We start from the raw sequence: 57671 nt of genomic DNA, 5'->3' as shown, positions 1-57671 counted from the left end.
GCTCGGCGTCTTAATCTGATTGAAAGCACACCTGAGGAAAGTGTAGCCATTCATTTAAATGAACATTTGGCACAAAAGTTCATGATCAATCCTCCAACTTTATATGTGCTGCCGGATGAGATCGGTGTAAATGCTTTAACCGCTGGCTTCCATCCCCAAGATATTGTAATTGTGTTGACATGGGGAGCATTGCAAAACCTCGATGAGCTAGAACTTTATGGGTTACTCAGTCATGAGTTTAACCAGATACTTTCTGGCGAAACAGCTGAAAATACCCGGCTTAAGATCGTTTATAGTAGCCTGACTACTTTTAGCCAATGGGGGAGTAAAATTGCCAAATTGGGGTTTCGAAAAACTACTATCAATAAACGTCACCAATTTGAAACAACGTTTGTCGCAATAGGAGGTATTATCTGGCTGGTTGGCAGTTTGGGCGTGTTGGTGACTCGTCTGATCAAATATCTGACTTTAGGTGGACGTACCTTCCGGAATGATTTTAAAACCAAGCGTCTCATTCAAAACGATGCCAATATTCAGACTTTACTCCGAATTTATGTGCATCATGCAGGTTCACAGATTCATAGTGAATATTCAGAATCAATTGCCCATATGTGTTTTGCCAACTCATTGAGTCCGCAGAGCTGGATGAATATTCATCCCAATATTGAAGAAAGAATTTATGAACTAAATCCTGCCTTACTACAAGACTTGCAGCTTGAAAACCTGAAAAAGCTGCGTAGCCAACCATTTTTTAGCCTGTTTCGTTCTCTAGAAGAAATTAATGGAGAAGTCTACAATCCTTGGACTTCTCCACAACCGCTACCTTTATTACGTTTGTCTCCTATCAGCTTTGCTATTAATGATGCAATCAAACCTCTCAAGCCTGAAATACGTCGTGGCATGAAGCGCCCCGAGCTGATCCAGCGTGCTATGTTGACTGCTACTGGGTCAAGAGAAGTTATGGTTGCGATCTTGATGATTCGTCAATATCGGGAATTTATTCCTAAAGAAGCTGAAGTTAGCCGTGCAATTGTGGATGCATTGCTGAATCTGGACGGTCGTGTACATATCCAGATTTTTTTAGAGGCCTGTAAAAATATTGGTCATATGCCCGCATCTATTGCCCGTCAATTTCTAACCCGACTGGCAAAAATTATTCAAGAAGATGGCGAAATTGGACTACTCGATGCTTTATTGCTCGAAAAAGTTAAATATGAGCTAAATCTGATGCCTTTGCACATGCCTGTATCTTTAGAAGACGCTAAACCGCAGATTGTACGGCTGGTCGACGCACTATTGCATGTACAGCAGATTAATAGTCCAAACCAGCTAGATGTGCGATATAGAATTTTACAGCAGGTTCTTACTCTGGATGAGCTGTCTTTATATGAAGAAATTTCTGATGAGCCGCTCGATTTGGCAGAGATTTTAAATGATATTGCGGGGCTATTACTGCGTGACCGGTTAAGTATGCTGGGAATTGCCGAGCTTTGCCTGTGGCATGACCGGATTATTACCCAAGATGAGCTCGATGTACTAGAGTTGCTCTACTGGCGATTGGGTTTTGAAACCAGAGAAATTATTGACCAGATGCAAAAGAAGAATAGTGTCATGATTATTTGAAACTGGTGACGATTTTATTAAATCAGAATATGCACCATGATGAATGAATAAAATATCTGAACCGGCCAGAAACTACAGCAAAGCATATAAAAGCCCGTTAGAATAGCTTTCAGGAAAATTAGGGTAGTAACATGATTGGGCATGAGCGGAAAATACTGGCAACTTTAGGAATTGATGTCTGGATTCCTCGAGGTACTGTATCAGCACGCCTTGGCAATATGTCAATCTGGCGTGATCAGACAGCACGGGTTGAGCCGTTAAGTTTTCATGATCATGTAAAAAATGTTAAGCCTGATTCTGCTACAGAAAACCTGCAAAAAAAAATTACGGATATTGTTGAGCAGGTAGCTATTGATACACTACCACCCCAAGCTGAAAAAGAGCATCTGCCAGCAGCAACTTCCAAGGATGCAAATGCTGTAGAGGCTATCAATCCTATAGTAGAAGTTGAAGCTTTTAGTGTGCAGGCTTATAGTTTGGCGCACTGTACAATTTTAATAAATGCTACCCGTCTAACTGAGCCGCAGCAACAGCTATGGTTAAATATTCAGCGTAGCTTGTCAGGACAGTATAGTTTGTTGGAATGGCCTTTCCCATTGCCCAATTTTCAGGATAATCGTGGTGTAGGTTGCTATGTACAAGGTTTTATTGATGCTATTGCCTATGAAAAATCAGTGTTAAGCCTAGGTGATATTCCATATCTGAATCATTCAAAAGTTATCCGTTTAGCCAGTTTGCAGGAAATGCTGGATAAACCGTTACTGAAGAAACGCCTGTGGCAATTTATGTATAAAAAGATGGAATAGCAGAGAAATAGGAATACAAAAATGGATAAAAAGCGCGTAGTCGTATTTAGCCAGATTGATCAGGCCATTCTTGAGCGTTTGCAACAGCAATATGAAGTTCAGGTATTAAATCCTAAATCAGGTGATATTAATGAGCAAATCCGTCAGGCAGTAACAAATGCTGATGGCATGATTGGTTCGGGACGAGTGCTGAATAAATCTAACCTGGCGAGTGCACAGCAGCTTAAGGTTATTTCAACTGTAAGTGTTGGTTATGATAATTATGATGTGGATTATCTAAACCAGAAAAAAATCTGGCTTTCAAATACTCCGCATGTCTTAACAGAGACTACTGCTGATTTGGCTTTTAGTTTATTGATGAGTGCAGCACGCAGAGTGCCTTATCTGGACCAATGGACCAAGCAGGGTCAGTGGAAACGTACGGCGGGTACTGAACAGTTTGGTCAAGATATTTTTGGCAAAACTTTAGGTATTATTGGTTTGGGGAATATTGGTGCGGCAGTCGCACGTCGTGGACATTATGGTTTTAATATGGATATTCTATATCATAACCGCCGTGAGAAACCTGAACTTGCCCAGCCTCTTGCAGCAAAATATTGTTCAATGAGTGAACTGCTTCAGCACTCTGATTTTATAGTCATGGCAGTCGACTTAAATCATGAATCTAAAGCTCTCATTGGCCAGGCAGAATTTGATCAGATGCAATCCCATGCTGTATTCGTCAATATTGCACGTGGTTCAGTTATAGATGAAGTAGCACTGATCAATACTCTAAAACAGAACAAGATTTTTGCTGCAGGTCTGGATGTTTATAGCAAAGAACCTTTACAGGAATCTGAACTTTTTAAACTGTCGAATGTTGTCACTCTGCCTCATGTGGGTTCTGCAACAGGAGAAACCCGTAAAAAAATGGCCGAGCTGGCTTATCAGAACTTGGTACAGGCTCTGGAAGGCCAAATTCCACGCTATCTGGTTAACCCTGACTTTAACTAAAGCTTCATAACACTTCACTGCATTTTTCTTCAATGTTGAGTGTTATATTAGCTAAAGATGAATTCAGCTATGGAATCAAGATTGAAAAAGTTTTTGCTTGCAGCAGGACTGAGCAGTCTGACCACTTTCAGTCCAGCACTTACTTTTGATGCTCCTTCTTCATTTGGTCAGGTAGAAGTACCTGATATTGGTGGAGGAGTAGGGTTAATTGATCAGCAGCAAGAACGCTTCATTGGTGAAAAAGTTTATCGTGAAGTTCATAAACAAATGCCGGTCATGCAAAACCCTTGGCTTGAAGACCAGTTATATTCTATTTTTACCCGTATCTTAAGCCAGACTCAAGCAGGGCAGCCAATTGGACTGGTACTAATTAAAGATTCCCAAATTAATGCTTTCGCTGTGCCGGGCGGGCTGTTTGCAATTAATACGGGGATGGTAACTTCTGCCCGTAATATTGATGAGGTGGCAGGGGTGATGGCACATGAGATTGCGCATGTTACCCAGCGACATTACAGCCGTTCTAAAGAGGCATTTAAAGGTCAGGGTCTGCTTGCACTGGCTGGTGTTTTGGTGGGAGCAGCCATTGCTTCACAGGCTGATGGAGAAGCAGGTACAGCAGTTATGCTCGGTACTCAGGCTGCCTTAATGGATAAACAGCTAACCTACAGCCGCAACCAGGAACGTGAAGCAGACCGTATAGGCATGCAATATATGTACTCGGCTGGCTACAATCCACAAGGCATGGCAGATTTTTTTGAGCTGATGAACCGTTCTACTAGCCGTGTCAGTTTTATGCCAGATTTTTGGCTCACTCATCCCTTAACCTCACAGCGCATGAGCGAAGCAAGACTACGTGCTAACCAGTTGCCTAAAGTAAAAAGTAGTTTATCTGACCCTGATTTTGAAATTGTTAAGCTTTATACTGCGGTGGTCGCTAATCAGGCAACTGAAAATCAGCTGTCTATTTTGGCAAAACAGGGCAGCTTTGCAGGCCAGTTGGCGTTAGCTACATTTTATGAACAGCAGGGCGATTATGGTCAGGCACAAACAGCATTAAATCAGGCAAAAATGGCAAACCGTCCACATCCGCTGATTTCTCTTATACAGACTGATATTTATCTTGGACAAAACAAGATAGATCTGGCTTTAAATACAATTAGCCCGTTACAGCGCATTATGCCAGAAAATCGGTCATTAGCTTATAAACTGGCTGAAGTACTAATCCGGCAACAGCAGCCAATACAAGTAATTAAACTGGTACAGCGCTTTACTAATAATAATCCAAGAGATGTATATGGATGGCGTTTAATGCAACAAGCAGCTGCACTTGAGCCGGCTTCAGCCTTAAAAGCTGTGAATGTATTACGTTATCGTGCTGAGGTGGAATACTGGAGTGGAGAAGAAGAAGCGGCAATTAAGTCGATGTTGCATGCACAGCGACTGGCAAAAAATAATAATGCGATGTCTGCCAGAATTGATGCACGATTAAATCAGATGCAACAGGAGCGCCAATTAAAAATCTAAATGATAGAAACCAGGGGGTTAAGAAAGCTTGGCCTTGATTTTGCCTGAAACAGCAGAAGGGTCGGCACGTCCGGCTATGATCGGACGTAGAGAATTCATCACCTTACCCATATCTTTCATGCTAGTCGCTCCTTGAGCAGCAATTGTTTGCTCAATGAGAGAATCAAGTTCTTCCTCAGTCATAGCTGCTGGTAGAAATTGGGAAATAATCTCAATCTCGGCTTGTTCTTTACTAGCTAAATCTTCGCGGCCAGCGCCCTGATAGGCTTTTACTGACTCTTTACGTTGCTTGATCTGTTTCTCAATGACCGCAAGAACCTGAGAATCATCAAGCTCTTTGCGTTCATCAATTTCGATTTGCTTGATGGCTGCCTGCAGACCACGAAAAACAGTCACTGTTGCCATAGCTTTGGCACGCATTGCAGTTTTCAATGCATCAGTAATCTGTTCTTTTAAAGTAGTCATAATATTTTCCAGGCAGTAATCAGTCACAAATTAATTAGTAAAGGCGAGTAGTACGTACAGATTCACGAGCCAGTTTTTTCTGGTAACGCTTAACTGCAGCAGCTTTTTTACGCTTACGTTCTTGAGTTGGTTTTTCGTAGAATTCACGCTTACGAACGTCAGCAAGAACACCTGCTTTTTCGCATGAACGTTTGAAACGACGGATAGCTACGTCTACTGGTTCGCCTTCTTTCAACTTAACTTGTGGCATGAAGAATCCTCTAAGTTTATGGATAAGTACACAGGCAGGATTGCCCGCATACACAAGTGAAGGCCATTATTTTACTCATTTACTTCTCATACCACAAGTCTATAATAGTTTCTGCATTATTTTTTCGCATTGGATAAAGGCAGTTTAATGATTGTTTTAGGCTTGGAAACTTCTTGTGATGAAACCGGATTGGCTCTTTATGACAGCGAGCAGGGTTTGCGTGGGCAAGTACTTTATAGCCAGATCAAGCTGCATGCAGAGTATGGTGGAGTAGTGCCGGAGCTGGCTTCACGGGATCATGTACGCAAGCTGATTCCACTTTTAGATGAACTGCTGATACAAAGCGGTGTTAAAAAGTCTGAAATTGATGCAGTTGCCTATACCCGTGGGCCAGGTTTAATGGGTGCGCTAATGACTGGAGCACTTTTCGGACGTACTCTGGCATTTGCCTTGAACAAACCGGCAATTGGGGTTCATCATATGGAAGGCCATATGCTGGCACCTTTACTTTCAGATACTCCACCCGAATTTCCATTTGTTGCACTTCTGGTTTCAGGTGGGCATTCCCAGTTAATGGCAGCTTATGGTATCGGACAATATGAATTACTGGGTGAGTCTATTGATGATGCCGCCGGTGAGGCTTTTGATAAAGTCGCGAAAATGATGAATCTGCCGTATCCGGGAGGACCAAATATTGCCAGACTTGCCCAGCAGGGTAATCCGACTGCATTTGATTTTCCACGTCCGATGTTACACCAAGGTCTGACCTTTTCATTTAGTGGCTTAAAAACTGCTGTTTCGGTCCAGCTTAAAAAAGTTGAAGGCCAAAATCGTGAAGCCGATATTGCTGCCAGTTTTCAAGAAGCTATTGTCGATACTTTAGTAAAAAAATCAGTCAAGGCATTAAAACAGACCGGGTTAAACCGTTTGGTAATAGCAGGTGGTGTAAGTGCAAACCAGCGTTTACGTGAACAGCTGGAAAGCAGCTTAAACAGAATTAAAGCTTCAGTTTATTATGCTGAGCCTGCGCTCTGTACAGATAACGGTGCCATGATTGCATTTGCTGGTTACCAGCGTCTGAAAGCAGGACAACAGGATGGCTTATCTGTAACCACTACACCGCGCTGGCCAATGACAGAGCTTACTCGTCCGGCAGAAATATAATCTGGTTTAATTAAGGAAGGGGCTTTTGCCTCTTTTTTATTTTCTATTGATCTGGTGTTTAAAATGAATAAATATTTTACTTGCTATGTGTTTGCTTCTCTTTTTCTTTCTGGTTGTACGGTTCAGCATAATTTAATAAATGAAACCCCGAGTCAGATTGTTCAAGGACATAATCAGGTGATTCATCAATACTTTGATGAAAAAAGCACCTCAGGTGTGCTGGTTATTCAAACAGATAAAAAAATTAATCTGTATGGTAATGCTCTAAGCCGCGCAAATACAGAATATGTGCCAGCCTCTACATTTAAAATGTTGAATGCCCTGATCGGATTGGAGAACCAGAAAACGGATATTAATGAAATATTTAAATGGAAGGGCGAGAAAAGGTCATTTACCGCTTGGGAAAAAGACATGACACTAGGAGAAGCCATGAAGCTTTCTGCAGTCCCAGTCTATCAGGAACTTGCGCGACGTATCGGTCTTGATCTCATGCAAAAAGAAGTAGAACGTATTGATTTCGGTAATGCTGAAATTGGACAGCAGGTCGATAATTTCTGGTTGATAGGCCCATTAAAGGTCACGCCTATTCAAGAGGTAGAGTTTGTTTCTCAATTGGCACATACACAGCTTCCATTTAGTGAAAAAGTGCAGGCTAATGTAAAAAATATGCTACTTCTAGAAGAGAGTAATGGCTACAAGATTTTTGGAAAGACTGGTTGGGCAATGGATATAAAACCACAAGTGGGCTGGTTGACCGGCTGGGTTGAGCAGCCAGATGGAAAAATTGTCGCTTTTGCACTAAATATGGAAATGCAGTCAGGAATGCCGGCATCTATACGTAATGAATTATTGATGAAATCATTAAAACAGCTAAATATTATTTAAGCGCTTGACAGAACTCTAATTTTATAAAAAGCCCACTTGAGATAAATGGGCCTTTTATAATCTGACTAATAATGAAACCTGTTAATTTTTCTAGTTTAAAATTTTACAGTGCTTTTAGTTGTTGTGATCCAATCCAGTGTTTAGAGAACTGATAGGCGGCACGTCCTGACCGTTGACCACGTGCCTGACACCAGCGTAGGGCTTCAGCACGGGCTTCGTCATTCATTGGCATATCTGCTTTAGCAAGATAGTGTTCCACAATGGTTAAATACAGGTTTTGATCCATTGGATAGAATGAAAGCCACATTCCAAAACGATCCGAGAGTGAAATTTTTTCCTCAATGGCTTCTTGTGGATGCAACTCGGTATATTGCGGTACATCTACACGAGTCACTGGCGTGTTCTCATGCATAAACTCTGGTAACAGATGTCGACGGTTGCTGGTTGCATAAATAATAAAATTACTTGAACCTGACTGTAATGAGCCATCAAGTACACTTTTTAAGCTGCGATAGTTTTCATCTTCAGCATTAAAGGCCAGATCATCGCAGTAGACAATGAACTTTTCCGGACGCTTCTGGATGAGCTTCTGGATTTCAGGAAGATCAGAGAGATCATCACGTTCAATTTCAATTAAACGTAATCCTTGATCTTTATACTCGGTTAAAAGGGCACGGACAATTGAAGATTTTCCTGTGCCGCGTGAACCGGTAAGGAGAACATCATTGGCTGGCAGATTCTGCAAAAATTGTCGTGTGTTTTGAATAATTTTTTCTTTTTGTCTTTCGATTCCTTTCAGGTCATCTAAATAGATTTGTTTCGGTTCGAAAATGGGTTTAAGTTGTTTATCCTGCCATTTATAAGCCGGAGCAGAGAAGTCTGTCTGCTGTTTAAGCTCAGGTAAAAATTGCTGGACCTGCTGTAATACGGTAGAGAGAGTTTGAAGTATATTCTCTGGTAGAGTGAGGTTTGTCATAATTTTTCAGGTGTTATCGAAATAGCTAAATAGTAGCACTAGGAATACCGTAAATAGTACTACAATATCAAAAAGGCCAATGAATTATAGTTTTTTGCAATTGATTAGTGGCGAAAAAGATCAGATATTCTCAATAAAAACTTTGAGCACAAATATCAAAGGATAGGCACATAATGTTAAAAGAATTAACTCAAACTATTAATCCGCATCAGGCATATCGGGTTAAGAAATTAAAACATCAGCTGGAAGGGGCCGAATCCTATGAAGAGTGGAAATCTGTTGCATTAAAACTTGATGAAGAAACCGGTGCTCAAGAATGGAAACTCGACAATAGCTCTCCTTATTTTGATGCAGAGATTATTTCACATCGTTTGAACCTGCTTAAAAAATATCGCCTGCAGCAGCGCACTTTAGACCTGGTCGCTATTTTACGTGAAGGCTTAAGTTATGATATTGCCAACATTGGCCATCCAATGTTATTTACCGCAACGTATATTGGCACTAAAAAAATAATTGAAGATTACATTGAGGAAATGAGTGCAAGCTTGGCTTATATTGCCTCTAATGAATGTCATAGCTTTAACCTGAAAGAAAAAATAGACTTTTTTGAAAACTGCCAGATTGCTTATGGACAGCCCGTACTCATGTTTTCAGGCGGCGCTACTTTAGGGTTATTTCATACAGGGGTTTGTAAAACCCTGATTGAACAAGATCTGATGCCCAAAGTGCTATCAGGTTCGAGTGCAGGCGCCATTATGACTGCCATGCTAGGGGTTTCTTCGCCTAATGAACTGGAAAGTATTATGAGTGGAGAGAGTTTTTTTACCGAAGCTTTCCATTTTCGTAAACTGACTGATGTACTCAAAGGTAATGGCGGTCTGGCTGATGTGCGCTATCTCAAGCAGTTTCTGATGGAAAATCTTGGAGACCTGACTTTTGCTGAAGCCTACGAAAAATCCGGACTACACATTAACGTTGCTGTGGCGCCATATGATGCAACACAAAATGCCCGGATTATGAATGCCTATACTGCACCTAACTTGCTGGTCTGGAGCGCTGTATTGGCTTCCTGTGCGGTTCCAGTTCTGTTTCCACCGGTACGCCTGACCAGCAAACGCTATGATGGTCAATATACCCAATATATGGGCAATACTAAATGGGTAGATGGCAGTGTACGCAGTGATTTCCCACAAGAAAAAATGGCCCGTCTGTATAACCTGAATTATAGTATCGCCAGTCAGGTGAATCCGCATGTTGTGCCATTTATGCAAAGTGATGAAAACCGCTATCGTAAAGATGTTCTGAGCTGGCCCGAACGGATTGTACGGCGTCAAGGTAAAGTGATCGCTATGGGAATGATGGATTTTACTCGTGAACGCTTAGGTGCAATCCAGCCTGTACGCCGTTTGCTTGATCACGGCTATGGCATTATTGGACAACGTTATTACGGCGATGTAAATATTATCGCCAAATATAATTTACGTCATTATAGCTATATGCTGAAAAATCCGCGACCACATCTGTTTAAGCTATTACAGCGCGAAGGAGAGCAGGCAACCTGGCCTAAAATCTCCATGATTGAAATTCATGCCCGTATCGGAAAAACAATTCAGCATTGTCTGGAGCTTCTACATTATCAAGAAACTCAGCAAGAGAAAAGTCAAGATCATGCAGATGCCTGATCTTGAAAATTCATTTGAAAACCTGATTCTGCGAAATGGCCTGTCAAGCCAGAGGTTTGGCCGCCGTCTGTATCATTTGAGCCAAAATGGAACACCGTATTGGCTTAAGTTTCAACTATCCGAAGTGCAACCTGAATATGAAAAAGGATTTTTACATGAACTGCAAATTTATCGAAAGCTGGGAAAATTAGAGCCAAGTATTCTTCTGCCTGCACGTATCATTGAGTTAAATCAGATTGCAGAATTTAGCCACTTAAAAGGAGAGGGATTAATTCTGCCTCACAATGATTACTGGTTGGGTGAGCCTGCACAGCAACTATCTTTTGAACAAGCACAGCAGAAAATTTTTGCAATGTTAGGCTGTTTGCAAATTTTGCATCAAACTGGCTGGATTCATGGTGACTTAAAGCCACAGCATTTTTTATATTGCCATAATCAGCTCACTTTAATTGATTTTGAGCAGAGTCAGCCAGTTACACAAGTTCATAAGACCACCACATTGAATGCCACACCACGCTATATGGCGCCAGAGCTGTTTCATGGAGAAATAAAAACGGTTAGAACTGATTTATATGCACTTGGAGTTATTTTATATGAGTGGTTAAGTGGTCAACGTCTAAGTGCCAGAAATTATCAGGATTGGGCAGTGCTACACTGTCAGATGTTAAAAATAAGATTACCAGACGCATTTATGCCATTTTTTCCGCTATTAAATGGCTTGCTAAGCAAATATAAAGATCAGCGTTTTCAACAGGTAAATGAAGCGCTCTATCATTTGAAATATTAGAAATGTTTCAAAAATAAACATAAGTTTTTGATTTGTTTTTTATTTAAGCAAACGCTAGGTTTTTTCATAAAAAAGGCTTGTCATGATTCTGTCTTCTCTATAATATACACAGCCATCGGGGGCGTGGCGAAATTGGTAGACGCACTGGATTTAGGTTCCAGCGCCGCGAGGTGTAAGAGTTCGAGTCTCTTCGCCCCCACCATTTTAAAGAGAATTATTTTCTTTAAAATTTATTCAGGTGAAAACCCTGAATACGCTTCAAATAGAGGATTGGTGTAATGGTAGCATGACGGTCTCCAAAACCGTTCGTCAAGGTTCGAATCCTTGATCCTCTGCCAATTATCTTTTGAGATAATTTTATATCATCGGGGGCGTGGCGAAATTGGTAGACGCACTGGATTTAGGTTCCAGCGCCGCGAGGTGTAAGAGTTCGAGTCTCTTCGCCCCCACCAATGATGATAGATAACGGGGATGTGGCGAAATTGGTAGACGCACTAGCTTCAGGTGCTAGCGCCGCGAGGTGTAGGAGTTCGAGTCTCCTCATCCCCACCAGATTCAAAAAGACCAGTATATTTAATACTGGTCTTTTTTTCATGGGAGAAATTATTGAAAACTTGAAAAAGTACCAGCTATTTAAAATTATATAAGCTGGCCTTTTAAATATTAATGCAAAAAATATAATAAAATGAATCACTTAAGCTTTTAGATGATCTTCGAATTCTTCCCCAAGTTGCACAGCCAGAGAATTACCTGAAAGTTCACAAGTGACTAAGCCATATTGTTTTTTAAAACTGAATGTAAAACCACGACCATCGGCCAGACTTTTAACTGAGTACCCCAATTTTTCTAACCAGATTTTGAAAGCTATTAAATTTTTTGCTTTGACAACTCTTTTCATCAGAGATCTCCTGCTTGACATATAAGTAAATTAATAAGGCTATTGCTTTACAATTTAAAGGGCAGATATATATCTTTTGGTGAGATAATATTATTTTAATTAATATAGAGTTGAAAAAATAATCAAATTTCACAGAAAATATTTTATTTAACTTATTGAATAAATTACTTTTAAATTAAATAGGCCTATAGAAAAAGCTTTAATCAGGTAATTGTAAAAAATAATGTCTAATTTAAGAAAAATTAATTATCTAGGCTGTTAAAAGCTATGTATAAATCAACCTCAAGACAGCTTGATGAAAGGCTTATCCTTAGCAAGGATAAACCCAGTTCAAAATTATGAACCACTAGAAATTATCTTTTAGTATGCGAATACGCGAAAACTCTTCTTCGCTCTCCGCCCTTAAAAAAGGATTGGTTTCAAGTTCCAGTGCAATCGTAGTTGGAAGCGTGCACTGATGGGAGTCGCGCATTTTTCTCACTTGCTCCACACGCCTATGTAGTGCCAGATTATCTGGTTCAACTGTCAGCGCAAATTCAGCATTGGAGAGTGTATATTCATGGGTGCAATATACTTGTGTCCTTGGAGGTAAAGCGGCTAACCGGTTAAGTGAGTGATACATCTGTGCATATGTTCCTTCAAATACTCGCCCACACCCCATGGCAAATAAAGTATCACCACAAAATAAAATATCTAGCTCATCAATAAAATAAACAATATGGCCCAGGGTGTGTCCCGGTACAGCTAAAATATCTACTTTTAAACGGTTAAATTTAAAGTGATTCTCATGCTGTAAGGGACGAGAAATAAAGGGAATATGGCTAAGTTCTTCTCGTGGCCCATAGACTGGAATATTCTGCTCAGTAATCAGTTCAGGCACACCACCAATGTGATCCTTGTGCCAATGAGTGAGCCAAATCTGTGATAATATGAGGTTATGGGTTTGACAGAAGTCTTGTACGAGTTGAGCCTCAGTAGGATCAATTACAACTGCTTCCTTAGTTGAACTATCTTCAAGTATCCAGATATAATTCTGAAGCTGGTTTTTAACATCAATGCAATGCACTTTATATGTCATGTTTTTCCTAAACACTCAGATCTTTTTATTAGTATAACCAATCTCCAGAAAGAATAATGTGCTTATATTTTTCGACTAGAAAGAAAAAAGCCCGCCGCTAGCGAGCTTAATTTATTGATAAAAAATTAGCTCTGTTCGCGTGCAATTGCACGATACCCAATATCTTTACGGTATTGAACGCCATTGAAGGTTACTTTTTGGCAAAGTTCTAATGCTTTTGCTTGTGCCTCACCAATAGTATTGCCAAGGGCAGTCACACAGAGTACACGTCCACCCGCCGTCACAATCTCACCATTTTCATTGGCTTTGGTTCCTGCATGGAATACTTTAGCATCCGTCATTTCAGTGTTTAGACCAGAAATCACATCACCACTGCTTGAGGTTTCTGGGTAGCCTTTAGACGCTAAAACGATACCAACCGTTTTACGCTCATCCCATTCAGCTTCTGAAGGCAAATTACCTTCAATACCTGCTTGAACTAAATCCACCAAAGATGATTTTAAACGCATCATAATTGGTTGCGTTTCAGGGTCACCAAAACGACAGTTAAACTCGATTACTTTCGGTTGACCTTGTTCATCAATCATTAAGCCTGCATATAAGAAACCTGTATAAACATGACCGTCTTTTTTCATACCTTCAACGGTAGGACGCATCACTTCATTTATAGTTTTTTCAAATACGTCAGCAGTCACCACAGGCGCAGGAGAGTAAGCACCCATACCCCCAGTGTTAGGACCTTGGTCCCCTTCAAAAATACGCTTATGGTCTTGAGATGTTGCCATTGGCAAGATGTTGTCACCATCGATCATACAAATGAAAGATGCTTCTTCACCTGCAAGGAATTCTTCGATCACAACACGAGAACCCGCATCACCAAATTTGTTACCAGCAAGCATGTCGTCAATCGCAGCAAATGCTTCTTCCTTAGTCATCGCAACGATTACGCCTTTACCTGCAGCAAGACCGTCAGCCTTGATCACAATTGGCGCGCCATTTTTCTCAACAAATGCTTTGGCAGCATCTACTTCAGTGAACACGTCATAGAAAGCAGTAGGGATGTTGTGGCGTTTAAGGAAGTGTTTTGCGAATGCTTTAGAGCCTTCTAGTTGCGCTGCAAATTTCGTTGGACCCCAAATTTTGATACCCGCTTCGCGGCAAGCATCCACAACACCATTCACAAGCGGTGCTTCAGGACCGACAATAATCAGGTCAATTGCATTATTTTTTGCAAAATCAATAATGGCGGGGTTATCGAGAATGTCTAAAGCGACATTTTCACATTTATTTTCAGTTGCGGTGCCTGCATTGCCCGGTGCAACAAATACCTTTGCTACTTGATCGTCTTGTGCGATTTTCCATGCAAGCGCATGTTCACGGCCGCCACTACCTAAAACTAAAATGTTCATCTTTAGAAAATTCCCTCGAAAATGAAATTCCACAAACCCAATGAGGTTCAAAATTGTTTAATATCTTATAGCAAGATATTAAATAATCTACTGATGTAGCAAACCCTCCTTGTAAAAAGGAGGGCCTGGAATTTATACTTAAAAATTAGTGGCGGAAATGACGCATGCCAGTAAAGACCATGGCAATTCCATGTTCATCCGCAGCAGCAATCGTTTCTTCATCACGCATTGAACCACCTGGCTGAATAATGCATTTGATACCTGCTTTAGCCGCATTGTCGATACCATCGCGGAACGGGAAAAATGCATCAGATGCCATGACTGCACCTTCAACTACAAGTCCTGCATGTTCCGCTTTGATTGCAGCAATACGTGCAGAGTTGACACGGCTCATTTGACCTGCGCCCACACCAATCGTTTGGCGGTTCTTAGCATACACAATCGCGTTAGATTTCACGTATTTCGCCACTTTCCAGGCAAAAATCAAATCATCGATTTCCTGTTCAGTTGGTGCACGTTTCGTCACAACTTTAAGATCATCTTTAGTGATCATGCCCAAGTCTTGATCTTGAACCAGCAAACCGCCATTTACACGTTTATAGTCAAGCTGTGGAGCACGTTCATCAATCGCAGGAAGCTCGCCACAAACCAGTACACGTACATTTTTCTTCGCACCAGTGACTTCAAGCACGCCTTCAGCAATACTTGGTGCAATGATCACTTCAACGAATTGACGGTCAACAATCGCCTGTGCAGTTTCGACGTCTAATTGACGGTTGAATGCAATGATGCCACCGAATGCAGACTCCGTGTCAGTTGCATAAGCAAGATCATATGCTGCTTTAATACCGTCTAGAGACACTGCAACGCCACATGGATTCGCGTGTTTTACAATCACGCAAGCAGGTTTGGCAAATGATTTCACACATTCAAGGGCTGCATCAGTATCAGCAATATTATTATAAGATAATTCTTTACCTTGTAATTGTTTTGCAGTGGCAACAGAGGCTTCGGTTGCTGCTGGATCTACATAGAATGCAGCAGATTGATGCGGGTTTTCACCGTAACGTAAATCTTGAGATTTATTTAACTGAGTATTGAACGTACGTGGGAATTTATCTGCTTGGCCTTCTTCTTTACCGACACGAGCGCCTAAGTAAGATGCAATCATCCCATCATATTGCGCAGTATGTTCAAATGCTTTCACTGCCAGGTCAAAACGGGTTGCATAAGATAAAGCACCCTCAGCTTTAAGCTCAGCAATCACAGTTGCATAATCAGAAGCATTTACCACAATACCTACAAAGGCATGATTTTTTGCCGCAGCACGAACCATTGTAGGGCCACCGATGTCGATGTTCTCAATTGCATCTGCCAGTGAACAGTCAGGTTTTGCAACAGTAGCAGCAAATGGGTATAGGTTAACAACGACCAGATCAATCGGAGCAATATTGTGTTCTTGCATAACAGCTTCGTCTAGACCACGACGTGCAAGAATACCCCCATGAATTTTTGGATGCAGGGTTTTAACACGGCCATCCATCATTTCTGGAAAACCGGTATGCTCTGATACTTCAACCACAGCAATATTATTGTCTTTAAGTAGTTTGTAAGTACCACCAGTTGAAAGGATCTCCACTCCTAATGCAACAAGGTTTTGAGCAAAATCTACGATGCCCGTCTTATCAGAAACAGAGATTAAAGCGCGTTTAATAGTCATGATTTTTAAGTCTACAGATTAAAACAAATAGGCATAAAAAATGCCCACGAAGCGTGAGCATTTTATCATTTATTCACTCATCAAACCGTGAGCTTTCAACTTTTTACGTAAAGTACCACGGTTTAGTCCAAGAATCTCGGCGGCCCGTGTCTGGTTACCGCGAGTATATTCTAGAACTACAGATAAAAGAGGTTTCTCCATTTCTGCCAGCACCATGTCATATACCTGAGATGGTTGCTCACCTTGCAAAGACGCAAAGTAATGGCGAACCGCGCGATCTACATGGATGCGAAGTGCAACATCAGATTGTGCAGTAAAAATAGGAGATTTGCTATTCATGCGAGTTAATCCGAAAATCAAATATCACTTGGGTAAAGCGATAAATATGGTCTAGAAAAATGAAGCTCCGTCTTAGATCCTAAAAACGGAGCTCTAAAACTGGAAACAACTAGCTTGCCACAACTTCTCAAAATTGAGCAAAAAATAAGCGTAACAATAGTTGAAGTTTTGTTACAGTTACTTTTCAAAACAAAAAATCGGCTACATGCGCTAAATTTATATAAAGCACATATTGCTTAACTGTATTTGTTGTGAATAAAAGCGAGAAGTATGTAAGGCTAAGCTTTCGTGGCGCGTATGATACCATTGTCTAAGAAAAAGTGAGCAAATTAACTGCAATTTTTTTTTAATTTTTTTACAATTATGGACGGATTATTTCTAAATGGTAGTCATCAAAGTCTTTGCGGTCCACTGGAACTGTAAATTTGAACTTAAATGGACTATGCGTTGGTATACGGCGAATTTTATATAAATCATTCGTGAGATACTGTTCAGGGAGTATTACTGTATTAAAAATCTCTGCATTATGCTTATTAAGGCTAAGCTTGATACTTGGTATTTGAAGACTATTTTCATATTCATTCATTATTACACCAGAAAAAACTGTTTGTCCTTTACCGGCACGATTAACTTTAACTTTATCAATTTTAACCTGAGAGTAATAATCTTCCAGTTTTTCACAAGTCAGTAAGGTACACACCTGTTTAAATAACAGGTTAAAGAAGGGACTATCATTGATTATTTTAGGGTTAAACCAGAGTACCTGTAATATAAGCACCATAGCCAACAATACATTGATACTGCCCCAGAGCAGATAATAAAATCTTGTACTTCTAGGGTGGGGAGCTTCTTTAAGTGCATTGCCCCCTGAAAGATGCAGGGCTGGAAGTGATAACGTGCTTTCATTATGAAAATAATTCAGATTGTTCAGATAAGTCAGTAGGTCAATATTTGAGTTCTCAATTTTGCGTTCAAAAATATCAAGAATATTGGCACTGGGCTCTGAACCAATTTTTTTACGTTCTCCAATATGGTTAGGTAAATTACTTTTCTTTATTGCATAGCCCCGGGTTTCAGAGGAAACAGCAGGCTGAACCAGATGAGTTAGCGCATTAAAATTGATAGAACATTTAGGACAACAGACCATACCCTGAGCAATTGTAAGCTGGGTTAATGTTACCTTATAGATAGTAGTACATTTGGGGCAGCGGGTCTGTTTGTCACTCATCATTAAGTGCTCTCTATTATTAGTACTGGTGACGTTTTCCTGAAATACGGCACCAGTTTTCTTCACGTTTCTCTACGTCCAGAATATCGAAGTATTCTGAATAAACGCCAGATACATCATTTACCTGTTCTTCAATCACGCCTGCCAGTGCAAACTCACCTTCGGACTTGATCAATGTTGAGAACTCAGAAGCTAATGCCATAAGAGGGCCAGCAAGAATGTTTGCAACGAGTACATCGGCTTGCTGACCTTTAAAAACAGTATTAAATTCCTCGGGTAATCCCACATATAATCGTTCTAGTACGCCATTTAGCTCGGCATTCTGCTGGGTAGCCAGTACAGCTTGTGGATCAATATCAGTAGCGTAAACCTGTTTCGCCCCTAACAGTAAGGCAGCGACACCTAAAATTCCGGAGCCACAGCCATAGTCGATCACAACTTTATCTTTAAGATCTGTCTTGCCGAGCCATTGCAGACACAAGAAAGTACTTGCATGATTTCCTGTGCCAAAAGCCAAACCCGGATCAAGCTTAATATTGACTGCACCGGCTTCTGGCGGCTCTAACCATTCAGGCACGATCCAGAATTTTTCACCAATCTGAATGGGCTCATAATAATCCATCCATGAGCGTTCCCAGACTTGGTCTTCAAGCTCTTCACTACGAATAGGTGCTTCAGGTAACTGGCCATGAATAAAGGCCTCAAGCTTTTCTGTATCAATCGGATCATTTTCATCATCCTGATAGATACCTGTGACAATAACTTTATTCCATAGCGGGGTTTCGCCTGGAAGCGGCTCAAGCAGGTCCTGGTTTTCTGCATCATCTAAGGTCACGCTGACTGCCCCTAATGACATCAGCAATGTTTCAGTCAAATCAACCTGGTCCTGATTAACAGTAATATGAATTTGTAACCACTTCACAAGAAATAACCCAATCTATGTTTATTAAAAGACTATTGTAGCCGATTCATGACTAAAGCCTAGTTAAACTCTGGTAAAAGTTAAAAAAGCTGAGCTGCGTCTGGGATGTATAGTAACCTGATCAGGCTAACTCCTCTTGTAATTGAGGTTGAGGTGAATAACGATTAAGTAAGGTGCCAAAGATTGCAGCGAAAATATACATAATCAGTGAATAAACCACTGCTGGCATGGCAATGGTTGTACTTGACATAATCGTTAAGGCAATGGTCATGGCAAGCGTGCTGTTATGAATGCCAATTTCAAAAGCACAGGCTCGAGCTTGCGCACTGTTAATCCCAAAGAGGCGCGGTATAAAATAACCAATTAACAGACTTGCAAAACAGAACAGGGCAGTTGCTGCACCAATTTGCATGAGATAGTCAAGAATGTTGTTTCGCTCTTTAAACACGGCCACAATAATAATCAGAACAAGAAATATAACTGCAAATATGCGTACCGGACGATTAAGTTTCTCGGCAATGCGAGGAGAAAAATGTCTCAATAACATGCCTAAACAGACCGGAACAATAATAATTAAAAAAACTTGGGCCACTTTGGAAAACTGTAAACCCACCTGTTGGCCATCAGTCATAAAATGCTGAATAGCCAGATTTACAATAAAGGGTAAGCTAAACGCTGCAACGACTGAGTTAATCGCAGTCAAGGTAATATTTAGGGCAATATCTCCCTTATAAAGGTAGCTGAACAAGTTTGCTGTTGGCCCGCCAGGGGAAGCCGCAAGTAACATCAAGCCTACCGCTAATGCAGGCGATAATGCCAATATTTTGCAAATAAAAAATGCAATACCTACTAGAATAAAAAGTTGACAGAATAATGCTAAAACTACAGCTTTCGGGTGTTTTTTAATATGGGCAAAATCTTTAGGGGTGAGTTCGAGACCAAGCCCGGCCATGATAATTGCCAGAGCAATAGGCAAAAATATGGTAATCAATCCTGAATCCATTGTTATTCCTTTTTTATTGTTAATGTTATAAATCTAATTTTTATTCAGTTTAGCGAAGTTTAAGAGAAATACAAATGAAAAACGGTCAATGAGCAAAAGCTTTTGACCGTTTAACTAAAAACAGCCTTTACATTTAATATGCTAGAGGCTGAATTTATAGACTAAATTAACGTGGATGTGGCGGAGTAAAGCCTAAAGCACATTTACCACTCATTTGTTTACCATTAATAGTTGCTGTAGCTGTACCACTTGCAGTTGTACAAGCGTTATAAAGTTCTGGTTCGTCACCTATGAGGGAACTAGGATTGCCTGTAGGGAAGAACCGTGGTTCACAGGTACCATTCCAGATAATGCCACGATAAGCAAAACTTACCCAAGTGCCTTGGCTTTTGCCCTTACAGACTTGCTGATATTTTTGAGGATTATAGACTCGGTCAACTTTATCATTTGCATTTGCAAAAGAGCTGACACATAAACCGCACAGGATACTAGATAACAATATTTTGGTTTTCATGGCACGTTTCCTTCTTAGTATAATCAACTTAAGGATAAAAAATAATCAGAATAAAACAATTTTGATCTGGTAAGTTTTCATAAATTCTTGTGTACTTTTGAGGTAAATATGCAAATCTTAATTACATTTTTTAAAAATAAGCGAGGTAGAATGAAAATAGAGGAACTAAGGAAAAATCTTCTACTCACTACGTCAAAATAAAATTTCTGCTATAATATTCTGTCCCCTTTTTTAGACTTATATTTACCACTATGCATTATCCTAAAGTATACGATGTCATTGTTATCGGTGGCGGTCACGCGGGTACGGAAGCGGCGCTCGCTGCTGCACGTATGGGTCGACAGACCTTGCTCTTGACTCATAACATTGAGACTTTGGGGCAAATGAGCTGTAATCCGGCCATTGGTGGTATTGGTAAGTCACATCTAGTGCGTGAAATTGATGCCTTGGGCGGTGCAATGGCACTGGCAGCGGATAAAGGTGGTATACAGTTCCGTATTCTGAATTCGCGTAAAGGTGCTGCAGTACGAGCAACCCGTGCACAGGCAGACCGGATTCTTTATAAAGCAGCTATCCGTAATGTTCTGGAGAATCAGGCAAATCTGGATATCTTCCAACAGGCTGCTGATGACCTGATTGTAGAAGGCGATACTGTCAAAGGTGTCGTAACGCAAATGGGTATCCGCTTTGATACCAAGACAGTCGTGTTAACAACAGGTACTTTTTTGGGTGGCGTCATTCATGTTGGTCTGGAAAAATCAAGTGGTGGTCGGGCAGGTGATCCACCGTCAATTTCTCTAGCACATCGTTTACGTGAATTGAAATTGCCAGTAGGTCGTCTGAAAACAGGTACACCGCCACGTATTGATGCACGTTCGGTTGATTTTTCTGTCATGACACCACAGCCGGGTGATTTTCCTTCTCCAACCATGTCTTTCATGGGTGATGCATCCATGCATCCTGAACAGGTAAACTGTTATATTACCCATACTAACGAGAAGACTCATGAGATCATTCGTGGCGGACTTGACCGTTCACCAATGTATACTGGTGTGATTGAAGGGGTAGGACCGCGTTATTGTCCGTCTATTGAAGACAAAATACACCGTTTTGCCGATAAAGATTCGCATCAGGTGTTTCTGGAGCCAGAGGGCTTGGATACTCATGAGCTGTATCCTAATGGAATTTCAACCTCTTTACCATTTGATGTGCAATTTGAGCTGGTTCGTTCAATTCGCGGTATGGAAAATGCCCACATTCTGCGTCCGGGCTACGCCATTGAATATGATTATTTTAATCCGCAAGCCTTAAAATTTACTTTAGAAACCAAAGCTATTAATAACCTGTATTTTGCCGGACAGATTAATGGTACGACTGGCTATGAAGAAGCAGGTGCACAAGGTTTGCTTGCCGGTCTGAATGCTGCACGTCGTGCCTGGGAGCAGGAAGAGTGGACACCTAAACGTGATCAGGCGTATATGGGAGTCTTGGTGGATGATCTCATTACTTTAGGAACTAAAGAGCCATACCGTATGTTTACCTCACGGGCGGAATATCGTCTGATGTTGCGTGAAGATAATGCTGACCAGCGTCTGACCCCAGTAGGTCGTGAAATGGGTCTCGTCGATGACGTGCGTTGGGCGGCATACTGTGAAAAAATGGAAGCTGTTGAGCGTGAAACGTCTCGTTTACAGCATCTGTGGGCCGCGCCTAATAATCCGATGGGTAAAAAATTCGTTGAGATGACAGGGCAGGATTTAAGTAAGGAATCTAGTGCAATTGACCTGTTAAAACGTCCGAATGTAACTTTTGAGCAAATTGCTGAACTTACAGACTCTGAGGTCACTCAGCAGGTGGGTGACCAGATTGAGATTGCTGTAAAATACGCGGGCTATATCAATCGCCAGCATGAAGATGTTGCACAGATGAAACGTCTGGAAGAAACTCGGATTCCGGCTGATTTTAATTATGATGTAGTGTCTGGTCTTTCCCGTGAAATTACCCAGAAACTAAAAACTGTACTGCCTGAAACCTTGGCACAAGCCAGCCGTATTCCGGGTGTAACACCGGCAGCAGTACAACTGATCATGATTACAATCCGTAAAAATGCCCAGATAAAAAAGACAGCTTAACTGAAAAAAAGCCTGCTTAAGCAGGCTTTTTTATATATGTATTTCCGTAAATATTTCCAAAATAAATATTAAGATAAAAATTTAGAAAACTTAGCTGATCTATTTATTTCACAGTTCCTATATTGAATTGTTAAAGTACTCTTACACCCAAATAGAGGAGAGTTATTTTATGAAAATACGCCGTATACGCTTTAATACTGACATGCTGGCTTGCCGATGTTAATAGCTGATTTAGATAGTATAAAAAACGGGTTTTCAGGTTTATATGGTTATAGCATATGTAAAACTGGCCTTAATCTGGTTTAAAAGAATAATATTTTTTCTGTTATTTAAAATGACAATAAAAAGTCTCAGAGAGCTACAAACAGCTCTCTTTTTTATTCTTCGGTTTCATACACCGCAGCAGCGACCTGTACAGGTTCTATACGTAATAGCTTTTTACCAAAACTTCTTAACCACCAAACCAATTGTGATGTAAAGGGCACATGAGCACTAATTTCAACCACATGCTCCTCAAGTATACTAATGGTCTGATCTTTACTGAGCTGACTTTCGTAAAAACTTTGAGCGGTACTTTCTGACATTACCAGTTTCAGCTCAACTGTTTCAGTGGGCTTGTTATAATCTACACGGAAGCCTAAAGCGCCTGACTCGATATAGACATCAATATCAAAATCTACGGGATGTAATGATCTTGAGTTGAGTACTATGGCAGATTTAAAACGATGAAGGGCAAAGGTCTGTACTTCATTTTTATCATGACGGGTACAGATCAGATAAATGATGGCGCCTTTTTGTACCAGTCCTAATGGATTTAAAATATAGGTTTTTTCTTCCGAATGATGCCCACGTGCTCGATAAACACATTCTATCTGTTTATCTTGCAATAACCCTTCATAAATAGCCTGTTGTGCCTGCCGGTCTACTACAGGTGGAATAAGCGGCTGGGTTGCAGGAACAATTCGGACCCGGTTAATCCATTGCCGGACATTGTTTTGGGTAGAAAGGCTGCGCCGGGCCAGATCAAACCATGGGTTCATTTCTTCAATTAAACTTGGCGGCAACAGGTGTTTAAGATGTTCTTCTACCATCATAAAAGTTACAGCCTGAGAGCTGGTCATATGCGGTAAGCTCTGAATAGGCGCATCTGAGCGCCAACGCCAGCCCTGAGGCACGGTTTTATTACTTTCAATCGGGAAGCGTTGCGAAATCTGGTTCAAGTCCCGCTGGATCGTTCTCAAGCTGATATCAATACCTTCACGCTCAAGAATCTCTTGAAGTTCTCGCGTGCCCATCCATTTGCCCGTAGACAGGCGGGAAAGGATTTGCCACTGACGATACAGACTATTAGAGGTTTCTTTTTCTTGTGAGGTCATAATCACTATAAAGCTGGAAAAGTTGAATGAGTTAAAAGAATTAAAGAATACTTGGCAATATCACAATAAAAAAAGTTGCAAGTATTAGCAATAGCTTAACAGAAAAAATACGTACACATATCTCGAAACAAGTTGCTGCATTAATACCATTGAGAAATAACAAGGTTTCAGCAATAAATAAGCTCCAAGATGACAAAAACTGGCATCCAATTTGCTAAAAGTAAAAGATATAACTTAAAGGGATCATCCAATGTTAAAAGATGAATGTGAAACGAGTTTAATGATCGAAAGTTATAACGACACATGTATCGAACATTTTAATAAAAATAAAAAGATTGTAGTAGCTAATAGCGAAGACAAATTCAAACAACAATGTAGTCATAACATGCCTCCAACAGCTTATTTATTTGACCAGCTCAAATCAAAATTTTTTAATGAAATGCTGGATGACCAAAATATTAGCGGTGAAGCATCTAAAAAAATTGAAGAATGGTTATGCATGCGCAGTCTGCCTGAACTTCTAAGTCTACAACAACAGGCAAAAGAATATTTTTTCTACGAGGGAATTACCTTTACCGTTTATGGAGATGCAGAAGGGACAGAACGGACAATTCCTTTTGATTTGATTCCTCGGGTTATTGCCAGACAGCAATGGGATAAAATTGCTCAAGGCTGTGTACAGCGTGCAAAGGCTCTTAATTTATTTTTAGATGATATTTACCATCATCAGCATATTTTAAAAGAGGGTTTGATTCCTGCAGAGCAGATCTTGCAGCATGAAGCTTTCTTACCACAGATGATGAACTGCTCCTTAAAAGGCCAAGTCTATTCTCAGGTCAGCGGTATTGATATCGTACGTGACAGCAGTGGAAGCTTTTTTGTGCTTGAAGATAATCTGCGTACACCTTCGGGCGTATCCTATATGCTGGAAAGCCGAAAAATCAGCAAAAAACTGATGCCTGATCTATGTCGCAGTAAACAGCTTTATGAGATCAGTCACTATCCACTTTTACTTAAAAGCATTTTAGAAGAAAGCGCTGATGTAGATAACCCGCAAATTGTGATTATGACACCTGGCCGTTTCAATAGCGCCTACTATGAACATGCGTTTCTGGCGCGAGAGATGGGTGTACCGCTGGTTACAAACAGGGATCTATATGTTGAAAATAATAAAGTCTATATGAAAACTATTCGGGGCCGTAAGAGAATTGATGTGATCTACCGGCGGATTGATGATGCCTTTCTGGATCCGACGACGTTCCGTTCTGACAGCGCTTTGGGGGTGCCGGGCCTGATGTCTGCATATTTAAGCCAAAACGTTGTACTGGCTAATGCTCCAGGTACAGGAGTAGCAGATGATAAATCTGTCTACCCATACGTTACTCAAATGATTGAATACTATTTGGGTGAAAAAGCTATATTAAATAATGTGCCTACCTATCAGTGCCGTTATTTGCAGGATTTTGAATATGTCATGGATAACATGTCAAAACTGGTTATTAAGGAAGCTCAAGGTTCAGGCGGGTATGGAATGCTGATAGGTCCCCAAGCTTCAGCCAAGGAACTCAGGGAGTTTCGAGAAAAAGTCCGTATACAGCCTCATTTATATATTGCCCAGCCTACTTTAGATCTTTCTGTTTCACCAACCTTAGTGGAAGAAGGGCTTGCGGAACGTCATATTGATCTTCGGCCATTTATTCTTAGTTCACCACAACGTACTGAAATTGTACCGGGTGGGCTAACTCGAGTAGCAATGCAAAAAGGGTCTTTAGTAGTAAATTCCTCACAGGGTGGAGGTATTAAAGACACTTGGGTGGTAGATACATTGCACTCCTGAACAATCGAATCGATAGAGGAAAAGTTAAATGATACTGTTAAGTTCGAATGCTTATAATATTTACTGGTTAGGTCGCTATCTGGCACGAACTCAATACCTATGTGGTCGTGTACCATTTAAAAATGATCAAGAAGCCGTTGAGTTTGCTCATGCTTTTTGTTTACCTGCCTATGATGCCTGTTCACTTAATGAATTGGTTTTTGACCCTGAACAACCCTATTCATTTAGCCAGCAATTTAAAACTGCTAAAGATAATATTCAGGAATTAAGAGGCTTGTTGAGTGCCAAGGCATATGCTGAATTAAATCAGCTGATTCGTCAGGCAAGTTCAAATGCCAGTTATTTATGTGATGTTGTAACAGACTGTACCGAAATTTTTGAATCTGAAGAACAGGATGTATTCCTGTTCTTTATGTTAGGACAAAAAATTGAAATCCTTGATACACAACTGCGTTTCAAGCAGAGTATTCAAGGTACTCTTAATGATCTTGATACTATCGTAATGATGCTACATAGTTTGGGCTGGAAAGCGGTAGAGCTGGCTTGGCAAGAATTAAAAGAACATCCGACACTGATTGCTTTTTATGCATTCAATGACCAATTGCAATATATGTTTGAATTGAGTTAATAAATTAAAGAGGTCAATTAATTAGTCTGAGAAAATCTATCTGAAAAAAATAAGAATGTCCGATTTGGTTACTTTATTTAATGTATTGAATGTTTCACTATACAATTCAAATAGAGAGCTATACATGACAATAGGTTTTTTTAATCAATAAATGCTATCGTTTTGGAAGAAGCTTTTATACAGTAAAGGTGTCGTGTATTAAATGATACAGGCAAAAATATATCAGCTTAACTGTAATGGATAACGATCAAATCATTGTTTTCATAATCAGCTATTTCATGTTGAAAGCAGAAAGGATTTTTTGAAATGACCTATTGTTGTGGACTTCGATTAAAAGATGGGCTGGTGTTTATAAGTGACACGCGAACCAATGCAGGAGTAGATCATATTTCTGTATTCAAAAAATTATTCAGCTTCGGTGTAGAAGGTGAACGTTTCATTGTGATACAGACTTCTGGAAATCTAGCTACTACTCAAGCAGTGATTGGTCACTTAAAAAATCATTTGGCTCTGGACCAGAAACCCCATCTTTATAGTGTCAATACTATGTTCGAAGTGGCAGAGCTAATAGGACACACCTTAAAACGGGTAATTGCAGATGTGACTACTGACCCTGATGAAGAGAGCAACTACTATTGTAATCTACTGGTCGGTGGACAGATTAAAGGTTCGGCAATGCAGCTTTACCATATTTATCCTCAAGGAAACTTCATTTGCGCTACAAGCGATACCCCTTACTTTCAGATAGGGGAAAGTAAATATGGTAAGCCAATTCTGGACCGAGCATTATCTTATGATATGCCACTGGATGAAGCATTTCGTTGCAGTCTGATTTCTTTTGATTCTACCTTACGTTCAAATGTCTCTGTGGGAATGCCACTAGACTCACTCGTTTACCGTAAAGACAGTTTACATATACCATTAGGTAAACGTATTTATAGTGAAGATCCGTATTTCGAACACATCAGCAAGCAATGGTCAGATGCTTTACGCCGAGGTTTACAAAACTTACCTAAACCGACAGATGACTACTGGTTATAAAATTTAAAAATAGTGGCATAATATATTTCAATTCATAAATATAAAGACTACAAAGTGATACAGTTATGTTATGCCAGCAAGACCACTTCACCTTCTGATTATTTACTTATGGATTTAAGAGAAATTCTTTCAGAAGCCCAATCATTTAATGCTCTTAATAGTATTAACGGTGTGCTTTTCTATGCAGATCAGTATTTTTTCCAGTGCTTGGAAGGCGAGCGTGAGCAGGTGCTTGATCTGTTTGAAAGAATTAAAGAAGATCAGCGCCATCAAGAAATTATAGAGTTTGGTGTACATCCAATCAGCGAGCAGAATTTTGATGGATGGGCAATGAAATTTGTACGTCGTAATAGTGAAGTAAGCGAGTTTTTTCAAAAACTTGGTCATTTACATTTTAGTCCGACTAAACTTAACCAGCAGAATCTAAATGATTTTCTGCATATATTGACTAAAGCAAGACAAGAAACCCAAGCCTGAGCTTGGGTTTTTAGTTTATTTAAGTATGCGCTTTGGTCTGTTACTTAGCCGGCAAAGCAGTTCATAGCCAATAGTCCCATTAGCTTCGGCTACTTCATCGACCAGACGCTGTTTGCCCCAGAGCTCTACCTGTGTGCCTAAATTGACAGTCAAACCGCTTACATCCACTGCAATCATGTCCATAGAAACTCTTCCGATGACTGGCGCTGGCTTATTGTTAATTATGACATAATTTGGTTTTATAAAAGCACGTGGATAACCGTCACCATAACCAATAGATACGATAGCAATTTGCATATCTTGAGAGGCCACAAAAGTAGAGCCATAACCTACCGCTTCACCTGGCTGGATCTGATTTAATGCAATGATTGCTGCATCAAATGTCATCACCGGCTTCAAGTCAAGCTCATAAGCAGACTTATCAGCAAAAGGTGAAGCCCCATAAAGCATAATACCGGGACGCACATAATCAAAATTTAGCTCTGGCCATTTGAAAATCGCAGCAGAATTACAACAGGAGGCAAGTACAGGATCACAAGCCTCTTTAACCTGCAAAAATTGAGTTTTTTGTTGTTCATTCAGGGGATGATCAGCATCAGCATTTGCAAAATGCATGGCTAGCACACAGCTAAAGCCTTCAGCCTTTAAGGAGTTAATAATCTCGATAATCTCAGGAACTTTAAAACCTAAGCGGTTCATACCACTATTCAGTTTTACCCAGACTTTCAGATTTTTTGTAATATACTCTTCTTTACGGGCTTTTAACCAATCTAGTTGTGCTGATTGATGTATAACGCATTCAAGACCGTACTGAATAACGCTATCCATTTCCTCTTCAGAAAATATCCCTTCAATTAAGGTAATCGGTTGCTGATAACCTAATTTACGTATTTCCAGCGCCTCTTCTAGACAGGCAACACCAAAGTTATCCGTTGAACTTAAGGCTGCAAGACAGTCTTTGATTCCATGTCCGTAAGCATTGGCTTTAACCATACTAACGATTTTAGCAGTTGGGGCAAGTTGTTTAACACGGTTTAAATTATATTGCAGAGCCTGACTGTCAATATAAACTGTTGCTTGACGCACCCTGGTTACTCCTTGAGGGATTACAAATGCTGAGCTAATACAGTGAGTGCTGTATTAGTGAGTTGAATAGATATATTTAAAGACATCTGTTTAAAGATAATCAATAGCTGATCATATTGGTTATTATTGTATTCCTATCATTTAAAAATAGACATAAATACTAATTAATTTATTAAAGACTAATCACAAGAGTGTTACTTATTTAGTGCTAATTTACATAATATTGAGAGATTACTTGGGTAACAGTCTACTCACATCAGTTTATAGCCATAATATAGCGTGTAATAAAGATATTAGTTTATAGTGAGTATGGATTTATTTTATAAAATAACAGGTTAATCTATTATGTGCACAGTAGGGGAATGATTAAATGCTGATTTAAAGTACAAGCTGATTGTGGTAAGCCTGATAAAGATTTTAAGTCAGAAAAGGTGAGTATAAGTAAATAGTAGCCCATAGAGCAGCGTCTAAAAAATTTTGCAGTTAATTATAATAAGCTCAGCAAATATTTGAGTAGGTTGTGAATTTATAAGAAGAATTAAATAGGTTTATCAAACAGAAAATGCCTAAACTCATTAAAATTGCACAAAAATTGAAAGCTGCACTAGGGCTAGGGTTTAGCATAATAAGTGAAGCTGAATCCTTAACTTATACAGAAATTAAGGATTTTTAAGTATCTATTCCTCATCATCAAACTGATTATAATATTCAGGAGAAAGATTACTAAAACGGGTATATTGGCCTTCAAAAGCTAGACGTACACTGCCAATTGGACCGTTACGTTGCTTTCCAATAATAATTTCAGCCGTGCCCGCTTCTTTAGATTCTTTGTTATATACTTCATCGCGATAAATAAACATAATCAAATCGGCATCTTGTTCAATTGCACCGGATTCGCGTAAGTCTGACATTACCGGACGTTTATTAGGTCTGTTTTCCAAAGAACGGTTAAGCTGTGACAGGGCAATAACCGGGCACTGCATCTCTTTAGCTAAAGCTTTTAAGCTTCGCGAAATTTCGGAAATCTCGCCGACACGGTTATCTCCCATGCCTGGAACTTTCATCAGTTGTAAATAATCGACCATGATACAGCCAAGTTTACCACCATGCTGTTTAGCTATTCGGCGTGCTCGTGCCCGTAATTCCGTTGGAGGCAGGGCAGAGGAGTCATCTATATACAAATGCTTTTCTTGTAACTGTAAAATAGTACCGGTGACTTTAGACCATTCATCCCCATCGAGCTTACCCGAACGTAAATGACCCTGATGCACCTTGCCGTATGATGAAATCAGACGCATAGCAATTGAGTCTGCGGGCATTTCCATAGAAAAAACCAGTGCAGGCAAATTACAGTTAAATAGGACACTTTCGACCAGATTCATGGCAAAAGTAGTTTTACCCATTGAAGGACGAGCTGCAACAATAATCAGATCACCAGACTGCATGCCGTAAGTCTTATTATCAAGCTCAATGAACCCGGTAGATAAACCTGTCAGGCTTCCTTCAAGTTTAGAAAGCTCATCAAGCTTGGTAATTACTTCAGCCGTAACCGTACTAATCGACTTGGGTCCAGAGTCTTTTTTATTGTTATTATGCTGCTCGGCAATAGAAAATATATTGGTTTCTGCTAGATCCAGAATCTCACTGACACTGCGACCTTTAGTGTCATAGGCATTTTGCAGAATTTCAGTGCTGATTTTAATCATGTTGCGTAGAGTCGCAAATTCTTTGATTTTAGTAGCGTAAGTTTCTAGGTTATAAAAACTAGATGGCGAATCTGCCATTAATTGCATTAAATACTCTTCACCGCCTACAGCATCAATCAGATTTTGTTTTAGCAGCCAGTCATTGACCAGTACTGCATCATAAGGCGAATTTTCCTGAGCAAGCTTTTCAATAGCCCTAAAAATATATTTATGGCGAGTAGCATAAAAATCATTTTCTTTTAAAACATCACTAACCTGTTCAAAAGATTCAGCAACAGTCATCAGCGCCGCAAGTACAGCCTGTTCAATCGCTAAATTATGCGGAGGCGTACGAAATTCTTTAAGCTGAGCTGTTTCAGTGGCTTTATTTTCCAGTAGTGTGGGATTAAGGATGGCCTTGGCACTTGCCTGTGACATATAAAGTCCTGATTTTTATAAAACAAAAAATGAAGAGATGACTTTCAATTCAGGTTACTTATCTTAATGCAAAACAGCAGAAAAAAACGCTCGAATCGAAAATTCAATTAAAAAAATAAAACTGTAGAATCAATAAAAAATTTAAGAATAAAAAAAGCATGCCAAAGCATGCTCTTTTTACTGCAGAGAATTACTCGGATACGATAGTAACCAGAACTTCAGCAGTTACGTCATGGTGCAACTGAATAGCGATGTTGAATTCACCAGTGTTGCGAAGTGCGCCGTTTGGAAGGCGAACTTCAGCACGGTCAACTTCAAGACCAGCATTAGTCAGTGCATCAGCGATATCACGAGTACCAATAGAACCGAACAGTTTACCTTCATCACCAGCTTTCGCAGTAATTACAATATTAACTTCATTCAGTTGGTCAGCGCGTGCTTGAGCAGCAGCTAAAATATCAGCTTCTTGTTTCTCAAGTTCAGCACGACGAGCTTCAAAAGCAGAAGTGTTAGCTTCAGTTGCAGCAACAGCTTTACCCTGAGGGATAAGGAAGTTACGGCCATAACCTGCTTTTACAGAAACTTTATCGCCTAGCTTACCTAAGTTTTTAATGCGTTGTAATAAGATAACGTCCACAGATCACCTCACTTATGGTTGTCAGTGTAAGGGATCAAAGCCAAATAACGAGCTTGTTTAATAGCAAGCGCTAATTGACGTTGATAACGAGCCTTAGTACCAGTGATACGGCTAGGAACAATCTTGCCGTTTTCAGTGATGTACTGTTTTAAAGTATCGATATCTTTGTAGTCGATGTACGCAACGTTCTCAGCTGTAAAGCGGCAGAACTTGCGACGACGGTAAAAACGTGCCATTGATGTTCTCCTTAAGCTTCAACAGAATCTTGATTGTGTTGTGCTTCTTCACGTTGAGCTTTACGCGCACGTTTTTCTTCAGCACTTTTAGCCAATAAAGACTCTTCAGTGATTGCGTTTTCACGACGGATGATAACATTACGAATAATTGCGTCGTTATAACGGAATAATTCTTCTAATTCATCAAGAGTCGTTTGACCACATTCAACATTCATTAAAATGTAGTGCGCTTTATGAATTTTATTAATCGGGTAAGCCAGTTGGCGGCGGCCCCAATCTTCTAAACGGTGAATTTGACCATCAGCTTCTTTGATGTGAGTCAGGTAACGTTCTACCATACCCACAACTTGATCGCTTTGGTCTGGGTGTACCAGAAGTACGATTTCGTAGTGACGCATTGTCAGCTCCTTACGGTTTAAACAGCCCCTGAAATATGGTATCAGAAGCAAGGAGTCTCGATTTCTAGTCGAGCCGCATAAATTGCGAAGCGGCAATTATAGGGAAAAACCAAACCAAAGACAAATGCTTTTCAAGAATAGCGCCAGAAAGTGGAAAACCAAGTACATATCATCTACGAGAGTGGCTTACAGACAACCACTCTGTATTGACTAAAAGACAGGGAAATGAGGAGCAGGGGACACTGAAGTAAAACTGAAGCTCAGGCTGACAATCGTAATCAGAGTAACTGAAAATAAGAAGAAACGCTTTGCCCAGAGCTGGTCATTTTCAGCCTTCAGGCCAATCAGACCAATGTAAAACCAGTAAATGCACAGAAGGTTCAAGATAACCAAATACAGCCAGTTGGTATAGCCATAGATGAATAGGGCATTCATGGCAATACTGAATAGGACGATATAAATCAGGGATTCAATCTTGGTGCGTAGAATAGAACGTGCTACAGGTAAAATAGGAATACCTGCATTTTTATAGTCATCAAAACGGTAGATTGCAATTCCCCAGGAATGAGGCATTTGCCAGAATGCATAACCTGCGAAGATGAGTAAGGCGGCCAAGTCAAATTCATTGGTTACTGCTGTATAACCAATCACCGGAGGACTTGCTCCAGAAATACTGCCAATTAGTGTCTGATGAATACTGGTACGTTTGGTCCAGAGACTATAGAAGCCTACATACACCACGAAACCAACCACAGCAAATGCAAAGGCATAAGTGTTCACCCAAAACCATAGTATGCTAAAACCGATTACTCCCAAAACCAGTGCATATAACATGGCAACAGGTACAGAAACAGTTTTTTTTACAAGAGCACGATTTTGAGTGCGTTGCATTTTCTGGTCGATGTCTTGGTCAATGATATTATTGACGACACAACCTGAGGCAACAACAAGCGTTGTACCGATAAGGGTTAAAAAAAGCAAAAGGAAATCTACAGAGCCTTGGGCGGCTAATAAAAAGCCGCCCAAGGTGGTAATGAAATTACCGAAGAGAATTCCTGGTTTGGTCAGGAATAGATACTTTTTCAGCATGACGACCAGTTTAGATCATCATGTTGAAGTGAAGGTAATTCATAATCCATACCGAGCCTACAAGTAAAATTGCAATACATAAGACAGTATAGATAAAAGCAATTACGTTCCAGCGCTGTTCTGAAGAGGCATTCATATGTAAGAAGAATACCAGCTGAACAAGCACCTGTGCAGCAGCAGTAATGGCAATTACAGTAACCAGTAAGCCACGCTCAAATCCACCACTCATCACCATCCCGAATGGGATGATGGTCAGAATTACGGACAGGATAAAGCCGATCGTGTATTGCTTGAAATTACCGTGCGCTGCACCAGCAGAGTTATGATCGTGACTCATTAGAGAACTCCCATTAAGTAAACTACGCTGAATACACAGATCCAAACGATGTCAAGGAAGTGCCAGAACAAGCTTAGGCAAGCCAGACGACGCATATTTGGAAGAGTCAAACCATTTTTCTTGATTTGAATCATCAAAATGATCATCCATACCAGACCTGAAGTTACGTGGATACCGTGCGTACCGACCAGCGTAAAGAACGAGGAAAGGAAAGCACTGGTAGTTGGGCCGTAACCTTCATGAACTAGATGATTGAATTCATATAGTTCCATGCCGATGAACGACGCACCAAAAAGCCATGTAACTGCAAGCCAGGCAATAACCTGACCCACATTTTTCTTGTATGAAGCAAGTACAGCAAAACCAAAGGTTACTGAAGAGATCAGAAGGGCGAAGGTTTCAGTTAAAACAAAACCAAGAGAGTCGCCAAACAGATCTCCTGCACTTGGAGTACCCGGTGGAACATGACTGCTTAATACAGCGAACGCGATGAAGAGTGTACCGAATAAAATCAAGTCACTCATCAAGTAGGTCCAGAAACCAAAGACAGTGATATCAGTATCATCGTGATGATGATGTTCATCATGTCCATGGTTGTCGTGATGAAGTACTTCAGCCATATCCTTAGTCCTTCTTCAAGTGTTTTTCAAGTAAAGCATAACGTTCATCTTCGATACGCTTAACTTCAGCTGCAGGTACATAGTAGTCCACTTTCTTAGTAAATGAACTCACGATGAAGCTAATAATAGCAGCAGCGAAGGTAATGAATACTAACCACCAGATATGCCAGATCAATGCAAAGCCCATAACTGTAATAAACATTGCAATTACAAAGCCGGCAGCACGGTTAGTTGGCATATGGACATCTTCATAACTCGTTGGACGAGCATATGCCACACCATTCTCTTTGTCTGTCCAGAAACGGTCAATACCGTTACCTTCTGGCAGGTGAGCAAAGTTATAAAATGGGGCAGGAGAAGATGTAGACCATTCAAGTGTACGGGCATCCCAAGGGTCGCCAGTCAGGTCCAGATTGTCATTACGCTGTAAGAAACCAACGATAATTTGCATCAGGAAGCAAGCGATACCGATAGCAATCATGACAGCACCGAACATTGCAATAGTTACATACGGATCCCAGTCTGGATTGTCATATGTGTTCAGACGACGAGTCATACCCATGAAACCTAGGATATAAAGTGGCATGAACGCAAAGTAGAAACCAAAGAACCAGAACCAGAATGCAGCTTTACCCCAAGTTTCATTAAGTTTCCAGCCAAACATTTTTGGCCAGTAATAAATGATACCTGCGAACATTGCAAATACAACACCACCAATAATTACGTTATGGAAGTGAGCAATCAGGAACAGGGAGTTGTGAACCAGGAAGTCTGCTGGTGGAACCGCCATCAGTACACCTGTCATACCACCAATACCAAAGGTAACCAGGAAGCCTAGAGTCCATAGCATTGGCGTTGTATAGGTAATGCGGCCCTTGTACATGGTGAACAACCAAGAGAAGATTTTCACACCAGTCGGGATCGCAATAATCATGGTCATGATACCGAAGAACGCGTTAACGTTGGCACCTGCACCCATGGTAAAGAAGTGGTGAACCCATACAACAAAAGACAGTACGGTAATTGCTACAGTTGCATACACCATCGATTTATAGCCGAATAGTGCTTTGCGGCAGAATGTTGCAACAACTTCCGAGTAAATACCAAATGCTGGCAGTACCAAGATGTATACTTCTGGGTGACCCCAAGTCCAAATCAGGTTCACATATAACATTGGGCTACCACCCATGTCATTAGTGAAGAAATGAAAACCGAAATAACGGTCCAGAGAAAGCATTGCGATGGTTGCAGTCAGTACAGGGAAAGCAGCAATAATCAGTACAGAAGTACATAGTGCAGTCCAGGTAAAGATCGGCATATCCATCAGTTTCATGCCAGGTGCACGCATCTTGATAATGGTAACAAAGAAGTTAACACCAGTAAGAAGCGTACCTAGACCAGAAATCTGGAGTGCCCAGATATAGTAATCTACACCTACGCCAGGCGAGTATTCGATACCTGACAGCGGAGGATAAGCCATCCAGCCTGTAGCGGCGAATTCACCAATTGCCAGAGAAGCCATCATCAAGCCAGCTGCGCCCGCGAAGAGCCAGAAGCTTAAAGAGTTAAGCAGTGGGAAAGCAACGTCTCGTGCACCAATTTGTAGAGGTACAGAGATATTCATCAAGCCTACAACTAGACCCATCGCTACGAAGAAAATCATGATCACGCCATGCGCGGTGAAAATCTGGTCGTAGTGCTCCGGATGCAAATAACCTTCACCACCACCTCTAGCGAGGAACTGCTGAAGACGCATCATGATCGCATCGGCAAAGCCACGCAGCAGCATGACGACAGACACGATGATATACATGATACCAATTTTTTTATGGTCTACTGATGTGAACCATTCGTTCCACAGGTAGCCCCATTTTTTGAAATAGGTTAGTCCTACGACAAGCGCCAGACCACCTAGTACCATCAATGCAACTGTAACCAACACGATTGGATCGTGCGGAATTGCATCAAAACCAAGCTTACCAAACATGTCTTATTCCTCTACAGAAGCAGTCGCATGTTCAACATTTGCATGAGATGCACCAGTATGCTCGGCACCCGCTTGCGCTGAGTGGTCTGCACCGTGGTAGTTACTCATGTATTTGTTAATCACTGATTCGAACAATTTAGGCTCAACTGAAGAATAGTAAGTCACAGGATGTGGCTTAGTCGGGTAAGTACCCTCAGCTTCAAGTTTTGCCGCTTCCGCTTTCTCTTCTGGAGTTACAGCACGTGCAACAATCGATTCAATTTGATGTTTTGCCCGATTACCATCACGTAAGGTTGCAAATTCAGCTTGGTCTAGAATACCTTTTTGAATTGCTTCTGGATTTACAGAAGTACCATTACCTGCTTTAACCGCAGCAACCCACTGATCAAACTCTGGTCGAGTGACACTGTATGCCAAGAAACGCATTTGCGAGAAACCGTAACCTGAGTAGTTGGCAGAGAAACCGCGGTATACACCAGTTTCTTCAGCTAATACATTCAGATGAGTCTGCATTCCCGCCATTGCATAGATCTGACCTGCTAACTGCGGAATGAAGAATGAGTTCATTGTAAAGTTAGACGTCAGGCGGAAGCTTACTGGTGTATCTACTGGAAAGCGTAATTCATTTACTGTTGCAATATTCTGCTCTGGATAAATGAACACCCATTTGAACTGTTCTGCAATCACTTGCACGTTCAATGGCGCTTGCTCAGATTCTATAGGACGGTATGGGTCATACTTGTGTGAACCCACCCAAGTCAACCAAGCTAGAATACCAATAATAATAACAGGGATACCCCAAACTACAACTTCAATCGTAGTAGAGTGCGCCCATGTAGGTTTATAGTCTGCATCTTTATTTGACGCGTGATATTTCCAACCAAACCATAAAGCCATGATGATTGATGGAATCACCACAAGCAACATCAGATAGATTGCTGTCATCATCAGGTTACTTTGACCTGCAGCAACTGGACCTTTAGAGTTTAGAAGTACTAGATCACCACCACACCCGGTTAGGAGTACGGCAAGCGTTGATAAAGACAATACAGCTAAAATTGTTTGTCTCATTTTACAACCTCGGTGAAGAGTCCCATTACTAAATAAATATGGGATAGCGATTAAAGTGCCGCATCAGTTAAATAACAGCTTCTGGATTGAAGAAATCATTTTTTACCGGGCACCGCTACGTTGTAGGGCATTATGCCTTATATCAACAAACTAAGCTACACATAAAGTGGCTTTAAATTACTGTAAAGAAAACTGATTTTTTTGGTCGGGATTGGTTTTTTCGTATTAAAAAATCAATATTTTCAAAGTGGTGAAAAATTAAAAGGGTAAATCCATTTACCCCTGTGAATGACTACTTAGTACGTTTAATAACCTTGGTTTTGGCGATCATATCATGTAAGGTTTGTCTTTTTTGTCCTAAAGCAAATAAAGCATCAATAATTGCAATAAAGGGCACTACTGTCAGTGTAAGCAAGATTACCAGGACACTTCTCAATAAAAAAACACGGGTTAAATTTACTTTACCAGAAGTATTAGCGTCTACAATCTGGATATTAGCCAACTTTTTACCAATACTTTGGCCTGTCCGGGCGAGTAACACAGCCTGGATCACAAGCATAATAAGCATATACACCAGCATTGCTTGCCATGCTTCAGCTGGAATAAGTGCAAGAAACTGGTTTTGAAGGTCTATAGCCTTCGTTGTGCTATCTGCAGACTGCATTTGTGTCTGAATGCGTGTGAGCTCAGTCATCTGGGTAGGGGTAAGGAAAAAAGAAGGTATGGCTGCTATAGGCAGCCACAACATGAGATCAATTACTTTTGCCAGTATTCTTGAGCCGATTGAAGCCTGCTGCTCTGCGACCTTAGGTTTATTTTGTACATGAGTTTTCTGGATCACAGGATTATTAAAAACAGGCTGGGCTGGAGAAGACTGGTAGCCTGCCGGCTCATAACTCTGTTTTCCCTGTGTAAGTTCACCTAATGCTTTCCATTCGGTCATACCTTCATGCCAAGCTAAGTCAGTCAACAAAACCTGCTGACTGGCAAGCATCTGATTGACTTGTTCTAGAGTATACGGGCCTGCCTGTTGATTATTTCTAGCCAAATAAATCTGCATAAATTTTGAATCTCGAATACCTGAAATAAATGAAACAAAAAAGAAAAATATACACTCAAACTTTTCTGCATATATTTAAAGACATCATTAAATATCTTTAATTCATCTGCTTTATAACATATTGCTCTAAATAACTAGTCAAATTTGTCTGTAAACAGGGGAATACGCAGATTTTAAAAGTGAAGTAGCTGTAATCTTTTTATATTAAACCACATTGGAGGAACTTGGAAATCTTAAATATGAGATAGCTGAAAGCTTAAATTTGACTAAGCAGAAGCAGCTTAAAGTAGAGTGGGGCAAAACAGATTATAACTAAAAAAGTTAAGCCTGATGGATCAGGAATAATGAGTTTTAAGAATATATTAGTATTTTATATAAGTGCAGCTAAACATCTTGGAGCTTATACAAAATATTTTAAAAATTCATATTTTATCAAATGGATAAGTTAAAGAGAATAGAATCTATAACAAGGCAGGCCAGTGTTTCTGGCAGTAAACGATAAAGATATTTTAATTTCCGGATTTGGACACCAACAGCAGCTTAGAAGCCAAAAAGTCTAATTGCAAAATAAACAGGGATTATAATTACTTAATAATCCCGATTTAATTTAGTTGTTATTAATTAGGCAGCTTAGTTTGCTAGTCTGAAATAGGAATAGCTGACATTTTTATCTTTATAGACATCATAACTTTTTTGTTTAAAGTCAGAAACCCAACTGTTACCGCTATAGCCAGCTATATGACCATATTGATGTTTCTGGGTACGATGAATTATATAAATATCACCTTCTTTAGGATGGTCAAAAGAGGGCTTAATTTCACGATAACCCAGAGAAAGCAGAGTATTTCCCCAGTCTGAAGCTGCAACAGGATGAGACTGTATTTTGGCACCAGCAGATTGCAATGCAACTCGAATACTTTTAGCGCATTTACTGGTACTGGATTGACGAGTAATACTCTTTAATTTATTGGTGAAAGTATCAAGGTCAAAATAATCTGAAACCATACCTCGGACACCATCGAATGGGCCTGAGTGGGGAGTAGAAGACTCTACAATAACCTGTGGCTGAGGCGTAGAATGTAAATAAGACGTATCAGAAAGAGAATAATCGTAAAGCATTTAGAACATAAGATAACTTAAGACGGCAGTATAAATAACACAATTATCTTATAAATAACACGAATGTAATATTTTGAAATATTATTACATTACAGTTAATCAAAGTTTTCTATTTTTAAAGGGAAGAAGCCAAACTAGAAATCTTAATGTAAATTAGATTGAAAATTAACTTTCTAGTATCCTATTGAATCTTGTAAGAATGACTATTTTCTGGATATAAATAAAATTTTTGGTTAAAATGTGAGCTTTTGTGATGAGTTGTTATATAAATTACTTGTTGTTTTAGAGGTGTAAATGTAAACTTCGTCACAGTTAAAGAACTTTTAAGTTTATTGCCCATACTCAATGTATGGGTATTTTTTTTGAAAGTTGAATGAGTAGGTTTAAATTTTAATTTTTAAAGAAAGAACATGATTAAGTAGTCATTTTTATTTGATCTAAACTTTTAATATAGTGAAAATTATGGAAAGAATTCATACAGAACAGTCATTAAGCCTTTACCTGACAGAGTCTTATAAGGGCGTAACTAAGACTAATTTGAACATCCTGCCGGGTAGCCAAGAAGGTTTTTCGCTCAATGAACTGTATGAAAAATCTAAAAAATTCGAGGACGAACTTAAAGCTGAAGAGAATGAAGTAGTAAAGTTCCAAAAGAAAATGATCATTTTAATCTGGGCTTTTTTCATCATCATCGGGCTTCTTGTGACGTTAAGCTATTAGATTAAAAATTATAAATAACTGTAGAAATTCATAACTTTCATTAAAGTAATTTTAAAATATCATCACAGTTTGATTGTCTGTCTCTATAAAGTTGCGTCCAGAAAAAGTAAGCAATTTCTACCTATCTAAATTATTTATTTAATTTTAATAAGACTGCTTAAACTGGTGTTAATTGTAATAAAAAAGGCCCTGTTGGGCCTTTTTTATTACATATATTTAATTAAGACTGTTTAATTTTTTCTTCAGCAAGAAAGAACCAGGTATCCAAAACAGAGTCCGGATTAAGTGAAACCGACTCGATACCCTGTTCCATTAACCATTTCGCCAGATCTGGATGGTCGGAAGGGCCCTGACCACAAATCCCTACATATTTGCCTGCTTTACGACAAGCATGAATAGCCATAGACAATAGGGCTTTAACTGCTGGATCACGTTCATCAAACAGGTGGGAAACAATACCAGAGTCACGGTCCAGACCAAGAGTAAGCTGTGTTAAATCATTAGAACCGATAGAGAAGCCATCAAAATGTTCAAGGAACTGCTCAGCCAAAAGTGCATTGGTTGGTAATTCACACATCATGATTACTTTAAGGCCATTCTCGCCACGTTTAAGTCCATTCTGAGCTAGTAGTTCAATAACGCGTTTTGCTTCAGTAACAGTGCGTACAAATGGAATCATGATCTGGATGTTAGTCAGACCCATTTCATCACGTGCTTTCTTAAGTGCACGGCATTCCAGCTCAAAACAGTCACGGAAGTTGTCAGAAACATAGCGGCTTGCACCACGGAAGCCCAGCATCGGGTTTTCTTCTTCCGGTTCATATAATTTACCACCAATCAGGTTGGCATATTCATTTGACTTGAAGTCGGACATACGGACAATAACAGGCTTGTCTGCAAATGCAGCTGCAAGTGTTGCAATACCTTCGACCAGTTTTTCTATATAGAATTCAACTGGAGAAGAATAGCCTGCTGTGCGTGCCATAACTGCTGCGCGGGTTTCACGTGGCAGACTGTCGATATTAAGCAGGGCTTTAGGGTGCACACCAATCATGCGGTTAATGATGAACTCTAGGCGAGCAAGACCAATTCCTTCATTTGGCATTTGTGCGAAATCAAAGGCACGGTCTGGGTTACCCACATTCATCATAATCTTGAATGGAAGCTTCGGCATAGATTCGATTGAGTTGCGCTGAACTTCAAAGTCGAGTGCACCTTCATAAATGAAGCCAGTATCACCTTCAGCACATGAGACGGTAACTTCCTGACCATCTGCCAATACTTCAGTCGCATTGCCGCAACCTACAATGGCAGGAACACCAAGTTCACGTGCAATAATTGCTGCGTGACAGGTACGCCCACCACGGTTGGTAATAATGGCAGCAGCACGTTTCATGACTGGTTCCCAGTCAGGATCGGTCATATCTGATACCAGAACATCGCCTTCTTGCACTTTGTCCATTTCTTTTATGGAAGTTACAATACGAACTTTACCTGAACCGATACGCTGGCCAATAGAGCGGCCTTCACAGATCACGCTACCACGCTGTTTTAGCAGATAACGTTCCATTGTGCCCACATCTTGACGGCTTTTTACGGTTTCAGGACGTGCCTGAACAATATAAAGCTGGCCATCATCGCCATCTTTTGCCCATTCAATATCCATTGGTGAGCCATAATGCTCTTCAATGATAAGGGCCTGTTTAGCCAGTTCATGTAATTCATGATCATTCAGTGCAAACTGCTGGCGTTCCTGTTTTTCAACATCAACCACAACCACTGACTTACCAGCTGAACCTTCATCACCATAAATCATTTTCTGGTGCTTGGAGCCAAGGTTGCGACGTAAGACCGCATGCTTACCGCCTGTTAATAAAGGTTTAGACAGATAAAATTCATCAGGGTTTACTGCACCCTGAACAACCATTTCGCCTAATCCATAAGAAGCAGTGATAAATACAACATCACGGAAACCAGATTCGGTATCAAGTGTAAACATTACACCTGCAGCACCTGTCTCTGAGCGAACCATACGTTGAATACCAGCAGAGAGCGCAACTAAGCTGTGTTCAAAACCTTGGTGCACACGATAAGCAATGGCGCGATCATTAAAGAGAGAAGCGAAAACTTCCTTGATAGCAATCAGCACATTGTCAATACCACGAATATTCAGGAAGGTTTCCTGCTGGCCTGCAAATGATGCATCTGGTAAATCTTCAGCAGTCGCAGAAGAACGAACGGCAACCGCGATATCAGGGTTGCCGTTTGAGAGAGCTGCAAAAGCTTCACGAACTTCTTTTTCTAATTCTGCAGTAAGTGGAGTGTCAACAATCCATTGACGAATTTTAGCTCCGGTTTCGGCCAGCGCATTAACATCATCAACATTTAATTGAGCAAGTTCAGCTTGAATCTTGGCGTTCAGGCCGCTCTGTTCGAGAAATTCACGATAGGCAGCAGCAGTTGTAGCAAAACCACCAGGTACCGATACACCAGCATTGGATAAATGGCTGATCATTTCACCCAAAGATGAGTTTTTCCCACCCACGAGTTCAACGTCGTGTTTCCCTAGTTTTTCCAGACCGATTACGCGCGCTTCCAAAGTTGTTACTCCACTTTTGCTGTATTAATCACTATCTTGGCATGAAATTATCTTAAAGCGCTTAGGTTTTTGATTTTACTAAGCGACAGTCATGTAAGATCGGTTTACTATAAAGATTATATAGTACTAAGACAAATATTTGAGGAGAATTTTAATGACAGAAGGTAAACAAATTAAGCGGAGTGTGTTTTTTATTTCTGATGGCACTGCGATCACCGCTGAAACCTTAGGTCACTCCTTATTAGCCCAGTTTCCGCATGTTAATTTTGATATACACATCATCCCTTATATTACTACTGAAGAAGCTGCAACCAAAGTCGTCGAAGAAATTAATACCCGTGCAGATCGAGAAGGCGAGCAGCCTTTGGTATTTGATACGCTGGTTGACCCTAATGTGCGTGATATTATTAATACGGCTAATGCAGTAAATCTGGACGTATTTGAGGGCCTTATCAGTAAGCTTTCCGATGTACTTGGCACACCTCCAACGACTTTGGTCGGGCAAACGCATGCTGTAACAGATTCTGAATCTTATAAAGCACGTATTGATGCAGTACATTTTGCCTTAGATAACGATGATGGAGCACGTACCCGTCATTATGATAAAGCTGATCTTATTTTAATTGGAGTTTCCCGTTCAGGGAAAACACCTACTTCAATTTACCTGTCGCTCCAGTTCGGTATCAGGGTAGCAAACTATCCATTGACTGAAGAAGATCTGGACGATAACCGCTTGCCAGCAGTACTTAAAGCGCATAAGCATAAATTATTTGGATTGATGATTGATGCAGAGCGGCTGGTTGCCATCCGTACTGAACGTAAGGCTAATAGCCGCTATGCAAGTTTTAGCCAGTGCCAGATGGAATTACGTGCGGTAGAGGGAATTTATATTTCTGAAGGAATTAAATACCTGAATGTTTCAGAAATGTCGATTGAAGAAATTTCTACCCGTATTTTACAGATGACTGGGCTTAAACGCCGTATTGGATAAATGTGTTACACAGCAGTATGACAGAACTCATACTGCTATTTTGTATAAAGACTTTTAGCTTGTTAAAATGTAAATCATTAAAGTGAGCAGCAATGTTAAAGAAAATTTTACTCGCAAGTCTACTGAGCCTTTCTTTTTCAAGTTACGCACAAACTCTGAGTCAATTTGAAAGCGGATTGCTCAAGCAGTATCAGCAAACTGAGATAAATAGCCGTATAGATGCAGATCAGTATAATCAGCAAATAGCCGAAGCTATACAGAAACAGTTGCTCAGCAATCCTGCAAGCTTTAATTATTCGTTTAAACAGCTGGTTGATGCAGGTAAATTGTCTATTAGTTATAGTCCTGACAAAAAATTAAAATTTTATAGTTTTGATATTTCATCGGGTGGCACCATGCGTGAATTTGAGACTTGGGTACAGATCAATTCAGGAAAGCGTATTATGACCCAGCAAGTACCAACTGCCAGCCTGGTTCAGAATGTCTATCAAACAAACTTTAAAAATATGACTGTCTATTTAGTGCGCGATATCGTCATTGGAAGCAGTCGTGAAGGTGCTTATAGTATTCAGGCGTTGCAACTTTCTCGGCAAAAACTTTGCCCTGTACAGATCTTCGAGACAAAAACTAAAAAGTTAAGTGAAATTACTGTCGAATATGATCGTGCGAATTTCCCTGAAAATCAGCCAGCATTTGAAGATTACCAACAGCTACCGCAGCAATTTATTCGGGTATCAAAAGACCTGAAGTATATTGATATCCGTGTCATTCAGGCATCCGGGAAATTGACTTCACAATATTTGCGCTATGTTAAGGCTGCAACGGCTTACCATTATCAGGGTACAGTGCAGTAAAAATCTTTTGGGTAAAAAAAGAGGCTTTGATTGCCTCTTTTTTATTTATTTTGATTTTAAACATAAGTGGTAATAATTACGTCTATTAGATGTTCGACACCTTCCATACTCTGTATGGAATCGGCATTAATTCTGACCACAGGCCAGGTGATCAGTTTACAGTTATCGCGTTGCAGGGCTATGTAGTAATTATCCGATTTAAAAAACTTTTTATTTTCTGCACCTGTATTTGGTGTCAATTGGCGTCTTAACCAGGTTTCTTTAACTTGGGCCTCAAGATGGCGGATAGCCAGCAGACTTTTAATACGATTATTAAATAAGCGGCGATTTTTGATAATTAACGGATGAGAAATCAGTTTGTGAATATGACTCTGGGTCTTAGGCAAGATAAAATGGGGAGTAATCTGGAAAACTTTAACAAACTGTGCTTTTTGACAGGTATTTTCCAGCTTGCTAACAGTAGCCTGATCGGCACCAATAATTGCAACTTTCAAATCGCTTAAATCATACTGGTCAATATGCTCTGATGGAATAAGCTGGCCACGGAAACTCTCAAAGTCCCTAGCAATATTCTGAAAAATAACCGGTTTATGCGGGTCCTTGGATTTAGTATTCATTTTATGCCTCAATTTTTATTGTTAGGATGCAGCTTTTGGTTCTGAAGTTAATTCATATATCCAAGAAGGAATCCGAGGTAAAGCCTTTTCTGGAAGCTTGTCAGTCATACTCACCATTGCATCAACGGGAATATGAAAAAATTTCCTGTCTCGGTTAATGACATTTTTAGCATGCCAGTTAATGATTTGGAACCATGGATTACGTCGTCCTTGTTGTGTACGTCCGCCGATTCGAGTGAATTTATTCATTGCCTGATACAGGTTATCTTCAGGCAAGCCCAGTTTAACAATATTGTCGCGCATTTTATTGATCAGGGGTAAGTAGGCTAAAATGCCCAGTACTAAACGCGGATCAACGATGCGAGCTGCCATCTGGCCTAGCTGAATCAGATTTTTATGCATTCCCTGCTGCTCCATGACACTGAAACCTACACCTAGATGCCGTGCTTCATCCGCATTGATCAGCTCAAATGCCTGATGACAGACCGGGTCATCTACCGTATCAAGTAAAAATTTACACAAGGCACCATCCAGAGCGACTTCAAGCATTGGGATAACTGCACCAAGAATATAAAAGGGCATATCATCGGCATAGGTATCGAGCCATTCAATAATCAGGCGCAAATTCTTGTTAGGTTTGGGGATATCACTCTCAAGCATTCCCCAGCGTTTCATCAGTGCCATTTCTGCATTTGCATGGCGCTGTTCTTCAGCATGGAAAATGGCATACATTTCACGCAAGGTTGCATTAGGTGCTTTTTTTGACATGGCTGAAAATGCCCGTGCACCCACATGCTCGATCCACATCAGATCAGCCATAAAGTCTTTTAGTTTTGGCCATTGTTCTGCGGTAATTTTTTCCCGACCTGGCGCATTCCAGTCAATATCGGATAAACACCACTGAGTACTTTTGACCTTTTGCAGCATTTTTTCCAGATCGATAGTGGCCATAGCTGTCTTCCTGTATTTTCTATTTTTTAATAGTGTAGGAAGCTGTAACACTAAAAGAGTAGGCAGAAATGCTTAAGCTTGGTGGACAAAAAAGTCAGTGAAGTAAGGTATTGATTGTTGAATAATTTTTTAATTAAATTATTGATAATAAAAGAAAGGCTTGTCATTTTAGGACAAGCCTTATCTTTAAATAGAATCTCATTAGACAGAATGCTTAAGATCTATCAGTAAGCTAAACGTTTCAAGCCGTTTTTGAGTCTCATAAATATCACAGGTAAAAATAAACTCATCAACTTCGTAATCATGCAGCAACTGTTCTAAGCCGGCTTTAACAGTAGCAGGGGAGCCAATCTGGCCCATTGCATAAAAATTACGTACAGAGAGCTGTTCAACTGGTGTCCACAAGCCATCCATACTTTCTACAGGTGGTTTAAGTTTTAGGCTCTGACCACGAATAAGCCCTAGAACACGCTGATAGGCACTGGTAGCCAGATAGTTTGCTTCTTCATCTGTAGGTGCAACTACGACCGGTACGCCCATAGAAACATAAGGTTTTTCAAGATACTCGGAGGGTTCAAAATTTTCTCTATAAAGCTGAATGGCCTGACCAAGCATACGCGGTGCAAAATGAGAAGCAAAAGAGTAGGGTAGCCCGAGCCTTGCTGCCAGCTGTGCACTGAACAGGCTAGAACCTAATAGCCACACAGGTACATGCGTTCCCTGTCCTGGTGTTGCCACAATTCTTTGTCCGGGTTGAGGTTCTTTAAAGTAGTGCAGGATTTCCTGTACATCCTGTGGAAACTGGTCTTCAGTTTCCTGCCGACCACGACGTAGGGCACGCATAGTTACCTGATCTGTGCCTGGAGCACGGCCCAGACCCAATTCAACCCGATCCGGATATAAAGTCGCTAGAGTACCAAACTGTTCAGCAACGACCAGAGGTGCATGGTTAGGCAACATAATTCCACCTGAACCGACGCGTAAATGCTCTGTATTGGCCAAGAGATATCCGAGCAGAACAGCAGTTGCCGAACTGGCAATCCCGTCCATATTATGATGTTCAGCCAACCATAAACGCTCATAGCCTAGCTTTTCAGCATGTTGGGCTAATTCAAGAGAATGTTCGAGGGAGAAGCGAACGGTCTTGTCATCACGGACAGGAACCAATTCCAGAATAGAAAATCGAGTGTTGGCAAGATTAGGCATGATGATTCCAGATTAAGACAGTTACTGAAAAGCATACGACGTTAAACAGGTTTTGTATATCGATAAAAAACGATATAAATACAAAAATAAAAAAAGCATCCGAAGATGCTTAAAGAGATAACTGGGAAATTAATTAGTAACGTTTACCATTTTTATAATGACCCAAATGACGGCCATTATCAGTATAGCGGTTGTTGTTGTAGCGGTAATCATTGTAACGATAACGATTTGAGTTATAACGGCGTTCATCCCGGTCATCATAGCGACGGTCTTCACTTACACGCTGGCCTAATACTGAGCCGCCGGCAGAACCTAGCGCCGCACCAATATAACCACCATTTGTACCGCCCATATTCTTCCCAACGCTATAACCTGCTCCGGCACCCAGGGCACCTCCAATAATTGCGCCATTACGGTCGCGCTTATTACTGGAAACCGCAGCACCTGCACCGCCACCTACAGCTGAGCCAATCATTGCTCCTGTTTGTCCACCCATCTGCTGCCCAATTGCGGCACCTACTACACCGCCTAAAGCGGATGTAATTGCAGTATTGATTGAATTACCTGCATTAGCTGCTGTCATACCCATGGCTGAGGTGGCTACAACAGCGATCATTAGAGTTTTATAGTTCATGAGTACACCTGTAAATATATCTGAATCTGGTTTCTATAGATCAAAATTAATAGCGTAAACCTGACTCAGCATGAAGATAACGTTATGAAATTGTATTTTGCTTATCCTTAATTTATCCGTAATTGTGCATACCCGCCTTATGCATTAAAAAAGCACCCGAAGGTGCTTGAATCTTGACTGCTATTATTAACGGTGACGACGGTATTTTTTATTCCATTGACGGGAGTTATAATAACGGCGGTCATCGTCTTTATCTTTAGCGATTTTATTGCCTAAAGCTGCGCCTCCGGCTGCTCCCAGTGCGGAACCGATCAGGCCACCAGTTGAACCACCCATCTGTTTACCTAGGGCATAACCGCCTACACCACCTACACCACCACCAATCGCAGATTCAGTACGGTTACGTTTATTACTCGCTACGGCTGCACCACCTGCACCACCTAGTGCCGAACCAATCATTGCACCAGTGTTACCACCCATATTTCTACCTAATGCTGTGCCTGCTACACTTCCGAGCGCACTTGCTGCTGCAACACGAGTGGTGTTGTCTGCATATGCATTTACAGTCATCATTGATGTAGTTGCTAAGGCTGCACTTAATAAAACTGTATTTAATTTCATTTTGTTCTCCATGTGCTCAGAACTTTTGAGGCTTATGCTTTCGTTGTGAGAAATGTAACAAAACGATTCGTACTAAATATGGAGAGCTGTCTCTGTATTTATAGTGTTTGGTTTCAGCTTTGTATGCTTTCTATTAAAAACGTCTAAAATCACGGCAAATAACTAGATTTTTAAAGCAAATATGGATGAATTCTGAAGATTAGCCTCCATATCTCTAAAAAATTTATAGAGGCAAAGTGTTACCTGCCAATAATGATGTCTTTTAAAAGTCAGAATCGGTACACTATGCGCAATTTTCTGATATGGCAGACTGTTTGATCGCTTTTAACAGTCGAATGCTGTTTGACTTGAGACATATTAAAAGATGAAAGAATCGCTACGTTTACGCCTTGATCAGTTATCTGACCGTTATGAAGAGCTGACCGCACTGCTGGCAGATGCTGAAGTTATTTCTGATAATAAACGCTTTCGCAAGCTGTCCCGGGAACATAGTGATCTAACTGAAATTACCGAAGTTTGGGCCAAATATCGTCAAGCTGAAGCAGATATTGAAACAGCTGAAGCCATGCTTTCTGACCCTGACTTTAAAGAAATGGCTCAGGAAGAAATTAGAGAGAACCGGGCCCTGATAGAGTCACTTGAAAGTCAGCTTAATATTCTGATGATTCCAAAAGACCCAAATGATGCCAATGCCGCATATCTGGAAATTCGTGCTGGAACAGGCGGTGATGAGGCGGCAATTTTCTCTGGTGACCTGTTCCGTATGTATAGTAAATATGCGGAATCATGTGGATGGCGGCTCGAAATTCTCTCTGAGAATGAAGGCGAACATGGCGGTTATAAAGAAATAATCTGTCGTGTCGATGGTGATGGTGTTTATGGCCGCATGAAATTTGAAAGCGGTGCACATAGAGTACAGCGTGTACCAGCCACAGAATCCCAGGGGCGGGTACACACTTCAGCATGTACTGTAGCGATACTTCCTGAAGTAGATGTGGATACCACAGTAGATATCAATCCGGCTGATTTACGTATTGATACTTATCGTGCATCAGGTGCCGGCGGTCAGCACATTAATAAGACGGACTCAGCTGTACGTATTACCCATATTCCTACCGGCACAGTAGTTGAATGTCAGGAAGAGCGTTCGCAGCACAAGAATAAAGCCAAAGCGATGTCACTTCTGGTTTCACGTTTAGAGAATGCTAAACGTGCTGCACAAGAATCTGCCACTTCTGAAATGCGCCGTGATCTGGTGGGTTCGGGCGACCGCTCTGAACGTATTCGTACCTATAACTATCCGCAGGGACGGATGACTGATCATCGTATTAATCTCACATTGTACAAGCTAGATGCCATTATGGAAGGTGATCTAAATGAGCTTTTAGATAGCTTGCATCGTGAATATCAGGCTGATCAGCTGGCAATGCTGGCACAGGAAAATGGCGGCTAATGAAACTTAGTGAGGCCTTGACGGTTCGGGGTATACCAGACAGCTATGAACGTCAGGAAAATATCTGGCTACTTGAACATATTCTAAATATAAAAATGTTTGAGTTCAGGTTGCGTCAGGATAAAGAGCTGACGGCCGAGCAGCAGCATGCTTATCTGGCTGCATTGGCTCGACTGGAAGCCGGCGAACCTCTCGCATATATTCTTGGTTCACAGCCATTCTGGACACTTGATCTGAAAGTGACCCGAGATACACTGGTACCACGGCCAGATACTGAAGTACTGGTCGAAACTGTTTTGACGCTGGACTTGCCTGAAGAAACCAAGATGGTGGATTTAGGCACAGGTACAGGTGCCATCGCTCTGGCGCTAGCGTCAGAAAAACCTCACTGGTCGGTTCTGGCTACTGATGTTTATATGCCCACCCTTACAGTTGCCCGTGAAAATGCAGACAAACATGGTTTACAGCAGGTAGAGTTTGCTTGTGGAGCCTGGTTTGCAGCATTGAACCAGTTACCTGAGCCTATGTTTGATTTAATCGTATCCAATCCACCCTATATCGATGCAGAAGATCGGCATATGAAAGATTTGGCCACAGAGCCGGTACGGGCTCTCGTTGCGCTTAAGCAAGGTCTGGCTGATTTGGAGACGATTATTGAGCAGGGTAAAAGCTGGTTAAGACCGAAAGGCTGGATTGTACTGGAGCATGGGTATGAACAAGCAGAAGCCGTACGCTCTTTCTTTGAGCATAAAGGGTTCGCGTCGATTCGTACTGTAAAAGACTATAGTGGCAATGATCGAGTTACATTGGGTCAGCTAATCTGATCGAAACTTATTTATATCGGGGCTTCATTAGGAGCCTTTTATTTACTGGTCATAATTTTGCTAACCTAAGCCTTAGCTTTCTATAAATTTCATCAAGTGGCCTGTTATTTTCCCGGTATCCTGAGGAGGATAATTACGAAAATTACAGTAGCGGGAAACAATATTTAACGCCATCTCTCAGCCGATAAAAAGTATTGCCATTCTCTTTAAAGTGCAAGTTAGAGCTTGCTCCGATTCTGCCGATAAGTACCCGGACTGACACCTGTCCACTTCTTGAAGGCACGATGAAAAGCACTGGCATCATGGAAGTCGAGTTGTTCACTAATATCTTGTAATGAAAGATCAGTATGGGTCAGATATTCAATGGCTATATCACGACGGATATCATTTTTTAGCTGCTGATAGCTTACACCTTCATATTTTAAACGTCGATGCATAGTGGTTTCTGACAGATTAAAACGAGCAGCAATGTCGGTAAGTTCCGGCCACTCTGCTGGTATAAGCTCACTTAAGTATTTACGAATACTAAAGCTTAAGGAATCAGGATTTTTATAACGAACCAGAAGATTCTGGGGAGTATGCTTTAAAAAATCGTACCAGGCATTTTTATCTTTCTTAATTTTTATTTCGAGATAATGCCGGCTAAACTCAATCCGGTTTTGAGAAGCGCCATAGTAGATTTTTTCACAGAACCGAACCCGATAATCCTGATCATCTAGAGGCTGCATGCACCGCAATTCAATTTTATCCAATATCACACGCTGGCCACTCAACCAGCATATTAAGCCATGTACCAGCATCAGATAAGTCGCATAACTGAACATCCGTTTGACTGGACCTTGATCATGCAGCACCAGATAAGCTTTATCTTGTTCAAGCTGAAGCTCAACCTGTAAATCATCCAGTATAAAGTTCAGAAACTTCAGCATATCCTGAACTGCTTTTTCAAGTGTCTCTGCCTGTAGCAGCATTTTACTGAGTAACTGGTAACTACCACGACGCATGGGATGGCTATCCATCCCGAAGAACTCATCATTCATGTGATTAGCCAGTGCAGTCCAGAGACGGGCATATGCTGAAACCGGAATACGTGCTTTGGCTGAGTGCAGAATTTCAGGTGCTATTTCTGCTTTTTGCAGAATGAGCCGGGTATCAAGTCCACGGCTATAGGCCACCATCAAGGCTTCATGAACCAGACTGACGGATATTGTTCCTTTGCTTTCTTCTAAATCTGTCCGGTCCATTATATTTTCACTTGATCCCATCATGAATAGTTGTTTGTAGAGCAGTTGGCCAGATTGCCCAAAACTGGCATCGCAATTGCACAATTTGGAAATTGTACTGTAAATAGAGAGCCATTACCCTGCATTTAACTAAACGTTTTATTTGAAAAATATCGACAGCCGGATCGAAAAATATGAAAACTCAGGGAAAAGTATTTGTTATTACGGGTGGTGCTTCAGGCTTGGGTGCTGCCTCAGCACGACAATTGACCGGACAGGGTGCGCAAGTAATTCTGGTCGACATGAATCAGGATGCCGGTGAGCAGATGGTTCAGGAACTGGGGCAAAAAGCCCAGTTTGTAAAACTTGATGTCACAGATGAGACCGCTGTCCAGCAGCTTTTTATCAATATCTCACAACAGTTTGGCGCATTGCACGGCTTAATCAACTGTGCTGGGATTGCACCTTCAGCCAAAATACTGGGGAAAAATGGGCTACATGAGCTCGCTCTGTTTCAACGTGCTTTGGACATCAATGTAACTGGTAGTTTTAATATGCTGCGCTTTGCAGCAGAGTTAATGTCCAGAAACTCTATTGAAGAAGGGGAGGAAGAGCGCGGTATTATCATTAATACGGCATCTGTGGCGGCATTTGAAGGACAGATCGGGCAGGCTGCATATTCGGCCTCTAAAGGTGCTGTGGTGGCTATGACCTTGCCGCTGGCTCGTGAATTGGCACAACACGCTATTCGGGTCATGACTATTGCGCCAGGTATCATGGAGACTCCAATGCTACAAGGCCTACCAGAGAAAGTGCAGGAAGCATTAGGACAAATGGTACCGTTTCCACCACGATTAGCTAAACCCGCAGAGTTTGCCAAACTGGTTGCTCATATTGTTGAAAATACCTATTTGAATGGGGAAGTAATTCGTCTGGACGGTGCAATCCGTATGGCTGCCAAATAATACAAGGAAGTAAGCTGATGATTTTAAGTGCCGAGCAACGTATGGTTCAGGACATGCTTCGTGATTATTCACAGCAAAAACTGAAACCCACTGCTGCCCACCGTGATAAAACGCATGAATTTCCTGCTCAGGAACTTAAAGAGCTGGCTGAGCTGGGTGCTTTTGGTATGGCGATACCAGTTGAATGGGGTGGAGCTGGACTTGACTATATTTCACTGGTGCTTGCTCTAGAGGAAATAGCGGCAGGTGATGGTGCAATTTCAACCATCATTAGCGTACAGAATTCATTGCCTTGTGGTATTACCTATGCATATGGCACTGAGGCACAAAAGCAGGAGTATCTGACCCGCTTCGCCTCAGGTGAATGGCTGGGCTGCTTTTGTCTGACTGAACCGCATGTTGGTTCAGATGCAAGTGCTATCAGTTGCCGTGCTGAACGTGACGGTGATGAATGGGTCATTAATGGCACCAAACAGTTTATTACCTCAGGTAAACATGCACAGGTTGCGTTGGTTTTTGCAGTTACAGATAAAACCGCAGGCAAAAAAGGTATCTCGTGCTTTTTAGTACCGACTCATATACCTGGTTATGTGGTCGCAAATATTGAGGATAAAATGGGACAGCATGCCTCAGATACGGCCACAATTATTTTTGAAAACTGCAGGATTCCTGCGGAAAATTTGCTGGGTAAGGAAGGAGAAGGTTACAAGATTGCACTTTCGAATCTGGAAGCAGGCCGTATAGGAATTGCAGCGCAATCTGTAGGAATGGCGCGTGCTGCTTTAGACGCTGCTGTACAGTATGCGAATGAACGTAAGGCTTTTGGTGTAGAAATTGTGCAGCATCAGGCAGTGGCTTTTCGTCTAGCAGATATGGCTACACAAATTGAAGCAGCCCGGCAGTTGGTTTTTCATGCAGCTAGTCTGAAAGATGCTGGTCTGCCGTGTTTGAAAGAAGCCTCAATGGCAAAACTGTTTGCCTCTACCATGGCAGAGCGGGTCTGTTCAGATTCTATACAAATTCATGGGGGCTATGGCTATGTAACTGATTTTCCGGTCGAGCGTATCTATCGGGATGTTCGGGTTAGCCAGATTTATGAAGGTGCATCAGATATTCAGAGACTGGTGATTGCACGCGAAGTCACGAAAATCTGAAACTCCACCTCTTTTTAGATTAAAAACTATCATGATCAGTCTGGATAATTTGATTCATAGGCTGAATATGGCAGCTTATTTGACAGTTTTGGAAATTGTCACCAAAACCTGCAAGCTTTATTTTAAGTAAATCAAATTTATATAGAAGCTGAAGTCTCAAAAACTGAAGCAGTGACATAACAATAAAAATAGGGCTATGGCGGATCACAAGTGATCTGTGGCCTTACAGGAACAAGAGGTCATCGGGATGAAGACACTAGAACAGGCATATCAGGATTTTGATCTGCAACAGGTAATTCAGCAACAACTTGTGGGTACGCCTGAAGCTGTCAACGCCTATGTAGAGTGTTGTGAGCGTCATACGGGTTCTAACCGTATTGCCTTGTACTGGCAAGGTAAAGACGGCCAACAGGTCGAGTACAGTTTTGATCAGCTGGCTCAGGCATCAGGTCAATTGGCAAATTATTTCAAATCATTAAATATTCAGCCGGGAGACTGTATTGCAGGGCTAATGCCAAGAACAGTGGAATTACTGATTACAATTTTAGCCACATGGCGTATTGGGGCAGTCTATCAGCCACTATTTACTGCATTTGAATCTAAAGCAATTGAGCACAGATTAACCACAGCCAATACTCGTCTGGTAGTGACTCATCACGAACAGCGAACCAAACTAAATGGAATTAGTATTCCATCAATTCTTACAGTCAATCTTGAAGAATACTCTGTGCCTCATCTGGAGAATGAAAGAGATTTTTGGCAAATACTCAAGCAGTATCCTGAAGACTGTCCAGCGACTATGCGCAGCTTTGAAGATGATTTCCTGATGATGTTTACCTCAGGCACAACCGGTCTGGCCAAGTCTGTGCCGGTTCCGCTAAAAGCAATGGTAGCGTTCAAAGGTTATATGCAGCATGCCGTCGATTTGCAAGAACAGGATTCATTCTGGAATCTTGCTGATCCGGGCTGGGCCTATGGACTGTATTATGGTGTTACAGGGCCATTAAGCCTAGGTCATAGTATTATTATGGATGAGCGAGGTTTTACGGTAGATCATGCATTGGAAGTCATTCGCAAGTATCGGGTCAGTAATCTGACTGGGTCGCCTACGGCATTTCGCATGTTTTTTGGATTCAAACACAAATTTGACGAGAAAATCAGTGAACATCTACGTGTAGTCAGCAGTGCTGGTGAACCTTTAACACCAGAAGTCATTCACTGGTTTAAAGATAGTTTAGGGGTCAATATCTTTGATCAATACGGCCAAACTGAACTGGGCATGGTAATTGCCAATCATCATGCCCTAGAGCATCCTAAAAAGGTGGGTTCTGCTGGTTATGCCATACCCGGGCACCGTTTTGTAGTATTGGACTCGCAACATCAGGAACTGGGCGAGGGCGGTATTGGAATTTTGGGACTTGACTGCGAGCAGTCTCCCTTATTCTGGTTTAAGGGGTATGACGGGCATAACCGTAAAGCCTTTGCTGGAAAATATTATTTGACAGGCGATACAGTCAAGCTAAACGAATTGGGTGGAATCGATTTTATTGGACGTGCTGACGATGTAATTACTACATCGGGATATCGGGTAGGTCCGTTTGATGTAGAAAGTACCCTGCTTGAGTGCGAAGAGGTACTCGAATCTGCGGTGGTGGGTAAACCTGATCCTGAACGCACTGAAATTGTCAAAGCGTTCGTGGTACTTAAAGATCAGTATATGGCTTCTGAGCTACTTAAAGATAAATTACAAACCTATGTGCGTTCGCGTTTATCTAAACACGCTTATCCTAAAGAAATCGAATTTGTAAGTCAGCTACCAAAAACATCGAGTGGTAAAATACAGCGCAACCTGTTAAAACAGCAAGAAATTTCTCAAATGGAAAAGAGAAAAGTGGGTTAAGGCATAAGATATTAAAAAAGCACCTATTCAGGTGCTTTTTATACATTGAGACTGATTAAATTTTGTATTCTCAATGCTCTACATGGTTACAGGTCAAGACGCTTATGTTCAGAGTCAGGCTCCTCTGTCTTACCGGTAATGTTACCTTTTAAGACTTTTAAAAGATGTGTAACCTTATTGTCAGTGACATTCCAGTATTCTGCACTAACTGCCTTGGCAACAAGTACACGCACACTTGGGTCATCCTTGCCATCAAAACAGTTTTCTGCCCATGGGTTCCATAACTTATCAATTAAAGCGCGATCTGTACTGATTTCTCCGTGTGCACTTATGGATACATAAATATCATCAGAGGGTTTGGAAAAAGCCAATCCAAGCTGATTACGGCCTGCCTCAACTGCCTGCACAATATCATTGGTATCTTTTAAAATAAAATAGACATTCTGGTCTTCATCCATACGTTCTGAGTTCAGCATAGTCATTGGCTGAGCATGAATTTCATGAGTTTCAGTCTGATGACTGATCATTGCAAAACGTACATCTTTAATAAGTTCCCATAATTTTTCACGATTTTCATGTTCTGTCATAATGATTCTCCTAATGTTAAGGTTTGCTTTAATTTAAATGATTTAATCTTGAGAACCTATTCAGATTAAAACGTTTTTTAGGAAAATAAGTCATTGTCTCACTTAACTTATACATTTCAACAATGAAAGAACTCATCAATAAACAGAAAGTACATAACTAGAGTTTGAGAAGCTTTTAGAGGGGGAAATTATGGTTAACATAGCGATCTATATTCTGGGAGCTGTTATAGCTTTACTATAAAATCAGCAGTTAAAACTATGAAAGATTCAGGATAGAATTACACACGCTGCAGATCAGTCAGGGAAATGTAAGGTGATAAAACAAGATAACTGTCAGGAACTGAGTGATAATGAAATGCACTTGTACAGCCGGCAGATTTTACTCGATGGCTGGGATATTGACGCGCAGGAAAAACTCAAGCTGGCAAATGTCTTGATTGTTGGGGCAGGCGGGATCGGTTGCACCTCTGCCGAGTTGCTGGCACGAGCAGGCGTAGGTAAAATTACCGTAATTGATGCTGACACCGTGGAAATTAGTAATTTGCAGCGACAGACTGCTTTTTTGCCACAAGATGTCGGTTTTTATAAGGCTGAAATACTGGCGAAACGTTTAAAAGAGATCAATCCCTATATTCTGGTAGAACATATTAATCAACGGCTTGATGCAGAAAATATAGCTGATTTAATTGCCAGACAGGACCTGGTTCTGGACGGATGCGATAATTTCTCTACTCGCTATCTGGTAAACCAAGTATGTTATATACAACAGGTTCCTTTATTGAGTGCTTCAGCCATTGGCTTTCAAGGCCAGCTTTTTATGGTAGAAGGTAACTCTGCCTGTTATGAATGTAT

Annotated in this window: 55 protein-coding genes and 4 tRNA genes (2 of these 59 running past the window's edge); 26 read left to right on the top strand and 33 right to left on the bottom strand. The window is 40.8% G+C overall.

What is annotated here, in order from left to right:
• From B3R63_RS02750 to B3R63_RS02735, 4 genes are all read left to right on the top strand, one after another.
• Positions 1-1623, top strand: the 3' portion of a protein-coding gene (locus B3R63_RS02750; protein WP_005025418.1) for a M48 family metalloprotease. Its footprint begins 267 nt before the window's first position; only the last 1623 of its 1890 coding nucleotides appear in the window; its start codon lies beyond the left edge, outside the window; its stop codon occupies positions 1621-1623.
• A 131-nt stretch (positions 1624-1754) separates the two neighbouring features.
• Entirely contained in the window at positions 1755-2429 is a 675-nt protein-coding gene (locus B3R63_RS02745; RefSeq protein WP_005405619.1) for a hypothetical protein, read from the top strand.
• Between the two features lie 21 nt (positions 2430-2450).
• Entirely contained in the window at positions 2451-3422 is a 972-nt protein-coding gene (locus B3R63_RS02740; RefSeq protein ID WP_286728234.1) for a 2-hydroxyacid dehydrogenase, read from the top strand.
• 81 nt (positions 3423-3503) lie between these two features.
• Positions 3504-4946, top strand: coding sequence for a M48 family metalloprotease (locus tag B3R63_RS02735; RefSeq protein ID WP_286728233.1), 1443 nt, complete (start codon positions 3504-3506; stop codon positions 4944-4946).
• Positions 4947-4964: 18 nt separating this feature from the next.
• On the opposite strand, the gene B3R63_RS02730 is transcribed toward B3R63_RS02735, so the two are convergent.
• Both B3R63_RS02730 and rpsU read right to left on the bottom strand, forming a co-directional pair.
• On the bottom strand, positions 4965-5411 hold the full coding sequence (locus tag B3R63_RS02730; RefSeq protein ID WP_005014888.1) for a GatB/YqeY domain-containing protein: 447 nt from the start codon (positions 5409-5411) through the stop codon (positions 4965-4967).
• Positions 5412-5445: 34 nt separating this feature from the next.
• Entirely contained in the window at positions 5446-5661 is a 216-nt protein-coding gene (gene rpsU / locus B3R63_RS02725) for a 30S ribosomal protein S21 (RefSeq protein WP_001136722.1), read from the bottom strand.
• A gap of 147 nt (positions 5662-5808) precedes the next feature.
• Here rpsU and tsaD point away from each other — a divergent pair, with 147 nt between their 5' ends.
• Both tsaD and blaOXA read left to right on the top strand, forming a co-directional pair.
• Positions 5809-6825, top strand: coding sequence for a tRNA (adenosine(37)-N6)-threonylcarbamoyltransferase complex transferase subunit TsaD (gene tsaD, locus B3R63_RS02720; RefSeq protein WP_075040047.1), 1017 nt, complete (start codon positions 5809-5811; stop codon positions 6823-6825).
• A 63-nt stretch (positions 6826-6888) separates the two neighbouring features.
• Complete coding sequence (gene blaOXA, locus B3R63_RS02715) at positions 6889-7710, top strand: OXA-23 family carbapenem-hydrolyzing class D beta-lactamase (protein WP_286728232.1); 822 nt, start codon at positions 6889-6891, stop codon at positions 7708-7710.
• Positions 7711-7813: 103 nt separating this feature from the next.
• Here blaOXA and B3R63_RS02710 read toward each other — a convergent pair whose 3' ends face one another.
• On the bottom strand, positions 7814-8686 hold the full coding sequence (locus tag B3R63_RS02710) for an ATP-binding protein (RefSeq protein WP_005025424.1): 873 nt from the start codon (positions 8684-8686) through the stop codon (positions 7814-7816).
• Positions 8687-8859: 173 nt separating this feature from the next.
• Between B3R63_RS02710 and B3R63_RS02705 the strand changes: the two genes are divergently transcribed.
• The 6 genes from B3R63_RS02705 (at position 8860) to B3R63_RS02680 (ending at position 11707) form a co-directional block, all read left to right on the top strand.
• On the top strand, positions 8860-10368 hold the full coding sequence (locus B3R63_RS02705; protein ID WP_174498820.1) for a DUF3336 domain-containing protein: 1509 nt from the start codon (positions 8860-8862) through the stop codon (positions 10366-10368).
• The gene (locus B3R63_RS02700; RefSeq protein WP_286728231.1) at positions 10361-11155 is read left to right on the top strand and encodes a protein kinase domain-containing protein; all 795 of its coding nucleotides are present in this window, start codon (positions 10361-10363) and stop codon (positions 11153-11155) included. Before B3R63_RS02705 ends, B3R63_RS02700 begins: the two co-directional genes overlap by 8 nt.
• 117 nt (positions 11156-11272) lie before the next feature.
• Positions 11273-11357 (top strand) — tRNA-Leu (locus B3R63_RS02695).
• A gap of 62 nt (positions 11358-11419) precedes the next feature.
• Positions 11420-11493 (top strand) — tRNA-Trp (locus B3R63_RS02690).
• 29 nt (positions 11494-11522) lie between these two features.
• Positions 11523-11607 (top strand) — tRNA-Leu (locus tag B3R63_RS02685).
• Between the two features lie 15 nt (positions 11608-11622).
• Positions 11623-11707: transfer RNA gene (locus tag B3R63_RS02680), tRNA-Leu, on the top strand.
• 142 nt (positions 11708-11849) lie between these two features.
• Here the strand turns inward: B3R63_RS02680 and B3R63_RS02675 are convergent.
• The 9 genes from B3R63_RS02675 to B3R63_RS02635 all read right to left on the bottom strand — a co-directional run bounded on the left by B3R63_RS02675 (position 11850) and on the right by B3R63_RS02635 (position 20266).
• On the bottom strand, positions 11850-12053 hold the full coding sequence (locus B3R63_RS02675) for a hypothetical protein (RefSeq protein WP_005014876.1): 204 nt from the start codon (positions 12051-12053) through the stop codon (positions 11850-11852).
• Between the two features lie 346 nt (positions 12054-12399).
• The gene (gene gloB / locus B3R63_RS02670) at positions 12400-13131 is read right to left on the bottom strand and encodes a hydroxyacylglutathione hydrolase (protein ID WP_286728230.1); all 732 of its coding nucleotides are present in this window, start codon (positions 13129-13131) and stop codon (positions 12400-12402) included.
• Positions 13132-13256: 125 nt separating this feature from the next.
• Positions 13257-14540, bottom strand: a complete 1284-nt coding sequence (gene purD, locus B3R63_RS02665) for a phosphoribosylamine--glycine ligase (protein WP_286728229.1) — start codon at positions 14538-14540, stop codon at positions 13257-13259.
• A gap of 145 nt (positions 14541-14685) precedes the next feature.
• Positions 14686-16260, bottom strand: a complete 1575-nt coding sequence (gene purH, locus B3R63_RS02660; protein ID WP_286728228.1) for a bifunctional phosphoribosylaminoimidazolecarboxamide formyltransferase/IMP cyclohydrolase — start codon at positions 16258-16260, stop codon at positions 14686-14688.
• Positions 16261-16329: 69 nt separating this feature from the next.
• The gene (gene fis, locus B3R63_RS02655; protein WP_005014868.1) at positions 16330-16599 is read right to left on the bottom strand and encodes a DNA-binding transcriptional regulator Fis; all 270 of its coding nucleotides are present in this window, start codon (positions 16597-16599) and stop codon (positions 16330-16332) included.
• Between the two features lie 361 nt (positions 16600-16960).
• Complete coding sequence (locus tag B3R63_RS02650) at positions 16961-17830, bottom strand: DUF3426 domain-containing protein (protein ID WP_286728326.1); 870 nt, start codon at positions 17828-17830, stop codon at positions 16961-16963.
• A gap of 16 nt (positions 17831-17846) precedes the next feature.
• On the bottom strand, positions 17847-18749 hold the full coding sequence (gene prmA, locus B3R63_RS02645; RefSeq protein ID WP_248087588.1) for a 50S ribosomal protein L11 methyltransferase: 903 nt from the start codon (positions 18747-18749) through the stop codon (positions 17847-17849).
• A gap of 121 nt (positions 18750-18870) precedes the next feature.
• Positions 18871-19752 (bottom strand): bile acid:sodium symporter family protein, encoded by an 882-nt coding sequence (locus B3R63_RS02640; RefSeq protein WP_286728227.1) that lies wholly within the window; start codon positions 19750-19752, stop codon positions 18871-18873.
• A 166-nt stretch (positions 19753-19918) separates the two neighbouring features.
• Positions 19919-20266, bottom strand: a complete 348-nt coding sequence (locus B3R63_RS02635) for a hypothetical protein (RefSeq protein ID WP_005014853.1) — start codon at positions 20264-20266, stop codon at positions 19919-19921.
• Between the two features lie 251 nt (positions 20267-20517).
• Between B3R63_RS02635 and mnmG the strand changes: the two genes are divergently transcribed.
• The gene (mnmG, locus tag B3R63_RS02630; protein ID WP_046205870.1) at positions 20518-22398 is read left to right on the top strand and encodes a tRNA uridine-5-carboxymethylaminomethyl(34) synthesis enzyme MnmG; all 1881 of its coding nucleotides are present in this window, start codon (positions 20518-20520) and stop codon (positions 22396-22398) included.
• A gap of 377 nt (positions 22399-22775) precedes the next feature.
• On the opposite strand, the gene B3R63_RS02625 is transcribed toward mnmG, so the two are convergent.
• A complete protein-coding gene (locus tag B3R63_RS02625) occupies positions 22776-23774 on the bottom strand; it encodes a helix-turn-helix transcriptional regulator (RefSeq protein WP_286728226.1) in 999 nt (332 codons plus the stop codon).
• A gap of 250 nt (positions 23775-24024) precedes the next feature.
• Between B3R63_RS02625 and B3R63_RS02620 the strand changes: the two genes are divergently transcribed.
• The 4 genes from B3R63_RS02620 to B3R63_RS02605 all read left to right on the top strand — a co-directional run bounded on the left by B3R63_RS02620 (position 24025) and on the right by B3R63_RS02605 (position 27757).
• On the top strand, positions 24025-25611 hold the full coding sequence (locus B3R63_RS02620) for a circularly permuted type 2 ATP-grasp protein (RefSeq protein WP_286728225.1): 1587 nt from the start codon (positions 24025-24027) through the stop codon (positions 25609-25611).
• A 28-nt stretch (positions 25612-25639) separates the two neighbouring features.
• Entirely contained in the window at positions 25640-26239 is a 600-nt protein-coding gene (locus B3R63_RS02615) for an alpha-E domain-containing protein (RefSeq protein WP_286728224.1), read from the top strand.
• A 306-nt stretch (positions 26240-26545) separates the two neighbouring features.
• On the top strand, positions 26546-27280 hold the full coding sequence (locus tag B3R63_RS02610) for a proteasome-type protease (protein ID WP_005014845.1): 735 nt from the start codon (positions 26546-26548) through the stop codon (positions 27278-27280).
• Positions 27281-27334: 54 nt separating this feature from the next.
• Positions 27335-27757, top strand: a complete 423-nt coding sequence (locus tag B3R63_RS02605) for a BLUF domain-containing protein (RefSeq protein ID WP_005404197.1) — start codon at positions 27335-27337, stop codon at positions 27755-27757.
• 15 nt (positions 27758-27772) lie between these two features.
• On the opposite strand, the gene alr is transcribed toward B3R63_RS02605, so the two are convergent.
• The 12 genes from alr to B3R63_RS02545 all read right to left on the bottom strand — a co-directional run bounded on the left by alr (position 27773) and on the right by B3R63_RS02545 (position 39520).
• Positions 27773-28843 carry an alanine racemase gene (gene alr, locus B3R63_RS02600; RefSeq protein ID WP_286728223.1) on the bottom strand — a complete coding sequence of 357 codons (1071 nt, stop codon included), beginning with the start codon at positions 28841-28843 and terminating at the stop codon, positions 27773-27775.
• 677 nt (positions 28844-29520) lie between these two features.
• The gene (gene dnaB, locus B3R63_RS02595; protein ID WP_017401261.1) at positions 29521-30966 is read right to left on the bottom strand and encodes a replicative DNA helicase; all 1446 of its coding nucleotides are present in this window, start codon (positions 30964-30966) and stop codon (positions 29521-29523) included.
• Between the two features lie 190 nt (positions 30967-31156).
• Positions 31157-31603 carry a 50S ribosomal protein L9 gene (gene rplI / locus B3R63_RS02590; protein ID WP_005014836.1) on the bottom strand — a complete coding sequence of 149 codons (447 nt, stop codon included), beginning with the start codon at positions 31601-31603 and terminating at the stop codon, positions 31157-31159.
• 8 nt (positions 31604-31611) lie between these two features.
• On the bottom strand, positions 31612-31839 hold the full coding sequence (gene rpsR / locus B3R63_RS02585; RefSeq protein ID WP_004928375.1) for a 30S ribosomal protein S18: 228 nt from the start codon (positions 31837-31839) through the stop codon (positions 31612-31614).
• Between the two features lie 11 nt (positions 31840-31850).
• Entirely contained in the window at positions 31851-32237 is a 387-nt protein-coding gene (rpsF, locus tag B3R63_RS02580) for a 30S ribosomal protein S6 (RefSeq protein WP_005014834.1), read from the bottom strand.
• 210 nt (positions 32238-32447) lie between these two features.
• Positions 32448-33326 carry a heme o synthase gene (cyoE, locus tag B3R63_RS02575; protein WP_286728222.1) on the bottom strand — a complete coding sequence of 293 codons (879 nt, stop codon included), beginning with the start codon at positions 33324-33326 and terminating at the stop codon, positions 32448-32450.
• A 10-nt stretch (positions 33327-33336) separates the two neighbouring features.
• Positions 33337-33663 (bottom strand): cytochrome o ubiquinol oxidase subunit IV, encoded by a 327-nt coding sequence (gene cyoD / locus B3R63_RS02570; RefSeq protein ID WP_005014830.1) that lies wholly within the window; start codon positions 33661-33663, stop codon positions 33337-33339.
• A complete protein-coding gene (gene cyoC, locus B3R63_RS02565; RefSeq protein ID WP_005014829.1) occupies positions 33663-34283 on the bottom strand; it encodes a cytochrome o ubiquinol oxidase subunit III in 621 nt (206 codons plus the stop codon). The genes cyoD and cyoC overlap by 1 nt, the downstream gene beginning before the upstream one ends.
• Before the next feature lie 4 nt (positions 34284-34287).
• Positions 34288-36270 carry a cytochrome o ubiquinol oxidase subunit I gene (gene cyoB / locus B3R63_RS02560; protein ID WP_005014828.1) on the bottom strand — a complete coding sequence of 661 codons (1983 nt, stop codon included), beginning with the start codon at positions 36268-36270 and terminating at the stop codon, positions 34288-34290.
• Positions 36271-36273: 3 nt separating this feature from the next.
• Positions 36274-37341: a ubiquinol oxidase subunit II gene (gene cyoA, locus B3R63_RS02555; protein WP_005025454.1), complete on the bottom strand. Its 1068-nt coding sequence runs from the start codon at positions 37339-37341 to the stop codon at positions 36274-36276.
• 292 nt (positions 37342-37633) lie between these two features.
• A complete protein-coding gene (locus B3R63_RS02550) occupies positions 37634-38401 on the bottom strand; it encodes an RDD family protein (RefSeq protein ID WP_286728221.1) in 768 nt (255 codons plus the stop codon).
• Positions 38402-39031: 630 nt separating this feature from the next.
• Positions 39032-39520: a hypothetical protein gene (locus B3R63_RS02545; RefSeq protein WP_075040034.1), complete on the bottom strand. Its 489-nt coding sequence runs from the start codon at positions 39518-39520 to the stop codon at positions 39032-39034.
• A gap of 462 nt (positions 39521-39982) precedes the next feature.
• Between B3R63_RS02545 and B3R63_RS02540 the strand changes: the two genes are divergently transcribed.
• Positions 39983-40240: a hypothetical protein gene (locus tag B3R63_RS02540; protein ID WP_034670094.1), complete on the top strand. Its 258-nt coding sequence runs from the start codon at positions 39983-39985 to the stop codon at positions 40238-40240.
• Positions 40241-40460: 220 nt separating this feature from the next.
• Here B3R63_RS02540 and ppsA read toward each other — a convergent pair whose 3' ends face one another.
• Entirely contained in the window at positions 40461-42839 is a 2379-nt protein-coding gene (ppsA, locus tag B3R63_RS02535) for a phosphoenolpyruvate synthase (protein ID WP_005405635.1), read from the bottom strand.
• A gap of 154 nt (positions 42840-42993) precedes the next feature.
• Here ppsA and ppsR point away from each other — a divergent pair, with 154 nt between their 5' ends.
• Together ppsR and B3R63_RS02525 are read left to right on the top strand one after the other, a co-directional pair.
• The gene (ppsR, locus tag B3R63_RS02530; protein ID WP_005405502.1) at positions 42994-43830 is read left to right on the top strand and encodes a posphoenolpyruvate synthetase regulatory kinase/phosphorylase PpsR; all 837 of its coding nucleotides are present in this window, start codon (positions 42994-42996) and stop codon (positions 43828-43830) included.
• Between the two features lie 92 nt (positions 43831-43922).
• Positions 43923-44684, top strand: coding sequence for a hypothetical protein (locus B3R63_RS02525; protein WP_286728219.1), 762 nt, complete (start codon positions 43923-43925; stop codon positions 44682-44684).
• Between the two features lie 56 nt (positions 44685-44740).
• Here the strand turns inward: B3R63_RS02525 and B3R63_RS02520 are convergent, their stop codons facing one another.
• The 5 genes from B3R63_RS02520 to B3R63_RS02500 all read right to left on the bottom strand — a co-directional run bounded on the left by B3R63_RS02520 (position 44741) and on the right by B3R63_RS02500 (position 48713).
• Entirely contained in the window at positions 44741-45301 is a 561-nt protein-coding gene (locus tag B3R63_RS02520; protein ID WP_286728218.1) for a flavoprotein, read from the bottom strand.
• A 21-nt stretch (positions 45302-45322) separates the two neighbouring features.
• Complete coding sequence (locus B3R63_RS02515) at positions 45323-46252, bottom strand: hypothetical protein (RefSeq protein WP_005405529.1); 930 nt, start codon at positions 46250-46252, stop codon at positions 45323-45325.
• A gap of 201 nt (positions 46253-46453) precedes the next feature.
• On the bottom strand, positions 46454-47458 hold the full coding sequence (locus B3R63_RS02510; protein ID WP_286728217.1) for an LLM class flavin-dependent oxidoreductase: 1005 nt from the start codon (positions 47456-47458) through the stop codon (positions 46454-46456).
• Positions 47459-47591: 133 nt separating this feature from the next.
• Positions 47592-48092, bottom strand: coding sequence for a YMGG-like glycine zipper-containing protein (locus B3R63_RS02505; RefSeq protein WP_005405612.1), 501 nt, complete (start codon positions 48090-48092; stop codon positions 47592-47594).
• A 186-nt stretch (positions 48093-48278) separates the two neighbouring features.
• Positions 48279-48713: a glycine zipper domain-containing protein gene (locus B3R63_RS02500; RefSeq protein ID WP_005025482.1), complete on the bottom strand. Its 435-nt coding sequence runs from the start codon at positions 48711-48713 to the stop codon at positions 48279-48281.
• A 364-nt stretch (positions 48714-49077) separates the two neighbouring features.
• Here B3R63_RS02500 and prfA point away from each other — a divergent pair, with 364 nt between their 5' ends.
• Together prfA and prmC are read left to right on the top strand one after the other, a co-directional pair.
• Positions 49078-50166 carry a peptide chain release factor 1 gene (prfA, locus tag B3R63_RS02495; protein ID WP_005014798.1) on the top strand — a complete coding sequence of 363 codons (1089 nt, stop codon included), beginning with the start codon at positions 49078-49080 and terminating at the stop codon, positions 50164-50166.
• Positions 50166-50990, top strand: coding sequence for a peptide chain release factor N(5)-glutamine methyltransferase (prmC, locus tag B3R63_RS02490; protein ID WP_286728216.1), 825 nt, complete (start codon positions 50166-50168; stop codon positions 50988-50990). Before prfA ends, prmC begins: the two co-directional genes overlap by 1 nt.
• Positions 50991-51208: 218 nt before the next feature.
• Here prmC and B3R63_RS02485 read toward each other — a convergent pair whose 3' ends face one another.
• Entirely contained in the window at positions 51209-52234 is a 1026-nt protein-coding gene (locus B3R63_RS02485) for an AraC family transcriptional regulator (RefSeq protein WP_282437715.1), read from the bottom strand.
• 173 nt (positions 52235-52407) lie between these two features.
• On the opposite strand from B3R63_RS02485, the gene B3R63_RS02480 reads away from it, so the two are divergent.
• The 3 genes from B3R63_RS02480 to B3R63_RS02470 all read left to right on the top strand — a co-directional run bounded on the left by B3R63_RS02480 (position 52408) and on the right by B3R63_RS02470 (position 56232).
• Entirely contained in the window at positions 52408-53178 is a 771-nt protein-coding gene (locus B3R63_RS02480) for an SDR family NAD(P)-dependent oxidoreductase (RefSeq protein ID WP_026444105.1), read from the top strand.
• A 17-nt stretch (positions 53179-53195) separates the two neighbouring features.
• Complete coding sequence (locus tag B3R63_RS02475) at positions 53196-54332, top strand: acyl-CoA dehydrogenase family protein (protein ID WP_286728215.1); 1137 nt, start codon at positions 53196-53198, stop codon at positions 54330-54332.
• Between the two features lie 247 nt (positions 54333-54579).
• Positions 54580-56232 carry an AMP-binding protein gene (locus tag B3R63_RS02470; protein ID WP_286728214.1) on the top strand — a complete coding sequence of 551 codons (1653 nt, stop codon included), beginning with the start codon at positions 54580-54582 and terminating at the stop codon, positions 56230-56232.
• Positions 56233-56318: 86 nt separating this feature from the next.
• Here B3R63_RS02470 and B3R63_RS02465 read toward each other — a convergent pair whose 3' ends face one another.
• Positions 56319-56819 carry a pyridoxamine 5'-phosphate oxidase family protein gene (locus tag B3R63_RS02465; protein ID WP_286728213.1) on the bottom strand — a complete coding sequence of 167 codons (501 nt, stop codon included), beginning with the start codon at positions 56817-56819 and terminating at the stop codon, positions 56319-56321.
• A gap of 355 nt (positions 56820-57174) precedes the next feature.
• Between B3R63_RS02465 and B3R63_RS02460 the strand changes: the two genes are divergently transcribed.
• Positions 57175-57671, top strand: partial view of a HesA/MoeB/ThiF family protein gene (locus tag B3R63_RS02460; protein ID WP_051005731.1) — the 5' portion only. Its footprint extends 244 nt past the window's final position; the window shows 497 of its 741 coding nt (coding positions 1-497); it begins with the start codon at positions 57175-57177; its stop codon lies beyond the right edge, outside the window.

This window comes from Acinetobacter sp. UBA1297 (assembly GCF_002307755.1).
GTDB lineage: Bacteria > Pseudomonadota > Gammaproteobacteria > Pseudomonadales > Moraxellaceae > Acinetobacter > Acinetobacter radioresistens.
Note: the sequence above shows the minus strand (reverse complement) of the source record. Positions and strands in the feature narration are given on the sequence as shown.

Excerpts from the sequence above, each read along its gene's own strand:
- B3R63_RS02610 (WP_005014845.1), top strand. The coding sequence starts at position 26,546 with ATGACCTATTGTTGTGGACTTCGATTAAAAGATGGGCTGGTGTTTATA.
- rpsU (WP_001136722.1), bottom strand. The coding sequence starts at position 5,661 with ATGCCACAAGTTAAGTTGAAAGAAGGCGAACCAGTAGACGTAGCTATC.
- B3R63_RS02515 (WP_005405529.1), bottom strand. The coding sequence starts at position 46,252 with ATGGCCACTATCGATCTGGAAAAAATGCTGCAAAAGGTCAAAAGTACT.
- B3R63_RS02740 (WP_286728234.1), top strand. The coding sequence starts at position 2,451 with ATGGATAAAAAGCGCGTAGTCGTATTTAGCCAGATTGATCAGGCCATT.
- B3R63_RS02700 (WP_286728231.1), top strand. The coding sequence starts at position 10,361 with ATGCCTGATCTTGAAAATTCATTTGAAAACCTGATTCTGCGAAATGGC.
- B3R63_RS02635 (WP_005014853.1), bottom strand. The coding sequence starts at position 20,266 with ATGAAAACCAAAATATTGTTATCTAGTATCCTGTGCGGTTTATGTGTC.
- tsaD (WP_075040047.1), top strand. The coding sequence starts at position 5,809 with ATGATTGTTTTAGGCTTGGAAACTTCTTGTGATGAAACCGGATTGGCT.
- B3R63_RS02550 (WP_286728221.1), bottom strand. The coding sequence starts at position 38,401 with ATGCAGATTTATTTGGCTAGAAATAATCAACAGGCAGGCCCGTATACT.
- B3R63_RS02620 (WP_286728225.1), top strand. The coding sequence starts at position 24,025 with ATGTTAAAAGATGAATGTGAAACGAGTTTAATGATCGAAAGTTATAAC.
- B3R63_RS02615 (WP_286728224.1), top strand. The coding sequence starts at position 25,640 with ATGATACTGTTAAGTTCGAATGCTTATAATATTTACTGGTTAGGTCGC.
- B3R63_RS02545 (WP_075040034.1), bottom strand. The coding sequence starts at position 39,520 with ATGCTTTACGATTATTCTCTTTCTGATACGTCTTATTTACATTCTACG.
- B3R63_RS02650 (WP_286728326.1), bottom strand. The coding sequence starts at position 17,830 with ATGATGAGTGACAAACAGACCCGCTGCCCCAAATGTACTACTATCTAT.
- cyoC (WP_005014829.1), bottom strand. The coding sequence starts at position 34,283 with ATGGCTGAAGTACTTCATCACGACAACCATGGACATGATGAACATCAT.
- purD (WP_286728229.1), bottom strand. The coding sequence starts at position 14,540 with ATGAACATTTTAGTTTTAGGTAGTGGCGGCCGTGAACATGCGCTTGCA.
- B3R63_RS02745 (WP_005405619.1), top strand. The coding sequence starts at position 1,755 with ATGATTGGGCATGAGCGGAAAATACTGGCAACTTTAGGAATTGATGTC.
- B3R63_RS02640 (WP_286728227.1), bottom strand. The coding sequence starts at position 19,752 with ATGGATTCAGGATTGATTACCATATTTTTGCCTATTGCTCTGGCAATT.
- B3R63_RS02505 (WP_005405612.1), bottom strand. The coding sequence starts at position 48,092 with ATGAACTATAAAACTCTAATGATCGCTGTTGTAGCCACCTCAGCCATG.
- blaOXA (WP_286728232.1), top strand. The coding sequence starts at position 6,889 with ATGAATAAATATTTTACTTGCTATGTGTTTGCTTCTCTTTTTCTTTCT.
- cyoA (WP_005025454.1), bottom strand. The coding sequence starts at position 37,341 with ATGAGACAAACAATTTTAGCTGTATTGTCTTTATCAACGCTTGCCGTA.
- B3R63_RS02465 (WP_286728213.1), bottom strand. The coding sequence starts at position 56,819 with ATGACAGAACATGAAAATCGTGAAAAATTATGGGAACTTATTAAAGAT.
- gloB (WP_286728230.1), bottom strand. The coding sequence starts at position 13,131 with ATGACATATAAAGTGCATTGCATTGATGTTAAAAACCAGCTTCAGAAT.
- rpsR (WP_004928375.1), bottom strand. The coding sequence starts at position 31,839 with ATGGCACGTTTTTACCGTCGTCGCAAGTTCTGCCGCTTTACAGCTGAG.
- purH (WP_286728228.1), bottom strand. The coding sequence starts at position 16,260 with ATGACTATTAAACGCGCTTTAATCTCTGTTTCTGATAAGACGGGCATC.
- cyoD (WP_005014830.1), bottom strand. The coding sequence starts at position 33,663 with ATGAGTCACGATCATAACTCTGCTGGTGCAGCGCACGGTAATTTCAAG.
- B3R63_RS02525 (WP_286728219.1), top strand. The coding sequence starts at position 43,923 with ATGTTAAAGAAAATTTTACTCGCAAGTCTACTGAGCCTTTCTTTTTCA.
- mnmG (WP_046205870.1), top strand. The coding sequence starts at position 20,518 with ATGCATTATCCTAAAGTATACGATGTCATTGTTATCGGTGGCGGTCAC.
- dnaB (WP_017401261.1), bottom strand. The coding sequence starts at position 30,966 with ATGTCACAGGCAAGTGCCAAGGCCATCCTTAATCCCACACTACTGGAA.
- cyoE (WP_286728222.1), bottom strand. The coding sequence starts at position 33,326 with ATGCTGAAAAAGTATCTATTCCTGACCAAACCAGGAATTCTCTTCGGT.
- B3R63_RS02520 (WP_286728218.1), bottom strand. The coding sequence starts at position 45,301 with ATGAATACTAAATCCAAGGACCCGCATAAACCGGTTATTTTTCAGAAT.
- B3R63_RS02710 (WP_005025424.1), bottom strand. The coding sequence starts at position 8,686 with ATGACAAACCTCACTCTACCAGAGAATATACTTCAAACTCTCTCTACC.
- B3R63_RS02675 (WP_005014876.1), bottom strand. The coding sequence starts at position 12,053 with ATGAAAAGAGTTGTCAAAGCAAAAAATTTAATAGCTTTCAAAATCTGG.
- B3R63_RS02475 (WP_286728215.1), top strand. The coding sequence starts at position 53,196 with ATGATTTTAAGTGCCGAGCAACGTATGGTTCAGGACATGCTTCGTGAT.
- fis (WP_005014868.1), bottom strand. The coding sequence starts at position 16,599 with ATGAATAGCAAATCTCCTATTTTTACTGCACAATCTGATGTTGCACTT.
- B3R63_RS02730 (WP_005014888.1), bottom strand. The coding sequence starts at position 5,411 with ATGACTACTTTAAAAGAACAGATTACTGATGCATTGAAAACTGCAATG.
- prmC (WP_286728216.1), top strand. The coding sequence starts at position 50,166 with ATGAAACTTAGTGAGGCCTTGACGGTTCGGGGTATACCAGACAGCTAT.
- B3R63_RS02470 (WP_286728214.1), top strand. The coding sequence starts at position 54,580 with ATGAAGACACTAGAACAGGCATATCAGGATTTTGATCTGCAACAGGTA.
- cyoB (WP_005014828.1), bottom strand. The coding sequence starts at position 36,270 with ATGTTTGGTAAGCTTGGTTTTGATGCAATTCCGCACGATCCAATCGTG.
- B3R63_RS02625 (WP_286728226.1), bottom strand. The coding sequence starts at position 23,774 with ATGACCTCACAAGAAAAAGAAACCTCTAATAGTCTGTATCGTCAGTGG.
- rpsF (WP_005014834.1), bottom strand. The coding sequence starts at position 32,237 with ATGCGTCACTACGAAATCGTACTTCTGGTACACCCAGACCAAAGCGAT.
- B3R63_RS02510 (WP_286728217.1), bottom strand. The coding sequence starts at position 47,458 with ATGCCTAATCTTGCCAACACTCGATTTTCTATTCTGGAATTGGTTCCT.
- B3R63_RS02480 (WP_026444105.1), top strand. The coding sequence starts at position 52,408 with ATGAAAACTCAGGGAAAAGTATTTGTTATTACGGGTGGTGCTTCAGGC.
- B3R63_RS02540 (WP_034670094.1), top strand. The coding sequence starts at position 39,983 with ATGGAAAGAATTCATACAGAACAGTCATTAAGCCTTTACCTGACAGAG.
- prfA (WP_005014798.1), top strand. The coding sequence starts at position 49,078 with ATGAAAGAATCGCTACGTTTACGCCTTGATCAGTTATCTGACCGTTAT.
- B3R63_RS02705 (WP_174498820.1), top strand. The coding sequence starts at position 8,860 with ATGTTAAAAGAATTAACTCAAACTATTAATCCGCATCAGGCATATCGG.
- ppsR (WP_005405502.1), top strand. The coding sequence starts at position 42,994 with ATGACAGAAGGTAAACAAATTAAGCGGAGTGTGTTTTTTATTTCTGAT.
- B3R63_RS02485 (WP_282437715.1), bottom strand. The coding sequence starts at position 52,234 with ATGGACCGGACAGATTTAGAAGAAAGCAAAGGAACAATATCCGTCAGT.
- B3R63_RS02500 (WP_005025482.1), bottom strand. The coding sequence starts at position 48,713 with ATGAAATTAAATACAGTTTTATTAAGTGCAGCCTTAGCAACTACATCA.